The sequence below is a fragment of the Streptomyces sp. NPDC001348 genome (genome assembly GCF_053597535.1).
Map to the genome: position 1 here is coordinate 300,162 of NZ_JBSFIK010000002.1, position 54,237 is coordinate 354,398.

Below are 54,237 nucleotides of genomic sequence, written 5' to 3' on the forward strand. Positions count from 1 at the left end.
CGCACAGAGCATGTTCTACTTCAAGCCCCCGGGCGGCCGGGGGCAGGCACTGCACCAGGACAACTTCTACCTCCGGGTGGAGCCGGGCACCTGTGTGGCCGCGTGGGTGGCCTGCGACGTGATCGACCGGGACAACGGCGGGCTGGAGGTCGTCCCCGGCACGCACCGGATGGACCTGTTCTGCCCCGAGGAGGCGGACGCCCGGCTGTCGTTCGCGCGGGAGTACGTGCCACCGCCGCCCGGTCTGAGCCCGGTGGCCGTCGACATGGCCCCCGGTGACGTGCTGTTCTTCAACGGCAGCCTGGTGCACGGCTCCTCGCCCAACCGCAGCGCGGACCGGTTCCGCCGCTCCTTCATCGGGCACTACGTCGGCCGCTCGGCCGAGCGGATCGGCGGCTACTACCGGACGCTGTCCATGGCGGGCGACCGGGTGCCGCTGCCTCCCAGCGAGGGAGCCGGTCCGTGCGGTACCGAGTTCGCACCGCACGGACCCCACTGAGCGTCAGTGCCCGCTGATGGCGTGCGGGGTGTAGGGCTCCTCGAGCTCCTCGAGCTCCTTGTCGCTCAGGGAGAGTTCCACGGCGGCCACCGCGTCCTCGATGTGCCCCGGCCTTGCGGCGCCGACGACCGGCGCGGCCACCGTGTCCTGGTGCAGCAGCCAGGCCAGGGCGACCTGGGCGCGCGGCACGCCCCTCTCCCCCGCGATACGGGTGACGGCCTCGACGATCGTACGGTCGCTCTCCGGATACAGCCGGCTGCCGAAGTCGTCATTGGCGCTGCGCTCGGTGACGGCGCCCCAGTCGCGGGTGAGACGGCCGCGCGCGAGGGGACTCCAGGGCAGTACGCCCACGCCCTGGTCGGCGCAGAGCGGCAGCATCTCCCGCTCCTCCTCGCGGTAGAGGAGGTTGTAGTGGTTCTGCATGGACACGAACTTCGTCCAGCCGTGCCGCTCGGCCGTGTACTGCGCCTTGGAGAACTCCCACGCGTACATCGAACTGGCCCCGATATAGCGGACCTTGCCCGCCTTGACCAGGTCGTGCAGCGCCTCCATCGTCTCCTCGACCGGGGTGTGACGGTCGTAGCGGTGGATCTGGTAGAGGTCGACGTAGTCGGTGCCGAGGCGGCGCAGGCTGTGGTCGATCTCCGTCATGATCGCCTTGCGGGACAGCCCGGCGCCGTTGGGCCCGGGCCGCGTCCGGCCGTGCACCTTGGTGGCGAGGACGATCTCGTCCCGGTCGGCGAACTCGCGCAGCACCCGGCCGACGATCTCCTCGCTGGTGCCGTCGGAGTAGACGTTGGCCGTGTCGAAGAAGTTGATGCCCGCCTCCAGCGCCTGGCGGATCAGCGGGCGCGACGCATCCTCGTCGAGGGTCCACTCGTGGACGCCGCGGTCGGGCAGGCCGTAGGTCATGCAGCCCAGACAGATCCGCGAGACGTCCAGGCCCGTCGAACCGAGCTTCACGTACTCCATCGTTGACGCTCCTGCCTTCGGATGGGTTGCCGGAAGTCGAGCCTACGTCGTCCCGGGTCGTCCGCCGGGCCGGACTTGACGGCCCCCGTACCCGGGGGATTTGATCACGCACGTGCCGTCACCAGCCGCCCAGGACTTCTCACGCGCCGGACGTCTCGCGACGGCCGCCGGCGCCGTCGCGCTCGCCGTCACCGCCGCCCTCGGGCTCACGGGATGCGGTTCGTCCGGCGGTACGCCGGGACCGCCCGCGGCCGGTCCGGCGAAAGGGGCGGTCCGCCTCCCGCCGCGCGCCGCCGGCTTCGACTACCAGATCGGCGGCCCCTACCGCCCGCCCGCGGGTGTCCGGATCGTCGTCCGTGACCGTTCGGCGTCCCCGGCGCCGGGGCTGTACAACGTCTGCTACGTCAACGCCTTCCAGGCCCAGCCCGAGGAGCGTGCCTCCTGGCCGGCCGACCTGCTGCTGCGCGACGGGCACGGGGAGGTGGTCATCGACAGTGACTGGCACGAACCGCTGCTGGACATCCGGACGCCCGCCAAACGCCGGCGCGTGGCCGAACGGGTCGACCGCTGGATCGACGGTTGCGCGGCCAAGGGCTTCGACGCCGTCGAGGCGGACAACTACGACAGCTACACCCGCTCGCGGCACCTGCTGACGGCGGACGACGCGACCGCCTTCATCACCCTGCTGGCCCGGCACGCGCACGCCCGGCATCTGGCCATCGCCCAGAAGAACACCGCGGAACTGGCCGGGGACCGGAAACGGACCGGGCTGGACTTCGCGGTGGCGGAGGAGTGCGCCGAGTACGACGAGTGCGGGACGTACGCGAAGGCCTTCGACGACCGGGTCCTCGTGGTCGAGTACTCCGACGCCGGGCTGCGCAAGGCGGTGGCGGGCTTCGGCGGACGGCTGAGCATCGTGCGCAGGGACGTGCCGGTCTCGACGCCGGGCAGTGACGGGTACGTGCGCAGGACACGGTGAGCCGCGGCCGGAAGCGGCGGACGGGCCCGCGGTTGCTGCCCGCAGGTGACCGGTCGGCGTGGGAACGGCCGGGCGGTCGCCGGGGTGCCGCATCCTCGGCGCAGGCGACCGGCGCCCGGCCGGTCACGGCCGTACGGAGGAACCGCCGTGCCGACACGTACGAGCACGCCCAGGATTCTGGCCGGGGCGGCGCTGCTGCCCCTCGTCCTCGTCTCACCCGCCTGGGGGCGGCAACCGGCTCCCCCACGGGCGGTCGCGGCCGAGCCGCCGGTCACTTTGTGCGCGACCGCCGGGGTCCTGCGCGGCGAGCACGGCCAGCGGGCCACCGTCAGCCTGTGCGCGGGCGACGGCACCCCCACGATGTCCGTCTCCGCCCCGGCCGCGTGCGGGCGGGCGGGAACACGGGTGCGCTACACCTGCCAGACCTCGGGCCGGTGGACGGCCCGGCACGGCGAGCGGACGGCCCTGTCCGGGACGCTGCCCGGGGCGGCCCAGTACCCCGGCCCGGGAACCTACGACATCTCGGCCACCGTACGCGTGCGGTCGGCGCCCGCCGGGGTCGACCTCAGGGGCACCGTGCAGGCCAGGCTCACCCTCACCGCGCCGCCGCCCGAGGAGACGCACCGCATCCGGGTGGACCGGGACACGGTGCGGGCCGGTGGTGTGACGACGCTGACCTACACGGTCGACCGGGACAGTGCCCGCGGTGACGGCAGCGCACGGCTCGGTCTGATCGGCGAGGAGGGCAGCGGGGTGCGGTTGTCCACCGCCGACGCGCGCTGCGTCAACCCGCTGGTCGGCCGCTATCCGTCGAGGACCCGGCTGGCCCACTCCCTGGACTGCGCGCTCACCGACCTCCAGCCGGGCCATCCCGCAGAGGTGGTCGTCCGGGTGACGGTCGGCGGCACCTGCTCCACGGTGGTGTCCAAACTGGGCTACTGGATGCCGCAGGGCCAGGCCCTGTACACCGGCGGCACACTGGCCGGGCCGACGGTCGGCTGCCGCTGACCGGACCGGACCCAAGGTCCCGCCGGCAGGTCCAGCGCACGCTCCCGGGCGAAGTCCGGACGTCCGCCGCCCTCCTGCGGTTCGCCCGCGTACGGGCCGCCGAACCGGACGCCCGTCCCGCGCAGGCGTGTCAGGCTCTCCTGGTGGGCGGGATGGGCGGCCAGGGCGTCGGCCACGCGGGTGAAGGCGACTCGCGGGTCAGCCGGCCGGTTCGGTCACCTTGATCGCGCCGACCGGGCAGGCCCGGGCCGCGTCCCGCACCATCGGGTCGCCGCCCCCGTCCTCCCGGCCGGGGATCAGGGCGCTGTAGCCGTCGTCGTCCTGGGTGAAGACGCCCGGGGCGGCCAGGGCGCACTGGCCCGCGCCGATGCAGGCGCCCTTGTCGATGTCGATGTGCATGGCAGGAGCCTCCTACCAGGTCACGGGGAGTTCCAGCATCCCCTGGATCGTGTCGCCCGGTTTGAACGGGATGTCCTCCGGTCGGGCGGCGAGCCGCAGCCCGGGCAGCCGGGCGAAGAGGCTCCCCAGGGCGATCTCCAGTTCCGCACGGGCCAGGTTCTGGCCGAGGCACTGGTGGATGCCGAAGCCGAAGCCGACGTGGTGACGGGCCGGACGGTGCCAGTCCAGGGTGTCGGGCTCGGCGTAGACGGACTCGTCCCGGTTGATGACCGAGGTCGCGAAGACCACGCCGTCACCGGCCCGGATGGTGGTCCCCGCCACCTCGATGTCCTCCAGGGCGGTCCGCAGCAGCCCGTCGGCGATCGACAGCAGCCGCAGCAGCTCCTCGACGGCGGCGGGCAGAAGCGTGGGATCGGCACGCAGTTCGGCCAGCCGCCGGGGGTGCCTGAGGAGCGTGTAGGTGCCGAGCGAGATCATGTTCGCGGTGGTCTCGTGTCCGGCGACCAGCAGGATGACGGCCAGGGACACGACGTCCGCGCGGTCCAGCGTGCCGTCGCGCAGCTGCTGGTGGACGAGGTCGTCGATGATGCCGTCACCGGGCCCCGGCCGTTTCGCCTTGCCGTCGATCAACTCGCCCAGATAGGCCTCCAGCCGGTCCCGGGCGTCCAGGGTGTCGGAGGGCGCCGGGCCGCGCAGCAGACGGCGGGACTGCTCCTCGAAGAACTCGTGGTCGGCGTACGGGACGCCCAGCAGGGAGCAGATCACCATGGACGGCACCGGCAGCGCGAACGCGCCGACGAGTTCGGCGGGCGGCCCCTGGCCGATCATGGCGTCCAGCCGCTCGTCGACGACCCGCTGGATGGCGGGCCGCAGTTCGGCGGCGCGCCGGAGGGTGAAGTCCGGGACCATCATCCGCCGCTGGGTGCGGTGTTCGGGGTCGTCGAGGCCCAGCAGCGCGACCCGGCGGTTGCGGACGGCAGCGATACGGGGGGTGGTCACCGGGAAGCCGGGACGGGTGCGGTCGGAGGACAGCCGCGGGTCGGACAGCAGCGCGCGGGCGGTGGCGTGGCCGGTGACCAGCCAGGCCGGGCGGCCGTCGAAGAGGGTGACGCGGGCCAGCGGGCGGTGCGCGCGCAGCGGGTCGTAGGCGGTCGGTGGCTGGTAGGGGCAGGTGCGGTCCTGGGGGAAGGCGACGGGCTCGTGCTGAGCCATCGGTGCGGTCGTTTCCGTCATGGCGGACCTCGCAGACGAAGGGTGCGTGCCGATCTTCATTAGATGCCCGGGGCATCTATGTGGCGACGGCAAGTTCAGCCAGATCGGTGATCCGCGCCTTCTGGCCGAACACCGTGCCCCCGGCCGTCGTGATCGGGCCCATATTCGGTTGCGGGTGCTGATCCGCGGGCTGCAGGATCGCCCGCATGTTCACCACTGACTCCATCCTGCCGCCGATCGCCGCCGCCGTCCGTCCGGGGCGCCTCCAGCAGCAGCCCGGCCGCCCCTGGAGGCCCGATCCCGCGCGCCCATGAGGGCCGCACTGGTCGCGGGCCTGATCGCGGGGTACGGCGTCGCCGTACCCGTCGGCGCGGTCGCGACCTACCTGGTCTCCCTCACCGCTCGTACGTCCCTGCGGACCGGCGCCTCGGCCGCTCTCGGCGTGGCGAGCGCGGACGGTCTCTACGCGCTCCTCGCCACGGTGGGCGGTTCCGCCGTCGCGGCGACGCTGCGGCCGCTGCTCGGGCCGCTGCGCTGGGCCTCGGCAGCGGTGCTGGCGGCACTGGCGGTGCTGGGCGCGGTGACCGCCGTACGGCAGTACCGCGCGCACCGGCTCACCATCCGGCCCGGGCCGCCGCCGCCCGGTCCCGGCCGCGCCTATCTGGGCCTGCTCGGGATCACCCTCCTCAATCCCACCACGGTGCTCTACTTCGCCGCCCTGGTGCTCGGCACCCGCGCCGGGGACGCCGCACGCCCGCTGGAACAGGGCGTCTTCGTCCTGGCCGCCTTCGCCGCCTCCGCCAGCTGGCAGCTGCTGGTCGCCGGCGGCGGCGCCCTCCTCGGCCGCGCCCTGACCGGGCACCGGGGGCGGCTGGTCACGGCGCTGCTGTCGAGCGCCGTGACCATGGCGCTGGCGGTGCGGGCCGCGGTGGCACCCGGGTGAGACGCGAGTGGCTCGATAGGGGCGCCGGACGGGGACGGCCACGTTCCGGATTCAGCCGGGCGGGCCGTGGTACGGATGATGCGAGCACCGGCCGATGTTGCACAGTGCGAAGTGGGCCGCAGGACGTCGAAGGGACGAACACCATGCCTCTCGAAGGCGAGTACGAGCCCAGCCCGACCCAGTGGGTGCGCGAGCAGGTCGAGTTGTACGAGAGCTCCGGCGGCACCGAGGGTACGACGCTGATGGACACGGGGATGCCCGTGATCCTGCTGACCACCCGGGGCGCCAGGAGCGGCAAGATCCGCAAGACCCCGCTGATGCGGGTGGAGCACGAGGGGCGGTACGCGGTGGTCGCCTCGCTGGGCGGCGCGCCGAAGCACCCGGTGTGGTACTTCAACATCAAGGCCGACCCGCACGTGGAGCTGCAGGACGGCCCGGTCAAGCAGGACATGACGGCCCGTGAGGTCACCGGCGAGGAGAAGGCCCAGTGGTGGGAACGGGCGGTGGCCGCGTACCCGCCGTACGCCGACTACCAGGAGAAGACCTCCCGGGAGATCCCGGTCTTCGTGCTGGAACCGTCCGGCGGCGAGTGACCCGCGCGAGCGGGGCGTCCGCCGCCGGGGCCGGTTCCGGACCGGGAGCGCCGTGATGCAGAAAAATCTGTTCCGGGGAGGCATGGACCGTCTCCGCCCGGGCACCAGAGGGTCAGGCCCCGCCGCGTTCCCCCGTCGCGGCGGGGCTTTCCCGTGCCTCGCCCGACGGCCGGTCCGTCACGTCGAGGAAGATCTGGTCGGCTTCGGGGACGGCCTCGTTGAGGGACCGTTTGATGCGCATGGCGACCTCCTCCACCCGCTCGCTGTCGAGGCCGGGCACCAGGTCGATCCTGGCGGCCACGAGCGTGGAGTCGAGGCCCATCTTCATCGTGAACAGCGCCTCGACGCTGTCGATCTCGGGCTGGTCCTCCAGCAGCGTCCGGATGCGGTCGCTCAGCTCCGGGTCGGCGGCCTCCCCGATGAGCTGGTCGCGGGCGTCGCGGCCCAGCCGGTAGGCGACGTACACGAGCAGTACGCCGATGGCCAGCGAGGCGGACGCCTCCCAGACGACCTGGCCGGTGGCCATGTGCAGCGCCATGCCGATGATGGCGAGGGTCACGCCGAGCACCGCCGTGCCGTCCTCGGCGACCACGGTGCGCAGGGCGGGGTCCCGCAGGCTGCCGCCCTGCCGGCGCACCTGGTGCAGCGCCCGGAACAGGGAGGCACCCTCGGCGAGCAGTGCGACGCCCAGCACGATCAGGCCGGCCACATAGCCGCTGAAGGTTTCCTCGGCGCCGCTGTGCAGTGCCTCGGCGCCCTGGAAGAAGGAGAAGCAGCCGCCCATGACGAAGATGCCGACGGCGGCCAGCAGGGACCAGAAGAACCGCTCCTTGCCGTAGCCGAAGGGGTGCCGTGCGTCGGCGGGGCGGCGGCTGCGGCGCAGCGCCGCCAGCAGGAAGACCTCGTTCAGACTGTCGGCGACCGAGTGCGCCGCCTCGGACATCAGGGCGGGCGAGCCCGCCAGCAGACCTCCGACGGCCTTCGCCGCGGCGATGATCAGGTTGGCGGCGAGCGCCACCCAGACGGTGATCCGTGTCTTGCGGTCCGCCTGGTGGTCGCCGGTGCCGGCCCGGGACGCCTCCTGCCCGCCGTTCCGTTCGGGGAACCGGCCGCTGTCGTGTTGCGACGTCCCCTGATTCCGCTGTCGTGCCTTCTCTTTCGAAGATGTCCCACTCACCACCGCCGGTTGCCCCGGCCGGGGCGGCTCACACCGTGCCGACGGCGGAAATCGGGGAACGCGTTCACCAGGACGCCCCCTGCGGCAAGGAGGAAACATGGGTGGCGACGGCAACCGCGCGTACGGCCACAAGACGTTCACCCGGTCCAAGAGCCACTTCGCGGACCGGATCACGGCGGACGGCCGGGACGGCTGGCCGGTGGCGGCGGGCCGCTACCGGCTGGTGGTCAGCCGCGCCTGTCCGTGGGCGAGCCGGGCGGTGATCTCGCGCCGGCTGCTGGGGCTGGAGGACGCCCTGTCGATGGCGATCGCGGATCCGGTGCAGGACGATCGCAGCTGGCGCTTCACCCTGGACCCGGACGGCCGCGACCCGGTGCTCGGCATCCGATTCCTGGCCGAGGCGTACGACCGGCGGGAGACCGGGTACCCGGGCGGGGTGAGCGTGCCGGCGGTGGTGGACGTGCCGAGCGGGCGCCTGGTCACGAACGACTACCAGCAGCTCACCCTCGATCTCGCCACCGAGTGGACGGCACTGCACCGCCCGGGAGCACCGGACCTGTATCCGGCCGCCCGGCGCGACGAGATCGACGAGGTGATGGCGGACGTCTACGAGGACGTCAACAACGGCGTCTACCGTGCGGGATTCGCCCACCGTCAGGAGGAGTACGAGGCCGCCTGCGCCGCGGTCTTCCGGCGGCTGGAGCTGCTGACGGAGCGCCTGTCCCGGCAGCGCTACCTGGTCGGCGACACCCTCACGGAGGCGGACATCCGGCTGTTCACCACACTGGTCCGTTTCGATGCCGTCTATCACGGTCACTTCAAGTGCAACCGGTGGAAGCTGGCGGAGAACCCGGTGCTGTGGGCGTACGCCCGTGACCTGTTCCAGACGCCCGGCTTCGGTGACACGGTCGACTTCGACCACATCAAGCGGCACTACTACCAGGTGCACAGCGGCATCAACCCCACGGGGATCGTGCCGCTCGGGCCGGATCTCGCCGGCTGGCTCGCGCCGCACCACCGGGAGGAGCTCGGCGGCCGGCCGTTCGGCGACGGGACACCGCCCGGGCCGGTCCGTCCGGGCGAGGAGGTACCGGCCGCCGGGCGGCCCTGAACACGTACAGATCGCGACGAAGGAGTTTCACACGTGGCCAAGAAGAAGAAGCTGCCCCTGGCCTACCAGCCCGTCGGCTTCGTGCTGAGCTGGGCGGGCGGGGCGCTGGCCGGGATGGCCTTCCGCAAGGCGTGGAAGGCGATCCGGCACGAGGACGACGCGCCCGACGCGCTGGACCCGGACCGCGGCTGGGGCGAGATCCTGCTGGCCGCGGCGGTCCAGGGCGCCATCTTCGCGGTGGTGCGCAGCGCCGTGGACCGCACCGGGGCCAAGGCCATCGAACGTTCCACGGGGGTGTGGCCGGCGTCCGGGAAGGGAGGACGGGACTGACCGGCCGCCGGCTGGGCCGGTGCCTCCCGCTCAGCCCTGCTTGGGTGCGGTGGGAGGCATCAGGCGCACCGTGAAGGAGTGCCCGGCCGGGTCGGCGTAGCCGCGTTCCTCGTACGGTCCGGCCGGGGCCTTGGTGTCGATGGGCCGGCCGCCGAGCCCGACCACCCTGCGTTCGGCCTCGTCCAGGTCCTCGACCAGGAAGTCCAGATGCACCTGCAGCGAGTTCTCGGGGCGCGGCCAGCTCGGCGGGGTCGCGTTCATGTCCCGGCGGAACGCCAGCCGGACCCCGTCGGCCCCCCGGATCTCGACGATGTTGGCGGACGCGGCCGTCTCCTCGCCCTGCAGCAACTCCTTGTAGAACTCGGCGAGTTTCTCCGGCTCGGCGCAGTCGAGCACCACAACGCCCGTTTTCACAAGTGCCATTGCTTCCTCCGTTGGGGATGAGAGAGACCCTTCCCTGCGGATATCCCGGCGCTGCGGATTCAGTCGGCCACCAGCGGGAGCAAGGCTGCTCGTAGTGGCGTCACAGCTCTGACGGTCAGGCGGGGCCCGGTGTGACGAGCCTGCCCGACTTCCTGGACACCCGTCCCGCTATGCTGGACACCTGTCCAGGAAACAAGGGAGCGGTGTCGTGGAAATCGTGGCGAACATACTGGTCGGCCTGGTGGCGGCCCTGCACGCGTACATCCTGGTGCTGGAGATGTTCCTGTGGCAGAAGAAGCCGGGACGGGGACTGCACGGCTTCGACCGGGAGATGGCACGCGCGACCGCGCCGATGGCCGCGAACCAGGGGCTCTACAACGGTTTCCTCGCGGCCGGCCTGGTGTGGGGGCTGGTCGCCGCCGATCCGACAGGGCACCGGGCGCAGGTGTTCTTCCTGTGCTGCGTCGTCGTCGCGGGAGTGTTCGGGGCGGTCACGGCCAACCGCCGCATCCTGTTCGCGCAGGCACTGCCCGGTGCGCTCGCCCTGGCGGCCGTGCTGGCCGCCTGGTGACCCGGCCCGCGCCCGAGGACCCACGGGCCGCCCGTACCCGGGCGCGGCTGCGCGCCGCCCTGCTCCAGGAGTGCGCGGAGCGCCCGTTGACGGAGGTGGGCGTGGCGGCGCTGGTACGGCGGGCCGGGGTGGGCCGGGCCACGTTCTACGTGCACTACGACGGGCTGGAGGCGCTGGCCGTCGACGCCTGCGCGGACGTGGTACGGGAGGCGGTGGAGGCGCTGCACGCCTGGCGCGGCCGACCCGACCCGGTGCACGCCCCGCCCGCACTGCTCGAGTTCTTCTCGGGGCTCACCCCGCACGCCTCCCTCTACCGCGCCCTGCTCACCCCGGGCGGTGGCGGGCCGCTCGGGCAGGTGCTGCACCGCGACCTCAGGGCCCGCAGCCTGGCCGAGCGCGAACGGGCGGGCGCCGCCGACGCCCCGCTGGTCGCCTCGGCCGTGGCCGCGACCTTCGCCGGTGTCCTGGCCGACTGGCTGCACGGCCTCCTGGCGTCGAGTTCCGAGGAAGTCGCCCACCAGGTCTGGCAGTTGCTGGTCGCTCTGCACCGCAGCCGGTGACGGCCCACCGGCGGGCCGGGCCCTGCCCCCGCCGGCAGAACGGACAGCGACGTTCAGCGGGCCGCCTGGAAGGTCCGCCGGTAGGCCTGCGGGGACACCCCGATCGCCGCGTGCAGGTGCTGGCGCAGGGACGCGCCCGTGGCGAAGCCGACCTCGCCGGCGATCTGGTCCACGGACAGGTCGCTGGACTCCAGCAGGTGCCTGGCCCGGGCGACCCGCTGCTGGATCAGCCAGCGGCCGGGGCTGAGGCCCATTTCGTCGCCGAAGCGGCGGGCGAAGGTGCGCAGGCTCATCCGGGCGTGGCCGGCGAGGTCGGCCAGGGTGAGCGGTTCACCGAGGCGCTCCAGGGCCCAGGCTCGGGTGGCGGCGGTGCTCGCGGCGGCGTACTCGGGCACCGGCTGCATGATGTACTGCGCCTGGCCGCCGTCCCGGAACGGCGGGACCACGCAGCAGCGGGCCACGAAGTTCGCCAGTGCGCTGCCGTGGTCCTCGCGCACGAGGTGCAGGCAGATGTCGACGCCGGAGGCCGCGCCGGCCGAGGTGAGGAACCGGCCGTCCTCGACGAAGAGCACGTCCGGGTCGAGGGTGACGCGCGGAAAGGCACGCCGGAAGCGTTCGGCGACCGCCCAGTGCGTGGTGGCCCGGCGCCCGTCGAGCAGTCCGGCCGCGGCGAGGACGAACGCACCCGTGCAGATGGAGACCACCCGGGCGCGTTCCGGGATCCGCGCGAGCGCGGCGGTGACCTCGTCCGGCAGCTCGTCGGGGATGCGGTCGCTCGGGAAGGACGCGATCACCACGGTGTCCGCGGACTCGAGCACGTCGGGGCCGTGCTCGACGGTGATCGAGAAGTCGGCGCTGGTGCGCACCGGTTCGCCGTCGACCGTACAGGTCAGCACCTCGTACCGGCCGTCGGCCGCGCCGAGGATCCGGCTGGGGATGCCCAGTTCGAAGGGGTAGACGCCGTCGAGGGCCACGACCACGACCCGTTCCACACGCTGCATGGCACGATCCTATCGAAGGTTGGCGATCATGCCATTTCCCGGAAGGGCGGGCCGCGGCAGGCTGGTTCACCATGAGCGATGCGAAGACCATGCGTGCGATCAGTCAGGACGTCCTCGGCGGGCCCGAGGTTCTCAGGGAAGTGGAGCTGGAGCGGCCCGCGCCCAGGCCCAACGAGGTGCTGGTGCGGGTGCGCGCCGCCGGGGTGAATCCCACCGACTGGAAGCACCGCGCCACCGGCGGCTTCCTGGGCGAGCCGCCCTTCGTGCTGGGCTGGGACGTCTCCGGGGTGGTGGAGGCGGTCGGCATCGGCGTCGCCGCCTTCGCGCCCGGCGACGAGGTCTTCGGCATGCTGCCCTACCCCTACGGCCACGGATCGCACGCGGAGTACGTCACCGGCCCGGCCCGCGCCTTCGCGCACAAGCCCGCATCCGTGGACCACGTCCAGGCGGGCGCGCTGCCGCTGGTCTCCCTCACCGCCTGGCAGGCGCTGGTCGAGACGGCGGACGTGCGGCCCGGTCAGCGGGTGCTGATCCACGCGGCGGCCGGCGGTGTCGGCCATGTGGCCGTGCAGATCGCCAAGGCGCGCGGCGCTTACGTGATCGGCACCGCCAGCGCGGGCAAGCACGACTTCCTGCGCGGGATCGGCGTGGACGAGGCGGTCGACTACCGGGAGACGGACTTCACCGAGGCCGTGAAGGACGTCGACGTGGTGCTGGACACGATCGGCGGGGACTACTCCCTGCGTTCGCTGCGTGTGCTGCGCCCGGGCGGGGTCGTGGTGTCGATCCTGCCGGTCGGCTCCGGCGAGTTCCACGAGGAGGCCGAGCGGCTGGGCGTGCGATCGGTACGGATGCTGGTCGACGCCTCGCGCAGCGGCATGGAGGAGATCGCCCGGCTGGTGGAGGAGGGCAGCCTGCGCGCCACGATCGCCGGGACCTTCCCGCTGGCCGGCGCCGCCGAGGCGCATGCGCTCGGCGGCACGGGCCGGACCACCGGGAAGCTCGTCCTGCTGGCGGACTGAGTCAGAAGGTGAGCACGGGCTTGATCGCCTTGCCCGCCTTCATGTCCCGCACCGCCTGCTCGATGTCCGCGAACGGATAGGTGCTGATCAGGCGGTGCAGCGGGAGCCGTCCGTCCCGCACCAGCTGGACCAGGGCGGGGATGAAGGTCTGGGTCTCGCTGTCACCGAGCGTCAGGCCGACGACCTGCTTGCCGCCGAGCATTCCGTTGACGTCCAGCGCGACCTCGGTGCCGAACGGCGGGGCGCCGACGATGACCAGGGTGCCGCGGGCGCCGAGCGCGTCCACGCCCTGGCGCAGCACGCCGGCGTTGCCGGTGGTCTCCACGATCCCGTCGGCACCCTGGCCGCCGGTGATGTCGGCGAGCGCGGCGGCCAGGTCCTCCTCCCCCGCGTCCACGGTGTGCGTGGCGCCCAGTTCGAGGGCGAGCTGGAGCCGTTCGCCGACCCGGTCGACGGCGATGATCGTGGTGGCCGGGGTGAGCGCGGCGGCCATCACGGCGGACAGCCCGACGGCGCCGGCACCGAGCACCACGACGGTGCCGCCCGTCCGCGGCTTCAGTACGTTCCACACGGCGCCCACCCCGGTCTGCACTCCGCAGCCCAGCGGGGCGAGGGACGCCAGCGGCAGGTCCTGGTCGACCTTCACCAGGCTGCGCCGGTCCACCAGGGCCCGTTCGGCGAACGAGGACTGGCCGAAGAAGTGACCGCCGAGCGACTCGCCGGCCCGGCTGATGGTGCTGCTGCCGTCGGCCCGGCGGCCGCCGATGAGGTTCAGCGGCAGCCACGTCGCGCAGTAGGCGGGGTGCCCCGCATGGCAGTTGCGGCACTCACCGCAGGAGGTGAAGGACAGCAGGACGTGGTCGCCGGGCGCGACACCGGTGACCGCGGAGCCGACGGCCTCGACGACGCCCGCCCCCTCGTGGCCCAGCACTCCGGGCAGGGGGAAGGGCAGTCCGCCGCTCGCCACGCCCAGGTCCGTGTGGCACAGGCCGGCCGCCACCATGCGGACCACAGCCTCGTGCGGTCCCGGCTCGTCGAGTACGACGTCGGTGAGGGTGAAGGGCGCTCCCCCGGACTCGACCACGGCGGCGCGGGTGGTGATGGACATCGCGTGCACTCCTTTCGGTGGGGTGGTGGGGGGCGCTCAGTCGAGCGAGACGACGACGGACTTGACCTTGGTGTAGGCGGCGAGGGCCTCGGGGCCGTACTCGCGGCCGAAGCCGGAGTCCTTGACACCGCCGAAGGGCACCGCCGGGTCGAGCATCGCCCAGTCGTTGACCCAGACGATGCCCGCCTGGAGGCGGTCGGCGATGCGGTGGGCGCGGGCCAGGTGGGAGGTCTGCACACCTGCCGCCAGGCCGTACGGGGTGGAGTTGGCGAGGGCGACCGCCTCGTCCTCGGAGTCGAAGGGCTGCACGGTCAGGACCGGGCCGAAGATCTCGTCCTGGACGACCCTGGAGTCGTTGGGCAGGTCGGCGATGACCGTGGGCCTGTAGTAGAAGCCGCCGCCCAGGTCGAGACGCTCGCCGCCGCACACGATGCGGCCGCCCTCCTTGCGGGCCAGGGCGACGTACTCCTCGACCTTCCTCAGGTGCTTCTCCCCCGCCATCGGGCCGACGACGGTGGCCGGGTCGCGCGGGTCGCCGACCGGTACGCCGGGCACGGCCTCGGCGAGGATGCCGAGCAGGGTGCCGTACACCTCGCGCGCGACGAGCAGCCGGGGGCCGCCCATGCAGAACTGTCCCGTGTTGAAGACGAAGCCCTTGATGACCGCGCCGACCGCCTTCTCCAGGTCGGCGTCCTCGAACACCAGGTGGGCGGCGTTGCCTCCGAGTTCCATGGTGACCGGCTTGAGGGCCTCACCGGCGGCGCCGGCCACATGCCGGCCGACCGCGCTGGAGCCGGTGAAGGCGATCTTGTCGACGCCGCGGTGACGCAGCAGGGCCTCGCCGGCCACCGGCCCGGTGCCGGTGACGACGTTGACCACGCCGTCGGGGACGCCGGCCTTCTGCAGCAGGCGGGCCATGTACAGGGCGCTGAGCGGGGTCTCGTCGGCGGGCTTGTGGACGACCGTGTTGCCGGCCGCGAGGGCGGGGCCGATCTTCGATCCGGCGAGGATGAGCGGGAAGTTGTAGGGGGTGATGGCGGCGACCACGCCCAGGGGTTCGCGCCGGGTGTAGGCGAGGGCGTTGAGGGGGGTGTCGCGGGTGGCGCCGTCCAGGGAGTAGGCGAGGGCGGCGAAGTACTCGTAGTCGTTGGCGGCGTTGGTGATGTCGACCGCGCCGCACAGCGTGATCGGCTTGCCGACGTCGAGGCTCTCCAGGGCGGCGAGCTCGTCGGCGCTCTCCCGGATCAGTTCGGCGACACGGTGCAGGATCCGTCCTCGCTCCCGGCCGCTCAGCCCGGACCACTCGCCGCCGTCGAAGGCGGCGCGGGCGGCACGCACGGCGTCGTCGACGTCGGCGGCCCCCGCCTCCGCGACGGTGGTGACCACCTGCCCGGTGGACGGGTCGATCACATCCGTACGGGCACCGTCAGCGGCCTCCCGCCACTGACCGCCGATGAACAGCTGCCCGGGACCGGTGTCGATGGTGGTCGTCATTGCCTACTCCCCAGCGTAGATCGCCAAGACTTCAACAAACAGGATTCCTGTTGGTGCGCAGTCTCATTACAGACAGGTTTCCTGTCAATGGTCTAGGGTTCGCGCATGGTCGGTACACGCATACGCCCATCATTGCTCTACATGGTCAAGCAGGTGGAGCTGGTGGTGCGCGCACGTCTGGACGAGCTGGTCAAGCCCGCGGGGATCACCGCCCTGCAGTACACGGCACTCACCGTCCTCGAACGGCACGACGGATTGTCGGCGGCGCAGCTGGCGCGCGACTCGTTCGTCACCGCCCAGTCCATGGCCGACCTCGTCCGGTCACTGGAGGGCCGTGGACTCGTGCGGCGGGAGCGCAATCCGCGCAACCGGCGCGAGCTGCTGATCCTGCTCACCGACGCCGGGCGCGAACTGCTGGCCGGCTTCGCGGACCCGGTACGGGAGCTGGAGGAGCGGATGGTCTCCGGCCTCACCGCGGGCCAGGAGGAGGAGTTCCGCCGGACGCTCGCCAAGGCCTGGCAGGCACTGTCGTAGGCCTGACACGACGTCACCTGTCGCGCACACCACAGGAAGACACGCGCCAAAGTCGAAGACATATGTCAATCGAACATGCTCAAATTCCCTCTATCGAGGGTAACTTGCAGGGCGGAGAGCGGATGGCCCGGCACGGGTGGGAGGTGACGTCGGCATGCACCAGGAACCCGCACCACTCACCCGGCACCTGCGCATCCACCAGGACCGCGGGCACACGGTCCTGGAGTTCCGCGGTGAGATCGACATCATGGCGGCCACGGAGATCACTCCGTACCTGGACCGGGTGACGGACCGGGCCGGCGCGCGGATCGTGATCGACCTCCGGCGGATCGACTTCTTCGACTGCTCGGGGCTGCGCCTGCTGTACCGGGCCCGCAGCCGGGTGCTGGAGCGCGACGGGCGGCTGCACCTCGTGTGCACCCACCCGCTGACCCTGCGCGTGCTGAGGGTGACGGGGACGGCGCGACTGCTGCCGCCGCGCCCCACCCTGGAGGAGGCGCTGCGGCAGTCCGAGGCCGCCTCCGGCACACTGTGACGGTCCGCGTCGGCGCGGCTCACTCGCCGCGCGGCTCGTCGAACAGAGCGCTGACGGACTCACCGTTGTGGATGCGCCGCACGGCCTCGGCCAGCGCCGGTGCGATGGACAGGACGCGCAGCTTCTCCGTGCGCTCGTCCACGGGGACCGGCACGGTGTTGGTGCACACGATCTCCAGCACGTCCGGCTGCTCGCTCAGCCGTTTCAGCGCGCCCGCCGCGAAGAGTCCGTGCGTGCACGCCACCCGGATCGAACGTGGCCCCAACTCCCGCAGCCGGTCCAGGAGTTCCAGCACGGTGCTGCCCTTGGCGATCTCGTCGTCCAGCACGATGACGTCCCGCCCCGTCACATCACCGATGACCGAGTTGATGCTCACCCGGTCGTCGGCGAACCGCTGCTTGGCGCCGGCGGCCACAGCCGCGCCGATCAGCCGGGCGAACGCGGCGGCCTCCTTGGCGTTGCCCAGGTCGGGTGAGACGACGGTGGTACGCGTGAGGTCGTACTGCCGGAAGTGGGCGGCAAGCTCACGCAGGGCGTGCAGATGGTCCACCGGCACCGAGAAGAAGCCGTGGACCTGGGGCGAGTGCAGCGTCATGGCGAGGACCCGGCTCGCGCCGGCCGCCACCATCAGGTCCGCGACCAGCCGGCCGCCGAGCGAGATGCGCGGGGCGTCCTTCTTGTCGGAGCGGGCGTAGGAGTAGTGCGGCATGACGACGGTTATCCGTCCCGCGGACGCCCCCCGGGCCGCATCGCTCATCAGGAGCAGTTCGACCAGGTGCTCCTGCACCGGCCTGACCAGCGGCTGGATGAGGAAGACGTCCCGCTCCCGGCAGTTCGCCTGGAGCTGCACCTCCAGACAGTCGTTGGCGAACCGGCTGACGCGGGTCGGGCTGAGCGGCACGCCGAGGTGGGCGCACACCTCCTTCGCCAGTTCCGGGTGGGCACTGCCACTGAAGACGGCGATGTCTCGCACGATCCGCTCCTCGCATGATCAATACGGGTCGCGGCTCATGCTACTGCCCCATGCAACCGGTGCGGCTGCGGAGCCGGGTCGGCTGCGGGCCCGGATGAGGACGGCAGCGAGGCGAGGTGCCTGCTGAGGTCCCCCACCCCCGGACAGGCATCCCGGGCTCCCCTGTCGGCGCAGGTCGTCGGGGGTGGGACCGTTCCACCGTCGCGGGTGGGGTGGCGGCAGTTGCCTCAGGGCCACGAGGCACCGAGGCTATGGCTGTCGCACCGGCTGAAGGGGCCGGCCGTCCGGCAGCGCCCGCAGCCACCCGTCCACTGGGACACCGTTCTTGGAGGTTCGATGAAGTCCGCCGTCCGTAAGGTTTCAAGCTTCGCGGGGGTGAGCGTGGCGGTTGCCGCCATGTCCATGACCGGCGCAGCCGCAGCCCACGCGGAGCCCCCCACCCAAGGCTGCCCGTACCCGTACGTCTGCTTCTACGTGGACGGCAGCGCCTTGAACGCGGGCACTCCGATCTCGAAGTACCGGGACGTCACCAGCGGCTACCAGGCGGTGACGCCGCGACCTCACTACGGGGTGCTCAACACGCGGAACGACGACGTGGTGTACCTGCGGCTCCAGAGCGGCGGCTCGATCTGCCTCGAGCCCAACAGCCAGACGGTGTTCGCCGATTCCTACCGGGTCAACGGGATAAGGATCTCCAGTAGCTCCACCTGCTGAATCCGCTGGGACGCCCGGCAGGCGCGCCTGATCGCGCCCGCCGGGACACCGGACTGCGGCCCTCCCGCGACAACGCGGTCAGTGTGCGGTCTCGTCCAGAATCGCGGCCAGTTCGATCGGCCGGGAGAACATCGGCCAGTGCCCGGTCGGCAGGTGGCGCAGGTTCATGCCGGCCATCGGCTCGAAGACCGGATTGCCGCTGTCGATCATCATGCGCACCTGGGCCGGGGTGAAAGTCGAGGCGATCACTGAGCAACGCGTGTTCCGTGACACCGTGGAAGGCTTCAGAGGGCGGGTGACCGTCGCGAAGGGTTGCGGTGTCGCCATCGTGCGCATGCGTGCGAGGTGTTCGTCGGTGAGCCCCGCCAGGCTGTCCGGATCGGCTGCCGGGTCGAAGCGCGGCGCCGGGAGACGCCAGCCGTCCCCTTCCTCTGCGACCTGCTTGCGCCAGTCCTGCTGCGTCTGGGGCTTGCTGAAGTCGATCACCGCCATGCCGCTCGGCAAGGGACCGGTGTCCACGTAGACGAGGTGCGCGATCCGATCCGGAATGCGGTCCGCGGCGCCGGTGACCGGCAGGTTTGCTCCGCTGTGCCCAACCAGGACCACGTCCCGCAGACGCTTGCCGTCGATGAACCCGACGATGTCCTCCACATGCGTGTGGACATCCACGTCCGGGGTGGCCTCGGACACCCGGTCGGCGAGGCCCGTCAGGGTGAGCGGGTAGACGTCATGTCCCCTCGCCCTCAGTTCCGATGTCACGTCTTCCCAGGCCCATGCCCCGAGCCAGAAGCCCGGAACCAGAACGATCGCTGCCATGGCCGCTTTCTCTCCTCGCTGTTCTCGTGCTGTCGAACGGCAGGCTAGGAGCGGTTGCGGACAGCTGATGTCCTGGATCGACGGCTGGATCGCGGCTGGATCGACGGCACGTGCGGTCCATGGAGGCGACCAACGGCTCCCGCGTCCGGCCAGGGTCTCGGAACGCGCGTTGCCGGCGGCCGCCGCCTTGTCCGTCGAGGCGGCGCCACCGGCAGACGCGAGCAGGGGTCAGCGCGGGTTGAGCTTCCACAGGTGGTCGGCGGTGCCGTTGTCGTCCCATTGGAGGACTTGGGCGCCGCCGGCGGTGCTCATGTTCTGGATCCCCAGGAGCAGATTGCTGTTGTAGTTGACGATCTTGTAGTAGCCGGTGCCGTCGGGCACCACCCGCCACAGGTGGTCGGGGGTGCCGTTGTCACCCCAGATCAACGCGGTGCCGCCGTTCGAGGTGCTCCCGTTGGTGATTCCCAGCAGCAGGCCACTGGCCTGGTTGCGGATCTTGTACAGACCCGAGCCCGCGGACACCAGCGTCCAGGTCTGGGTGGCCGAGCCGCCCAAGGCGGCCTGGTCGACCAGCGTGCCCTGGCTGGTGGCCTCGTTCTGGGTGTCGAGCGCCAGAGCGCTGTTCTTGTTGGTGATCTGGTAACTGCCGTCAAGGGTGGAGCCGCTGCCGCTCCCAGGGGTGATCACGATGTGGTAGCCGTAGGTGCTGTTGGCGTTCACCGGAACCGTGATGGAGCCATTGCTCACGGCGTAGTCGGACTCGGAGAGGGTGGTCGGCCCGGCCACGGCTGCCGTGCGTCCCGGAGAAGGTGTGTATTCGACCTTGACATGGACGGTGGATCCGAAGGCCGACAGCGAGCCCAGTCCGTTGACGGTCACGGCCGAGCCGCCGGAACTGCCGCCGAAGACGACGTCGATCTCGTTGCCGGCGCTGTTGCGGGAGGCGGCTCCGTCGATGCCGGTCTGGGCGGGCGGGTTGGTGACGAGCATGCTGCCGCTCATGTCGGCGTACCACTTGTACAACCAGTAGGCGCCGTTGGGGCTGCCGCCCTGGCCGGTCAACAGGTCGCCCAGCGCCCCGGACTGGTTCCAGAAGGCGAGTTCGGCGTCGTGGACGCCCAGGCGCTCGAACTTGGCGATGTAGCCCACCAGTGCACCGGGAACACCCACCTCGGAGGGGGCGGCGTACTCCTCGATCGCGATCGGCCGCGGGCTGATGCCGTACTTCTGCTCCAGACCCGTCACCGTCGCCACATCGCCAGCGATCTTGGAGGACCTCGACAGCTCGTGCCAGGCGATGATGTCCGGCACCGTGTTGGTGGCGACCGCGTTCCTCAGGAAGTTGTCCATGTCGCTGATGTTGTCCGAGAAGCTCGGGCCCTGGATCGGCGTCGTGGTGTCCTTGGACCTGATCTCCCGGTAGGTCCTGGTCCAGAAGTCCTCGAACGTGCCGTTGGAGGACCGCCACGTGCCATCGGACTCGTTCCACGGCGCGTACGCGGCCAGGTTCGTGATGCCCGACGCCTTGGTCTTCGCGATCTGGTCGTCGACCACGCTCAGCCAGTTGCTCCAGCTGAACTGGTACGGCCAGCCCGCGTAGTAGTCCGACAACCGGTTGACCACCTTCGCTCCGGCCTTGGCCGCTTTCGGTGCCACCGTCAGGATGTCGCCGGTCGGCTGCTGATGACCGCCCTGCGGCTTCTGCACGAAGGTGTTCGGCTTGATCGCCTGTACCAGGCTGTCGGCCGGGGTCGTGGCGTTCGCCAGACCGTACAGGCTGCCCGTCGCCACGTGCGTGACCGGGCGCAGGACCTGGTTGGCGTTGACCACGAGGGTGGTCGACGGGGGCGCGGCCGCCTGAGCGGAGGGCGCCCCGGCGAACAAGGCCGAAGCCGTGGCCAGTAGCGCGGCTCCGAGTCCGGCAGCGCCGGTCAGCGGTCGGCCGGCTCGGTGATGCGCGAATCCACGCATGACGAAATGCCCTCCAAAGGAGTGGGGGGGGTGAGCATTGCGACAGCACAGAACACCGTCAGTGGAAAGCCGTCTGTCCCACGGCGCCACGGACCGGTGTGATGAACGAACCACCGCGCAAGAGCGCAATGGTTTTCCCGGCGCTCAACGTAGAAGCGTTGCAGTGCCGGGTCAAGGGATCGCGCAGAGTGTTCCTGCCTGCAAGTGCAAGGGCTGTCCCCTCCAGGCGGTGCATGGATGTCTGGGAAGTCGTTTTCTCAACGTGGTCGTCCGAGGCGAGCAGGTGGTGGGCGTCCCGGGCGTGGTGGTGGAGCCCTGCGGTGCTCCAGGGCGGGAGTCCTCCACCGGGCCCCGGCCCCTCCCCTGCTGACGTCGTGCTCACATCTGTTGCCTGGCGTCCCTCCGGTCACGTTCACACGACCGAGGGGCAGGTCATGTTCCAGTTGTTACGTATGAGGCTCGGCGTCACCGGGCTCGTGCTCGCGGCCCTCGTCACCGTCCTGCTGACGGTCGTTCCCGGCGCGCGGACACAGGCGGCCGACGCGGTCGGAGTGGTCGAGTACAACCTGGGCGACGAGGCGTTCAGCGACCCACCGGACTGGGACGGCCTCGCCGAGATCCGGGCGGTGGTCCACTGTCCGCTCAAGTCGACCGGCCGGCTGCCGGTGGTCGTCCTGCTGCACGGCCAGCAGCTCTCCTGCTACTCCGCCGACAAGACGGACTGGGGGAGCTGGCCGTGTCCGGCGGGGGTGGCTCCGTATCCCAGCCACCGGGGCTACGACTACCTGGCCGAAGCACTGGCCCGGGACGGCTACGTGGTGGTGTCACCGAGCGCCAACGGCGTCAACTTCTCCATGGGCGTGGCACCGCAGCGCGCCCGTCTGATCGACCGGCATCTCCGGTTGCTCCAGCGGCTCGACACGACCGGAGGCGGCCCGCTCGCCGGCCACTTCACCGATCCGCCTACCGGACGGCCCGTGCGGGTCGACTTCGAAGACCGGCTCGACCTGACCCGCGTGGGCACGATGGGCCACTCGGTCGGCGGTGACGGCGTCATGTACCAGGCCGCCGACACCCACCGCGGCGAGTTGCCGGCCGGCGTCCGCATCCGCGGCGTGGCCGCCGTCGCCTCGCCCGGACCGAGCGGCTTCGACGACACGCTGGTGACGCGGACACCCCTCGCCGTCATCTCGGCCGGGTGCTGGTCGCCGGGCGGCGAGGCCTACTTCGAGGACGCCCGCGGCAGGGCCGGCGCCCTCGGCTTCCGGCTGCGGGTGACGAAGGGGAACCACAACTTCTACAACACCGAGTGGACGACGGGTCCGGGGCCGACCGACGGCGACGACACCACATGCCCGGCCACCCCCGGCCGGCCGACCGCCGCGCAGCAGCGGAGCCTCGCGGTCACCTACCTGCGCGCGTTCTACGCGTACACCCTGAAGAGCGACAGGTCGGCGCTCCCGGTCCTGACCGGCGCGAGGACGTTCCCGGGCATCGACACCCAGGCCGACAGCTATGGCGGCACCGGCTGAAGTCGGCCTCGCCGGAGCCGACGAAACTCCCGAAGGTCCGTCTTTCGTGACTGAGCTCGGCCGGCTGGGTGTGCCTATCCCCCGAACCAGGTCATGAAGCGTGTGCGCTCCTCGCCGCACCCGCCGCTGCCGGAGGCTTGGACGCTGTCCGGGCTGAAGGTGGAGCCATACGGTTCGGAGGTGAGCGTGCAGGCTTCCCGCACGGGCTGCAGAGCGTAGTGGCCGCATGCGGCCAATGCCGCGACCAGCAACGTCGTCAGCAAGTAGCGGCGGGCTCCCGGGGCAGGCATGTGGTGATGCTATCGGCGTTTCACGTGGGTGTGCCGGACCAGTACGACCTGTCCATCCCACCGGGCCGGCGCGTCGGCGGGTTCGCCTCCTGGCACGCCACCGACCCGTCCCCGTGAACTGCCGCCCCAGCGGCCGACGACGACCTCGGTCGGCGTGGCGGGCCGGTGGGCAGGCAGGTCCGGTCATGACCAGTGCGCGTGCACCGCCCCGGAGGCCGCACTCGTGGCGCACTGGCGACCGGTGCCCTCCCAACGCGCCGGTCTGTTACGGCCCTTGGCGGGCATGTGGAGTGTAGGAAGGAGGACCGTCGCCATGACGACTTCCCGCACGCGCCTGCCCAGGCACATGCCCGGCTGGGCCAAGGTGGTGACCGCGTTCGTTCTGGTGCTCGTGGTGCTGTTCGCCGGGATCCGGCTGGCCGTGCTGCCGGGTATCAAGGACCTGTTCGGCACCGAGAGCCACGACCGTTCCGGTCCCGCGCTGTTGAAGTCCATCCAGGACATGAGCCGTTACGACGCCGCTTCCGGCAACTTCCAGGTCGTCGTGGACCTGGAGAAGGACGCCAAGTACCTGCCCGACGCGATCCGCGGCACCCGCACCCTGTACGTCGGCGCGGGCACCGTGGACGCCTACGTCGACCTCGGCCAGGTCGGCAAGGACGACGTGACGGTCAACGGCGACCGCACGTCGGCCACGCTCAGGCTGCCGCACGCGCGGCTCGGCAAACCGGCGCTCGACGCCGACCACTCCTACGCCGTGGCCAAGCAGCGGGGTCTGCTGGACCGGCTCGGCGACCTCTTCTCGGACAACCCCAACAGCGAACACGCCGTGCAGGAACTCGCGGTGAAGCACATCGGCGCCGCGGCCAAGGACAGCGGGCTGACCACGCACGCCGAGACCAACACCACCGACATGCTGCAGGGCCTGCTCGGCTCCCTCGGCTTCAAGGAGGTCCACGTGACCTACGGGGCCTGACCCGGCCCGCCGGAGCCGCCCGGCCTCAGCCGCCCAGCACGCCCGGCAGGGCGAGCACTCCGAGCAGGCTGGTGCCCAGCAGCAGCCAGGCCACGTAGTCGCCGACGTGGCCCGACTGCAGCCGGCGCAGCGGCCGGACCCAGTCCGGGGCGGTGGCCCGGCCCGGGCGGGCGACCGCCCGGGCGGCGAGCCCCACGGCCAGCAGCGTGGAGAGGAAGCCCAGCAGGACGCCGGCCGGGGTCCACTCCACGGCGGCCGCGGCACCGCCCGACCCCGCCTCGTTGACGGACCGGGCGACAGCCCGGGCGAAACCGGGGACCAGGCCGACGGCCACGGCCGCGGCGAGCAGCACCGCCGGGACGGCGGTCATCGTGTCCGGGATCCGGCGCAGCCTGCCCCGGGTCTCGGGCTCCTCGTCGGAACCGGTGGTCTCGTCCTCGGCGACGTCCCCGGGGCGGGGGCCGAGGCCCAGGAAGACCCGGGCGGCGACCCGCAGCACGGCACCGGCGGTCACCGCGGAGGCGGCGACGTACAGCACGGTGAGCGGGCCGCCCACGGCCTCCTCGGTGACCGACTTGCCGAGCGCCGTGCCGAACGGCGGCAGCCCGGCGAGGCCCAGCGCGCCGACGGCGAACATCACACCGACCGCGCGCAGCCGCCGGGCCCGGCCGTGCAGGGCGTGCTCGTCGACACTGCCGTAGCGGTCCAGGAGGATGCCCGCGCAGGCGAACAGCGCGGCCTTGACCCCCGCGTGCCCGAGCACGTACAGCGCCACCCCGTCGTCGCCCTCGGGGGTGAGCGTGCCGACGCCGACGAGGAACAGCCCCGTGTGGGCGATGGTGGAGTAGGCCAGCATCCGCTTGATGTGCCGCTGGTACCAGCACATCGCGGCGCCCACGGCCGCCGTCACCGCGCCGAGCACCATCAGCGCCCGTTCCACGTCGCCGGGCGGGATCCCGCCCGGCCCGGAGAAGACCGTGCCGTAGACCCGCCACGCGCCGAAGACACCGAGCTCGACCATGACGCCGGACAGCAGCATGCACACGGGGGTGGGGGCCACGGCGTGCGCGTCCGGGAGCCAGAAGTGGAAGGGCGCGGTGGCGGCCTTGACCAGCAGGCCGGTCATGACCAGCACGAAGGCGGCCAGGACGAGCGCGTCGGGCCGTCCGTGCGCGGCGGCGGCGTCGAGGCCGCGGCCGATCTTCGTCATGCCCAGCTCGCCGGTGCGGGCGTACAGCAGGCCGATGCCCATCAGCATGGCGTACGCGCCGAGGGAGTTGATGACCCCGAAGGTGACCGCGCCCTGCACGGCCTTCGGGTCTTCGATCCGGTAGCCGGTCAGCGCGTAGGCGACGACGCCCATCAGCTCGAAGAACACGAACGCGTTGAACAGGTCGCCCGCGATCGCGAAACCGCACATGCCGCCCTGGAAGAGCAGCATCAGGGCGGGGAAGGAACCGGCGTGCCGGCGCGGGGGCTCGTCGAAGTAGTGCCAGGAGTACACCAGCGCCGCCAGCATCAGCAGGGAGACGAGCGCGGCCATGCCCAGCCCCGGACCGTCCCCGGTGAGCACGATGCCGACGCTCTCACCGCCCACGGGCACCCAGCCGCCCGCCCATTCGACCAGTGGCGGGGAGGAGTTCAGCAGCAGGACGATCGCGAGCGCGGCGGTGCCGCCGGAGACCGCGCAGCCGACGGCCTCGGCGACGACGCGGGGCAGGCGGCGACCGGTCGCGATGAGCAGGGCGGCACCGAGCAGCGGTACGGCGACCAGCAGCGGCAGCAGATGGTGCATCAGCCGCGCAGCTCCCTGAGTTCGTCGGGGTCGACGGTGCCGTGCCGCTTGGCGATCTGGATGACGAGCGCGAGCAGCAGCGCGGTGACGGTGGCGCCGACGACGACGTCGGTGAGGGCGAGGGCCTGTACCACCGGGTCGACGAGGGGCCGCGAGCCGGGCCGGATGTCGGAGAACACCGGGGCCGTGCCGCCGCCGCGGTAGCCGACGGCCAGCAGCAGGACGTAGGTGGCGGCCTGGCACACCGACAGACAGCCGACGGCGTGGATGAGGTTGCGGCTGGTGGCCAGCCCGTAGCAGCCGGTCAGGAAGACCCATGCGGCGACCAGGTACGGAAGGACCTGCATGGCGGTGGTCACAGTGGTCTCAACTCCCGCTCTCCCCTTCGATCTCGACGGCCTGGTCCAGGAAACTGGCGAGCAGCACGACCACCGCGCAGGTGACCTCCATGCCGATGGCCGCGTTCAGCAGGGGGACGATGCCGCCGGACGAGAGCGTGTTGAACGTGCCGTACGGAAGCGGCGTGTTGGCCAGGAACGCGGTCCCGGCGAGCAGGCCGGCGAGGCCGAGCACCAGGTAGGCGGAGGCCGCGAGGGAATCGCCGACCTCGAACAGGGCGACCGGCCGGACGCGTTCCAGGGCGCTGTAGTCGGCGCCGAGGTACAGCAGGTGCAGGGCGGTCGCGGCGACCACGCCGCCCTGGAAGCCGCCGCCGGGGCTGAGCTGGCCGTGGGCGATCGCGTAGAGGCCGGTGAGCAGGGCGACGGGCAGCACGATCAGGGCGTAGCGGCGTACCGGCAGCGCCACCTCGGCGGGTTCCGGCCGGGCCCGGTGCTCGTCGCGGGTCTGGCGCAGCAGGACCACGCAGCCGAGCACCGCGGCGAACAGGATGGTCATCTCGCCGAGGGTGTCGTAGGCGCGCTGGTCGAAGTTGACGGAGGCGACCGTGTTGGCGGTGTGCCGGGCGAGGGCGGCGTGCACGGCCCGTACCCCGTAGGGGTGCCGGCGGCCGCCGAAGGACGGCAGGTCGAAACAGGCGGCGACGAGGAGGGCGGCGAGGCCCGCGCCGCCCACGGCGAGCAGCCACAGCCGGGCGCGCGGGGTCACCGGTCGCCGTCCTTGGCCCGTGGCCGGCGCCTGACCTTGCGCACCGACAGCATCACCAGCAGCGGGGTCAGCGCGGAGCCGACGGCCAGCTGGGACAGGCCGACGTCGGGAGCCTGCAGCACGGTGAACAGCACGGCGAGCAGCACGCCGAGGACGGAGAGCACCAGGGCCTGGCGGGCCGGGTCACGGTTGACGACGGCCGCGGGGGCGGCCGCGGCCACCAGCAGCAGGGCGACGACGATCACCACATCAGCCACGGGGTACTCCCCGCACTCCGCCGGACAGCGCCCGGGAGGCGACCAGGTTGCCGCCGATCAGCAGGGCGCCGATGACGAGGAGCTTGACCATCGCGCGACCCGGTCCGGTGGCCGCGCACAGGACGAGCACGACGACCGCGCCGAGGCCCGCGGCGGCCCAGGTCGGTCCCCAGGCCCGCGGCCGGTCGCCCTCCAGTTCGTCACTGAGCAGCCGGGCGAAGACGAGGGTGCCGACCGGGCCGAGCAGCGCCAGCAGCAGGGCCAGGTCGACGTACGAGGGTCGGGCGTAGCCCTGGGAGAGGAGCAGCAGGCCGGGGCAGACCGCCGAGGTGATCAGGTTCTGGGCCATGACACGGCGCCGCAGCGGGCCGGTGGACACGCCCCACAGGGCCGCGCCCGCGCCCCCGGCGAACAGGACGGCCGCCGCCAGGATCCAGCCGTTCACCGCCAGTCCACCGCCCGTCGTGCGGCCCGGGCGGCGAGCGCCGTGACGGCCGCCGCGGCCGCGCCGACCGCCCGCTCCAGGGTGTCCACGGTGCTGATCAGCACCAGCCACAGCAGGGCGAGCCCGGCCCACCACAGAAGCCACTCGCCGACGGCGAGGAGGGCCGTACGCCGGTTCACACACACCTCCTCGGCAGCCGGTTCCACGGCGTCGCATCCGTTTGGCCGGTTTCGCCACTGCGGGCATCCAAGCACCGTACGGGCCGGAGCGAGCGACGGCGCGCGGGCCTGTGCCCCCAGTGCCCCGGGAGGGCGTCCGGAAACCGAGGGTGGGACCTGCCCGGGCCTCGACCGGCGGCATCCTGCGCCGCTTAGCGGGTAATCGCGCTACCACGCAGGGAGGTTGAAGACTGGAGGACCGAATGGGCATCACAGCCGCACGCCTGCGCAGCCTCAGGGGCGGCGACACCGCAAGAACCGGCAACACCGCAAGAACCGGCCGCACCACCAGGGCCGGCCGCGTCGGCAGAAAGGGGCCGCCGGACAGGGCCGGGCACCACGTACTCCCGCTCCCCGTGCGACTGCTGGCGATGCTGCTGGCCTTCGCCTTCATGGTGGCGTTCGCGGTCGTCCTGGCCCGGCTCACCCTCGAGCCGTCCCCGGCGTCGGTGTCCCTCGCGCACACCAACCTGCACCCGGGCCGCTCCCTGAGGGCCTACCTGGACCAGCCCGAACTGCATGACGCCATCAAGCAGATCGGCGGGAACCTGGTGCTGGGCGTCCCGTTCGGGGTCCTGCTGCCGATCCTCGTACCCCGGGTGCGGGGCATCCTCAGGGTCCTGCTGGTCACCGCGACCGTGATGCTGCTGGTGGAGACCGCTCAGGGCCTGCTGGTGACCGGCCGTGCCTTCGACGTGGACGACGTCATCCTCAACACGTCCGGGGCCCTGGTGGGTTACCTGCTGCTGGGGCGCCGCCTCGGCCGCGTGCACGCGCGGGTGCGCAAGCAGTGACGCCGGGGTGGGCGGCGCCGACCGGCTGTACGCGGGCCGGGTTCCTAGTGAATCGCCCAGGTGAACTTGTCGCCGCCCACCCAGCGCACCTGGTCCGGGTCGTCCAGGTCGTGGACCGTGATGCCGTACGCGGCGGCGGCTTCCAGGACGTCGGTGACGGCCCTCGCCTCACCGACCACTTGACCGTCGATCTCCACGATGCGGAAGGGCGGGCTGCCGGGCTTCCCCGGCATCACCCCGTGCACCAGGATCCGCGGGTGGGACATGTAGGGAGCTGCTTGTTCGGTCATGTGATCCAGCCTAGGACGGGAGCCGCCCCGGCGATCGTCCGTGACCGCGGTCGAGGAGTTCGGCGGCCGTCTCGACCGCTCCCTGGGTGGCGAGGCGCCCGGACGCCCCGTGTTCCCCCGGCCGGGTGAGCACGGGGGTGATCGCCGGTCCGGTTCGAAGACCCGGGGCAGAGGCGGGAGGCCCGGCCGGCACCTGGCCGGGCACGGGAGCTCGTGGCAGCCGCACGGGCTCAGGGACGCCGCCAGTCGTCGCTCTTGAGGTGGGATCCGGCCATCGGGCCCATCCGGAGCATGCCGCCGTCGACGGCCCAGGAGGCGCCGGTGACGTACGAGGCGTCCCCACCCGCCAGGAAGGCGATGACGTTCGCGACCTCCCGTGCGTCACCCGGCCGCCCGAGCGGCACTCCGGGGCGGCTCTCGGTGTGCGGGTCCGTGTCCTCCTGCCCGGTCATGGGCGTGGCGATCTCGCCGGGGGCGACGGCGTTGACGGTGATGCCGTACTCGGCGAGTTCCAGCGCCATGACCTGGGTGAGCAGGCCGAGTCCGCCCTTGGCCGCGCAGTACGGGGCCGCGCCGACCCGGGGCTGGTGTTCGTGGACGGAGGTCACGTTGACGATCCGGCCGCCGTCGCCCTGCCGGATCATGTGCCGGGCCGCGTGCTGCCCGCACAGGAAGGGGCCGAGCAGGTCGACGTCGATGACCTCGCGCACCTTGTCCGGTTCCAGGTCGACGAAGGGCGTCGAGGTGCCCGTACCGGCGTTGTTGACCAGGATGTCGAGCCGGCCGAGCCGGTCGCACAGCTCGTCCACCGCGCCCGCGGCGGAGGGCAGCCGGGTGAGGTCCATCTGGGTCACGACAGCCCGCCGCCCCACGGCGCGCACCTCGTCGGCGGTCTCCTCGGCGCCCTTGAGGTCACTGTGCCAGGTGATCCCGATGTCCACGCCCTGCCGGGCCAGGCGGACGGCGGTGGCGCGGCCGATGCCGGAGTCGGCTCCGGTGATCACGGCCACCGGGGAACGCGGTGCGGCGGGAGCGGACATGACAGGCCTCCTCCTCCGTGGGCGGGCGGACGGAGCACCGCAGTACCCGGGAGCGCACCGGGCAAACCGGCACGACATGGTGCGGCCACCGCGCGGCCGGGGAACCCTGGAGGGGCACCCTGGTGCTGTGACCGGGGCGAACGGAGGTGGCATGGACCCCCTCGAGGCACTGGACCGGATCGCCTTCCTGCTGGAGCGGTCGATGGCGCCGACCTACCGGGTACGTGCCTTCCGCACGGCCGCCCGGGTGCTCTCCGGGCTGCCCGCCGAGGAGGTGGCGGAGCGGGCGTCCGCGGGCACCCTGGAGTCCCTCAAGGGCGTCGGCCCGAAGACCGCGCAGGTCGTGCGCGAGGCGCTGACCGGGCAGGTGCCGGGCTATCTGCGGCGGCTCCAGGGCGAGGCGGGCGACCCGCTCGCGCACGGCGGCGAGCGGCTCCGGGCGCGCTTGCGCGGCGACTGCCATCTGCACTCCGACTGGTCCGACGGCGGCAGCCCGATCGACGAGATGGGCCGCACGGCGGCCGGGCTCGGCCATGAGTGGGCGGTCCTCACCGACCACTCGCCCCGGCTGACGGTCGCGCGCGGTCTGTCGCCCGAGCGGCTGCGCAGCCAGCTGGGGGTGGTGGCGGAGCTGAACGAGACGTGGGCCCCGTTCCGGCTGCTGACCGGAATCGAGTGCGACATCCTCGAGGACGGCTCGCTCGACCAGGAGCCGGAGCTGCTCGACGAGCTCGACGTGGTGGTGGTGTCGGTGCACTCCAAGCTGCGCATGGACGCCCGGTCGATGACCCGTCGCATGGTGGCCGCCGTCCGCGACCCACGCTCCGACGTCCTCGGTCACTGCACCGGCCGGCTGGTGAGCGGGCGGGGGCGCCCGGAGTCCGAGTTCGACGCGGAGGAGGTGTTCGCCGCCTGCGCCGAGACCGGCACGGCCCTGGAGATCAACTCCCGTCCGGAGCGGCTGGACCCGCCGCGGCGGCTGCTGCGACAGGCCGTCGAGGCGGGTGTGCTGTTCTCCGTCGACACCGACGCGCACGCGCCCGGCCAGCTGGACTGGCAGATCCACGGTTGCGCGCGGGCGGAGGAGTGCGGGGTGCCGCCCGAGCGGGTGGTGACCACCTGGTCCATGGACGAGCTGCTGGCCTGGACGAGGGAACGGCGCACGCCGCCCGGCGTGACGGGCGTCTGACGTGGTACCCGTGCCACGCCAGAGTGAGCAGAGAGAAAGGCCTCCCGGATGGACCGCGCCCGTGCCGCCGTGTTCGACGTCGACGGAACGCTCGTCGACACCAACCACCTGCACGTCGTCACCTGGTGGGAGGCCTTCCGGCAGGCGGGCCACCGGGTACCCATGCACGCCGTCCACCGGGCCGTCGGCCTCGGCTCCGCCGACCTGATCGCCCAGCTGCTCGGCGAGGACCGCGACAAGGACCGGGACGACGAGCTCAGCGCCGCCCACAAGGCGCTGTACGGCCAGTACTTCGACCGCCTGCCCGCGCTGCGGGACGCCGGGGAACTGCTCAGGCGTCTGCACCGGGACGGCTGGGCGGTGGTCCTGGCCACCTCGGCGAGCGGCGCCGAGCTGGGCGCGCTGCGCCGGGCGATCGACGCGGACGAGGCCATCACCGCCACCGCGAGCGCCGACGACGTGGAGCAGGGAAAGCCCGCCCCGGAGCCGGTCGAACACGCCCTGGAGCTGGCCGGGGTGCCCGCCGAGCGGGCGGTGTTCGTCGGTGACACCGTGTGGGACATGCGGGCCGGCAGCCGGGCCGGAGTGCGCTGCGTGGGCGTCCTGTGCGGCGGCATTCCGCGCGGCGATCTGGTGGAGGCGGGCGCGGAGGCGGTCTACGACGATCCCGCGCACCTGCTGGCGTCCCTCGGCACAACCCCGCTGGCCCCATGACCTGGGATTCGTGAACTTCAGCCACTTGAGGAAACGCGATCTTGGGATACCCGCACAACATGACGAGCGTGACATGGATACCACGACAGGCACTGTCCCGGGGCGCGTCGGGCGTCGGCCGGTCCGTCCGGGCCGCCTGGCGGGGGCCGGGCCGGGAGCGCGACCTGGTGGTGCAGTCGCTCAAGGCCGCCGGGGCCGCGCTGCTGGCCTGGTACGTGGCGAACGACTGGCTGAGCGACCCGATGGCCATGATGGCGCCCTGGGTCGCGCTGCTCATGGTGCAGGCCACGGTGTACAGCTCGCTGCGGCAGGCGGCGCAGCAGCTCGCGGCGATCTGCATCGGCACGCTGCTCGGCACGGCGGCACAGGCGGTCGCCGGGAACACGCTGGGTGCGCTCGCCGTCTCCCTGCCCGTGCTGATGCTGCTGGCGAACTGGTCGCGCTTCGGCAACCAGGGCATCTACGGGGCGACCACGGCGGTGTTCACCCTGGCCTCCGGCAGCGTCACGGCGGCCTCGGCCGGGCACCGGGTGGGCGAGTCCGCGCTGGGCGCGGTGATCGGGGTGGCGGTCAACGCGTTCGTGCTGCCGCCCATCCACCTGCGGGACGTGCGGGAGAACCTCGCGACGCTGGCCAGGGAGGTGGGTGATGTGCTGTGCACCGTCGCCGAAGGTCTCCGGCGCGGGGACTGGGACGCCGACACGGCTGCCGACTGGTCGCACGCCGCCTCCCGGATCGAACGCTGTCTGGAGTCGCTGCGCTCGGCCCGTGGCTGGAGCCGGGAGAGCCTGCGGCTGACCAGCCGTGTGCTGCGCGCCTTTCGCCGGGCCCCCTCGGACGTGCCGCCGGAGGACGAGGACGAGCGCTGGAGCCGGGTCACCGGTCACGTCCGCGCCCTGACCCGGACGCTCGCGGTCTCCGCCGACGACGGCCGTACGGCCACGCCTCCGGACCCGGCGCTGCTGAAGCCGTACGCGGAACTGCTGGAGCTGATCGCCCGGTCGTGCCACAAGGAGAGCGACCGCCTGCTGGGCGGGCGGCCCGGCGGGGACGGCGACGCCCGCTGCGGCGGGGACGCCGACGACGAACAGGACGAGGAGCGCGCCGAGGAGACGCGGCTGGAGCTGCGCCGGCAACTGCAGGACGGTCTGCGTGAGCACGAGGGATGGGAGGCGCCGCGGGCCGCGGTCCTGGGCGCGATGCTGCTGCAGGCCGAGAACCTGTGGGCGGAGACCGCTCCCCGCTCCACCGACGACTCCGGACAGTGACGCACATCACCGCCCAGGACGACACACATCGGAACAACCACCGGTGGTTGTCCGTTGAACCCACCGTGGGTGCGGATGGGACAGTGTCCCCGGGCCTCACCTTTTGCCCACAGGGACGATCGTTCGGCTGAAGCCCTGTGGAGCCTTTCGCCGAGAGGCGACCGCCATCCGCGCCCACACCCCTGCTGCCCCGACCGGTCTTCCCCCGTCCGGTCGGGGCTTTCCCATGTCCGCTTCGCGCGTGCGCACCGGGCGGGCCGGGTACTCGGGCGGTCCGGCCGCCAGCCGCCGAGAGGAGCCCAGGGTGAGCAGCGCAACGGGTAGCAGGGTCGTGGTGACGGGCGCCACCGGCAACGTGGGTACGAGCGTGGTGCGCCTGCTCGCGGAGGATCCGGAGGTCGAGTGGGTGCGGGGTCTGGCCCGCCGGACGCCCGAGTGGATGCCCCCGAAGACCGAGTGGTCCCGCGTCGACGTGGGATCGGAACAGGCCGATCTCGCCGAGCGGTTCGCGGGGGCCGACGCCGTGGTCCACCTGGCGTGGGCGTTCCAGCCGACGCACGACCCGGCGAAGACCTGGCGGACCAACGTGCTCGGCAGCATCAGGGTGTTCGAGGCGGTGGCCGCGGCGGGGGTGCCGGTGCTGGTGCACGCCTCGTCGGTCGGCGCCTACTCACCGGGCCCCAAGGATCAGACGGTGGACGAGTCGTGGCCGACCCACGGCTGGCCGGACGCCGCGTACTGCCGCGAGAAGGCGTACCTGGAGCGGACCCTGGACGTCTTCGAGCGCGACCATCCCGACGTGCGGGTGGTGCGCATGCGGCCGGCCTTCCTCTTCAAGCGTCAGTCGGCGAGCGAGCAGCGCCGGATCTTCGGCGGCCGCTTCCTGCCGGGCCCGCTGGCCCGTCCCGAACTGCTGCCGTTCCTCCCGGACGTGCCCGGGCTGCGGGTGCAGGCGCTGCACACCGACGACGCGGCGAGGGCGTACCGGCTTGCGCTGCGCTCGCCGGACGCGCGCGGTGCCTTCAACCTGGCGGCCGATCCGCCGGTCGACGCGGATCTGCTGGGCGGGATGCTCGGCACCCGTCCGGTGCGGCTGCCCCGTACGGCGGCCCGGTCCGCGGTGGCCGCCGCCTGGGGGCTGCACCTGCTGCCCGCCTCCCCGCACCTGTTCGACGCGGTGCTGCGGCTGCCCTTGATGGACTGCACGCGTGCGCACTCCGAACTCGGCTGGCGGCCGGAGCACAGCGCGACGGACGTGCTGCAGGAGTTCCTGGGCGGGCTGCAGCAGGGCGCGGGGGCGGACACCGAACCGCTGCGGGGCCACAAGGTCGGCTGAGGTTTCGCAGGTCACAGGGGCTGGTACTCAGCTACCTCCGACAACGACCCGAGGGGAGAACGCCGTGACCGACAACAGCGGCCACCGGCCCGGGGAGGGCACCGCGCCCGTCCCGCGGGACCTTCCGGACCAGCAGGCATACCCCGATGAGGACCCGTGGGCAGCGGCCGCGGGACGGGGGGACGACGAAGGCGCCGCGAACGACGTTCCCGACACCGACGAGGCCGGGACGGGACGGCAGGACGCGCCGCGCCCGGGACCGGAGCAGACCGAGCACCCCGTGCCGGACGAGCCCACGGGCTGAGGCGGCGGGGTCAGCGGGCCCGGGCGGGTGGTGCCGTCTCCTCGATCTCGTCGAGGGCGGCGACGAGCTGCGGGGCCACCGCCTCCTGGACCCGGCGCTCCCGGTCCTCCCCCACCGCCCGCGGGATCGTCTCGATGAGCATGATCAGGTAGAGGTAGACGCGGTAGAGGGCGAGCCGGAGCCGGGACGGGCCGTCCAGCCCGGCCACTCCTCCGGCGTCGCGGTAGCCCGCGAGGAACGCCTCGTCCCGGCTGATGTCGCCGAGCAGGGCGAGGGAGACGAAGTCGGCCACGGGATCGCCCCAGAACATCCGCTCGCCGTCGATGAGACCGCCGATGCGGACGCCGCCGGCCGAACGGTCCAGCAGGATGTTGCCCGGCCACAGGTCGAAGTGGACGGGGCGCGGGACGACGACCTCCTCCAGCGCGGGGTACGCGGCGCGCGCGGTGCGGGCCACCGCGTCGACCGGGCGCGGCAGCCGGGCCGCGTAGTCGCGGGCGTCGTCGAGGACCGCCTCGAACATCGCGGTGAACGCGGTCCGCCAGTCCCGGGCGAGCGGTCCGAGGGCGCCGGACGGATAGCCGAAACCCGGACCGCGCAGCCGGTGCAGCCGGGCGACCTGGCGGCCCAGCTCCGCGCGCAGCTCGACGCGTTCGGTCCCGGTCACCGACGCGTCCCAGGGTTCGCCCGGGCAGAGGGTCACCAGCAGGTGGCGTGCGTCCGGGTCGTCGGCCACGGCCACCACGCGCGGCGCCGGGACCCCGGCCTCTTCGGCGACCCGGCAGAACTCCGCCTCGGCGACCAGCAGCCGCGCCTCGTGGCGCAGCCCCGGGGCGGAGGGCGCGACCTTCAGCACGTACCGGCTGCCGTCGGTGAGCCGGAGTTCCTCGACGCAGTTGTAGGTGCCGCCGCTGAGCGGGCGCACGTCGGCCAGCAGGCCGGGCGGGATCCCGGAGTCCTCCAGAACGCTCCGGGCCCTTTCCCAGGAGTCCGCCATCGTGCGCCCACCCCTCCCCTTCGGGTCAGCCGGCCGCGTACACGTCCTCGATGTAACGGCCGTGCTCCACCAGTTCGTCGAGCCACTGCTCGGCCGCCCGTGCGTCGGCGCCGGGCGTGCGGTCCCGGTACAGGGTACGGAACGCCTCACGCACCCCTGGTGCCATGCGCGCACCGTCGCCGCAGACGTACACCCGGGCCCCGGCGTCCAGCAGCCGCCACATCTCGTCGGCCTCGGCGGCGATGCGGTGCTGGACGAACATGACCCCGTCCTCGGGCGCCGCGCTGAAGGCCGGGCGCAGCGAGACGGCCCCGGCGCTCTCGGCGGCGCGCAGCTCGTCCGCGTGGAGGAAGTCGGCGTCGGGGGCGTCGCACCCGAAGTAGCAGACCGCGGGCGGGAGTTCGACGCCGGCGCCGAGTGCGGCGGTGCGGTCGGCGATGGCGCCGCGGAAGGGGGCGAGGCCGGTCCCCGCCGCGATCATGACGACCGGTGCGCTGTCGTCGATCCGGAACGCCTCCCGGCAGGGCTGGACACGGGCGAGCACCGTGTCGCCGGGCCGCAGCGCGGCGAGGTGGCCGGAGCCGGTGCCCCGGTAGACACCCTTGCCGGAGCGTGCGGGCGCCTGGAGGAGGGAGACCATCAGCTCCGCGTGGCCCGGGTCGACGGCGGGCGAGGAGGAGATGGAGTAGTGCCGGGGGCGCAACGGCGTGAGTACGTCGAGGAGCCGGGCCCAGTCCAGGGCGCCGCGCAGGGCCGGGTGGTCCTCGATCACCTCGACGAGGGTGCGCGGGTCGTCGGTCAGGGCCGCGAGGGCGGCCCGCTCGGGCGGGCAGGGGTTGGCCGCGGCGAGCGCGGACAACTGCGCCGGGGCCGGACGCTCCTGCAGCTCCACGTGGTGGGTGAGCAGTTGGCGTACGGTCAGCGGACGGTCCACCGGGAGACCGTCGCGGCGCGGCCGGGTGGCCCGGACGTCCAGGACGGTGTCGAGGTCGGCGCCCAGTGCGGCGGCGGCGCGCTCCACCAGGCCGGGGGCGTTGACGGGCAGGACGGTGAGGTGGTCGGCCGTGCGGTAGGTGACACCCTCGGGCAGGGCGACGCGCAGGAAGCGCTTGGTGCGGGGGTACCCGGGAGCGGTGAGGTCGCGGGCCTCGGTGACCGTCATGGGGACCAGCCCGTGCCGCTCGGCGAGCGCGTCCAGCGGGCCACCGGTCAGGGTGCGGACCTCGTACGCCGTGGCGGGCTCGGGGGCGGTGGAGGCGGTGGCGTGGGGGTCGCCGTACCGTTCCAGGAGGGTGGTGCGCAGCCGGGCGGTGAATTCGCGGACCGCGCCGGTCAGGTCGCCGGAGGCGTCGGCGGCGGCGCGGTCGGTGAGCCGGGTGGCGCCGAGTTCGGCGAGGCGGGCGTCGACGCGGGTCGGGACCTGCTGGTAGGTGGCGGCCCAGTTGCGGTCGCCGACGCCGAGGACGGCGTACGTCACTCCGGTCAGGTCGGGGGTCTCGTCCAGCCAGGCGGCGAAGGCGGTGGCGTCGTCGGTGGGGCGGCCGTTGTACGAGGCGGCGGTGATGACGACCGGGCGGTCGGTGGGCAGACCGCCGGCGTAGGCGTCCAGCGGCGCGGTGTCGGTCTCGCAGCCGAGCGCGGCGGCCTCGTCGGCGAGCCGGCCGGCGAAGTCGCGGCAGGTGCCGTAGTTGCTGCCGTGCAGGAAGAGGGCGCCGGTGCCGGGGCGGACCCGTTCCGGGAGGGCGGCCGTGTCGGTGGCCTCGGAGGCCGGGGCGGGGGCGGCGCCCGGCAGCGGGGTGTGGGCGCGGTCGGCGGGGGTGCGCGGGGTCAGGGTGAGGGTGAAGCCCTCGGGCTTGAGGGTGAGGGTCTCCTTCACCGTGAGCGCGTAGTCGGCGTGGTCGTGCACCCGGTAGCGGTGGACGAGCATCGCCAGCAGCATCGTCGCCTCGTGCAGCGCGAACTGCCTCCCGATACAGGCTCGTTCACCGGTGCCGAAGGGCTTGAAGGCGTGCACGGGCCGCGCCGCCTCCGCCTCGGCGGTGAACCGGTCCGGGTCGAACAGCTCGGGGTTGTCCCCCCAGACGGGCTGCCGGTGCAGCATCGGGGCGAGCACGGTGACGGCCTGTCCGGCGCGCAGCGGGACCCGGCCACCGAGCAGGGTGTCCTGGAGGGCGTGCCGGCTGAAGGCGGCGGCCGTCGGCCACAGTCGCAGCGCCTCGTTGAGTACCTGGCGGGTGTAGGTGAGCCTGCCGACCTCGTCGTACGTCGGCTCGGGGTCGGCGTCGTCGCCCCACAGGGCGTCGGCCTCGCGCTGCACGAGGCGGAGCGCGGTGGGGTGCTTGGCCAGGTAGTAGAGGGCGAAGGACATCGCGCCGGAGGTCGTCTCGTGCCCGGCGATCAGGAAGGTGATGACCTGGTTGCGGATGTTGGCGGTGTCCAGCCGGCCGCCGTCGGCGGGGTGTTCGGCGGTGAGCATCAGGCCGAGGAGGTCGTCGGCGGCGCTCTGGTCGGTGCCGGCCCGGGAGGCGATGACGTCGTCGACGACCTGGGCGAGGTAGTCGGCGTCGGTCCGGAACGCGGCGTCGGCCGCCGAGTGGTCCCCGCCCGGGGTGCGGGCGAGGCGGGTCATGCTCCACTCCAGGCAGCGGACCATCGACTCCACGAAGGGGTGCGGTTCGGGGCGTTCGAAGGAGCCGAAGTCGTAGCCGAATCCGGCGAGGCCGATGGTGTCGAGGGTCATGCGGGTCATGTCCTCGGGGACGTCGACCACCCGCCCGTCCCGGGCCGCCCGGTCCCAGGCGGCGATGAGCCGCCGGGCCACCTGCAGCATCACCGGGTGGTAGGTGCGCATCGAGCCGAGCGCGAAGGCGGGCATCAGGATGTCGTGCGCGCGGGTCCAGTTGGGCTCGTCGTTGTACGCGGTGAACAGTCCGTCGGCGGTGAACTCACGCACGTTCTCCAGGGCCGGTCCGACGTGCTTGGCGAACCGCTCCTCGTCGGCCAGGTCGGCCACCAGGTCGGCGTCGGCGACGAACAGCGTGTCCCGGCCGTGCAGCCGCCGCACCAGTGCCGGGCCGTGCTCCCGCATGAGCCGCATGACCTGCTGGATCGGTGTGCGGCCGGGACCGGTGGCGGTGATGTCTACGACGGGGAGGACGTCTGCGGGGTGGGGGTGCGGCGCGGTGGGGGGCATGGCGCGACAAGTGCCTTTCGCGGTACGGGTGGTACGGAGTTCCAGCCTGCTCGACCCGCCGCTCCGGCCCGCGCCACCGCACTACATGATCCTGCAGTGGAAAACGGCCCGGAGGACTTGCGCGGTCCCGGTGCTCGGCTCTGCCGCCGCCCCACACCCCGAAGTTGCTCCTGACCTCGGTGCTCGTCTTTGATGGGCGGGTCGGCGCGGCACGGCGGGAGGTGCGGGTGGAGGCGGGCCGGATCGATGCGGTGATGTGGCGGAACCGCGCGCTGACCCTCTTCGACCGGGTCTGCGTACCGGTCGCCGTGTGCGACGTGTACGGGGTGGTCGTCCTCGCCAACCCGGCGATGGCCGCCGAGTGCGGTACGCCCCCGGGGCGGCTGCGCGGACGGGAGGTGCTGGAGTTGTTCCGGCCCCAGGAGGCGACGCAGGTGCAGCGGATCGCCGAGGCGCTGCGGCTACGGCACCGGTCGCGGTACCAGGTGTCGGTGCGCTGGCGGGCGCCCGGCGGTGCCGAGCGGTACGGGGAGCTGACGGCGGATCCGGTGAGCGACTCCGTCGAGGAGACGCCCGCGCTGCTGGTGATGCTGCGGGTGCTCGGTGAACGTGAGCGGCAGGCGGAGGAGCCCGTGAGGGTCACACCGGTGGAGGGGCGGGTGCTCGCGCTGCTCGCCGGGGGCGCCACCACGGCGCGGGCCGCGCGCGAGCTGGGGCTCACCACGGACGGGGTGACCTACCACCTGCGCCGGCTGTCGGCCCGCTGGGGCGCCGCCACCCGTACGGAACTGGTCGCCCGCGCCTACGCCTCGGGGGTGCTCGCGGCGGGTGTCTGGCCGCCCGCGCCGACGGCCGCGGTGACGGAGTAGGCGGTGCCCGCTCCCTCCGGGGCGCCGAATCCGGCCAGGGTGTGCCAGACCATCTTCGGCTCCTGCGGGACGTACCGGCCGGTGCGGGCCGCGTCGCCGATGAGCCCCGAGGTGAGCAGGCCGTCCTCGGCGATGGCGGCGCCCAGTGCGGCGTACTCCGGACCCCGTCAGCCGGCCTGGCGGCGCAGTTCCGGCACGGTCAGCCGGTACCACAGCGCCGCCCGGGCCCACGCCGGCCCGGTGGGTTCGGAAATGCATTGGCTCCCCCTGATGACGCCGTCTAAGCTAGGCAAAAACCTAGTCCCCCTAGGTTTCACGTCTCGCAGAAGGACCTGTCCCATGAGATCCCTCACCGAGCAGGACATCCGCACCTCGTTCGTCAACTGCTCGAAGGGCGATGCGAAGCGGCTGGCCCTCCCCCGCGACCTCGACCAACGACCCTGGGACGACCTGGACTTCCTCGGTTGGCGGGATCCCGGCGCGCCCGATCGCAGTTACCTCGTCACGGAGCGGGACGGCCGGCCGGTCGGCGTGGCACTGCGCTTCCCGTCCTCGCAGCGCGGGTTCCTGCACCGCAGCATGTGCTCGCTGTGCCTGACCACCCACCGCGGGGGCGGCGTGTCCCTGATGGCGGCACGGAAGGCGGGCCCGGCGGGCCGCGAGGGCAACTCGGTCGGCCTGTACATGTGCACCGACCTGGCCTGCTCCCTGTACGTGCGCGGGAAGAAGGTCCCCGACTCCGGGGCGCGCTTCGAGGAGAGCCTCACACTGGAGGAGCAGATAGCCCGCACGACGGGCCATCTGTCCGCCTTCCTGGACAAGCTGTACGCCTGAGGTCAGGCCTCCCCCGGCCCGGTTCCCCCGACCCCGACCGGTGAGGTCCGCGGTGGCTGCTTGCCACCCGGCCCATCGAATGTGTTCGATGAGTCACCTGAACGGGAACGGGTGCAAGCGATGCAAGTAGTACGTGAGTGGACGGCGCCCCTGTCGCGTTTCCTGGGACTCAGGCGCGACCCGGTGGTCGTCCAGGCCCTGCGGTCGGCCGTAGCGGCCTCGATCGCCTATGTCATCGCGCTGCGGCTGAGTCCGGAACCGGCACCGCTGACCGCGCCCCTGACCGCCCTGCTGGTGGTCCAGGTGACCTTCTACGCCACGCTGCAGAACGGCATCCGCCGGGTGAACGCCGTGGTCGCGGGTGTCCTGGTCGCCATCGCCTTCAGCCTGCTGGTGGGCCTGACCTGGTGGAGCCTGGCGCTGCTGATCGTGGCCGCGCTGGGCGTGGGGCACGTGGTGCGGGTCAACGAGTACGTGGCCGAGGTGGCGATCAGCGCCATGCTGGTGCTCGGCGTCACCACCATCGGGTACACCGCCTGGGCCCGCATCGTGGAGACGCTGATCGGCGCCGGTGTCGGCATGGCCTGCAACCTCCTGCTGGCGCCCCCGGTGTGGGTGGACAAGGCCGGGGAGTCCATCGAGGGGCTGGCACGGCGGGTGCGGCGGCTGATGCTGCGGATGGGTGAGGAGGCCGCGCAGGAGACGGCGGTGGAGGAGGCCACCGCGCGGTTGTACGAGGCACGGCGGCTCGACCACGACATCATCGAGGTGGACGCGGAGCTGCGGCAGGCCGAGGACAGCCTGCGGCTCAATCCCCGGGTGCGCGAGGGCCTGCTGCACCGGGTGGTGCTGCGCACCGGGCTGGACACGCTCGAGATCTGCACGGTGGTGCTGCGGGTGCTGGCCCGCTCCTTCACCGACCTGGCCAAGGCCCGCGATCCCGAGCCGCTGTTCTCGCCGGAGACGGGCGCCGCGGTGCAGCAGCTGCTGTCCGAGATCGCCGACGCCGTCGTCAGCTTCGCCGTGCTGGTGACCACCGACCTCAGCCGCAACGCCGAGTCGGCGGAGGCCCGGCTCACCGCCGAGCTGCACACGGCCGCCGCGACCCGGGACAAGGTGGCCGTGGCGCTCAGGGCGGAGGCCGAGCGCGACACGCAGACCTGGCAGCTGCTCGGCGCCGTGCTGACCGAGGTCGACCGGATCATCGACGAGCTCGACACCGAGCACCGCTCGCGGCGCCTGCTGGAGGAGCTGGACCGTGTCTCCCGCGAGCAGCGCGCCCGGATGCCGTGGCTGACCCGGCTGCGGGAGCGCATCGGGGTGTACGAGCAGATGCACCGGAACCGCCTGGGGGCCGGCAGACGTTATCCGTGAGGAGAGAATTCGGCCGACGCGGAAGGGGGCGTGCGGATGACCGGCACGGCCGTACGGATCGACGGGAACACGCTTCGCCTGCCGGGCTCGGTGGCCGTGCGGTTCGTGCGTACCCTCCGGCTCCCGGAGTCGGGCACGCATCCGCTGCCGCCGGGGCTGGGCGAGTTCCCCGTCCGGCGGATCGCCGACTACGCGGACACCGTGCCCGAGGAGTGGCGGGCGCGCGGCGGCGTGATGCTGCCGGTGTACCTGCGTGAGGCGATGTGGCTGAGCTTCGCGGGCACCACGGAACCGGCCGCCCTGCAGGTCGGGGTCGGCAAGGTGTGCGCCGTGTCGGGCAAGCCGTTCACCGACCGGCTCTCCGGGGACCCGCAGAACTATCTCGTGCTGCCCCGCCAGCCCTGGCTGGACGGCATCAACTCGGGCAAGGGCACGGTCCGCCAGTTCGTCGCGGTGCCGCTGGGGCTGGGCGCGACGGTGGAGGGCCAGGTCACGGGCGAGGAGGTGTGGGGCGGGGTGCAGCTGCGATCGTTTCCGCTGCGGGAAGGACTCCTCACCGAGTGGCGCGAGGAGCAGCGGGCCCGGGAGCGGATGCGGGAGCGGACGCGAGGATACGGCGCGCCCCCGGGCGCCCCCGCCATGGCCGCCATGGCGGCCCCGGGCGCCGCTCCCGCGCCGGGGCCGCGAAGGAGCGCGGCCATGGGGCTCGGCGTCGGCGGCTCGATGCGCCAGGAGGTCTACCGGGACGACCGGCCGCTCGCCCACTGGTCCGAGGAGCCGTCGGGGCGGGTGTTCGTGCACCTGGTCACGCCGCCCCAGTGGCGGCGTATCACGGGCGAGGCGCCGCCGCCTTCGCCGGTGGACCGGGCGGCGTACACCAGGGCGGGGCTGCCCTGGTACGACTACTACGACCAGGACGCCGAGGACCTGGCCCCCGCGGACGGCCTGGAGTCGGTCAAGCCGGTCGGCGACTGGCTCGGCGACGACCTCGATCCCTGGCAGGCGCCGTCGCCCGGTCAGGTGAAGCAGCTGAAGGACGCACCGGGCGTACCGGTCGAGGACGGGGAGTGGTAGCCGCCGCACCCCGTTGCAGCACGTGCACCATGGATTGCCGCACTTGCACTTGAGGCGCGGACCGCGCGAAGGTGGCCGTCACGACCGGGCGGACGACCACCTGAGGTGCGGGCATGGACAGTGGGGCGCGGGAGGCGCGCGGCGGCTGGAGCAGGCGCCGGTTCGTCGGGGCCGCGGCGGGGACCGCCGCCATGGTGGCGGTCCCCGCCCCCGCCACGCCCGGGCCTGACGCGTCCGCGTCCTGGGAGCGTACGGCCACCGCACGGCCGGAGCGCCGCGCTCCCGACGACTCCCCCCGCCCGCTGTACCTGGGCACGTACACCTCCGTGGACGGCGGCGGCACCGGCATCGGCCTGGCCTCGTACGACCCCGTGACGGGCAGCATCACCGGCGCGGGGACCCTCACCGGGGTGGCCGACCCGTCGTACCTCGCGGTGCATCCGGACGGCCGCACCCTGTACGCCGTCGACGAGCGGACGGAGGGCGGGGTGAGCGCCGTCCGGCTGGCCGACCGGCGCCTCCTGGGCACCAGGAGCACCGGCGGAGCGGCTCCGTGCCACCTCTCCGTGCACCCCACCGGGCGCTGGCTGCTCAGCGCCAACTACGGATCCGGCAGCGTGGCCGTGCACCCGATCGAGGAGACGGGCGCTCTCGGGGAGCGCACCGACCTGGTCACCCACTCGAGCCCCGCCCCCGGCCCGGGCCGGCAGGGCCCGCACGCCCACCAGATCGTCACCAGCCCCGACGGCGGGCATGTACTCGCCGTCGACCTGGGCACCGACACCGTCCACAGCTACCGCCTGGACCCGACGAAGGGCACGCTCACCGAGGTCGCCCGGGCCTCCACGCGAGCCGGCGCGGGCCCGCGCCACCTCACCTTCCATCCGGACGGTCGGCATGCCTACCTGGCCGACGAGGTCGACAACACGGTCACGGTGTGCGCCTACGAGGCCGCCACCGGCCGTCTGACGATCGGCGCCCCGCAGTCCACCGGCACCGGAGCGGGCACCAGCTACCCGGCCCAGCTGCTGGTGACCGCGAACGGCGCCTACGCCTACCTGGCCAACCGCGGCGACAACAGCCTCACCCGGTACGCCGTCGAGGCCGACGGAGCCCGGCTGCGCCTCATCGACACCGTGCCGGTCGGCGGCGACTTCCCTCGGCAGATCGCCTTCTCGCCGGACGGCGCGCTGCTGTTCGCCGCCAACCAGCGCTCCGGCACGGTGAGCGTCTTCCACGTGGACACGGGCAGCGGCGACCTGCGGCTCGCGGGCGAGCCGTTCGCCTCACCGGTCGCCGTCTGCGCGCTGCCGCTGTAGCGCGGTCGGTAGCGCAGGACATGCGGTGCGATGGGCGGCCCGAGTGGCGGCGCGGGGGCGCAGTGCTGGTGCGCGGCCCGGCGGCGCGGGGAGCGGCCGGGAGTCTGGTCCGCACCCGTGCGCGGCACGGCCGGGGAAGCGGACGGCCCGGCGTCAGCGGTCCGCCGCCCAGTGCCCGGGGTGGGTGACCGACTCCGGCAGCCGGGTGCCTGCACTGCCCCGCGCCGCCTCGAGCTGTGGCTGGGTGAGGAAGAAGGCGCCGGTCAGATCGGCGTCCGCGAGATCCGCGTCGCGCAGGTCGGCACCGATCAGGTCCGCTCCGCGCAGGTCCGCGCCGGTCAGGTCGGCGGCGATCAGGCAGGCGCCACGCAGGCTCGCCCCGCGCAGATCGGCGCCCTTCAGCCGGGCGCCCATGAGATCCGCGCCCCGGCGGTCCTTCTTCCTGCCGCCCCGTCCGCCGAAGCCGGCGCGCACCAGGTCGCTGGTGCGCAGCAGGAGGACGTTGGCCTCCCGCCGGTGGGCGGCCACGTCCAGCCCGGCCAGTTCCTCCGGTGTCCGCCGGGTGAGCTCCTCGGTCTCCTCCAGCTTCCGGCGCAGGTCGGCGTGCACGGGACCGGCGGCGGACAGGCTCAGCGCCTCGGTGAGGTACCGGAGCAGTTCGTGGAGCTGCCGGACGACCGGGAACACCTCGAACATCAGGCGGGCGTGCGCAGGGGAACCGGTCCGCCAGTCCTGGCCGCCGAAGACGACCTGGGAGACCTTCTGGCCGGCACCGAAGCAGTCGTAGACGGTGCAGCCGGTGAAGCCCTTCTCCCGCAGCCGGGAGTGGATGCCGCACCGGTGGTCGCTGCCGAGGTTGGGGCAGGGCTTGCCCGCGGGCTTGTCCAGCGCGAAGTCCGCGGAGACGGCGAAGGGCAGGGCGACGCAGCACAGTCCGAAGCACGAGGCGCAGTCGCCATGCAGTTCGGACCGGCCGGATATCTGATCTGGCATGCGCTACACCCTACTGACCTGCGGATCAGTCCTGGCCGTCACTCCGTGAGCGCGGGCAGGTCCAGCCGAACCAGGCGGTCGGGATCCGCCAGGATGTACAGGCCGGTGATCCGGCCGTCGGCCACGGTGAGGGCGGTGACGGACACGGCACGGCCCTCCGGCGCGGTGACGAGGCCCAGCGAGCCGTTGACCAGCACCGGCCGCGCGAAGGCCGCGAACCGCCGGAACAGGAAGGCCTGTTCGGCAACCGCCCGCGCCCCGTGCACCACCTTGGACGCGCCCGTCCCGCGCACCAGGGCACCCGCGTCGGCACGCAGCACCACGTCCGGGTGGAGCAGGGCGACGAGGGCCTCGAAGTCGCCGCCGCGGGAGGCCGCCAGGAAGGCGTCGACCGCCTGGCGCTGTGTCGCGAGGTCGGGGTCGGACGACGGGGTGGCGCCCTGCACCCGGCGGCGGGCCCGGCCGGCCAGCTGCCGGGTCGCGGCCGGGGTTCGTTCCACGACGGGCGCGATGTCGTCGAAGGGCACGGCGAACATGTCGTGCAGGACGAACGCCAGCCGCTCGGCGGGCTCCAGCGTCTGCAGCACCACGACCAGGGCCAGGCCCACCGAGTCGGCCTGGTCCACCTCCTGCTCGGGGTCGACCGCGGACAGCGGCCGGACCACGGGATCCGGCACGAAGGCCTCGTCCATCGGCTGCTCGCGGCGCGCGGTACGCGAGCGCAGCATGTCGAGGCAGACCCGTCCGACCACCGTGGTCAGCCAGCCGCCGAGGTTCCTGATCTGGTCCGGGTCGGTCCGGCCGAGCCGTAACCAGGCCTCCTGGACCGCGTCCTCGGCCTCGGCGAGCGAACCCAGCATCCGGTAGGCCACCGCATTCAGCCGGCCGCGGTGTTCCTGGAACCGGTCGGCCAGTAGCTCGGTGTCGTTCATGTCGTCCCCGTTCGGTCCGTGGATGGGTGCCACCGGGCGTGCGTCAGGGCACGCCGCCGGCCGGCCGGTACGGGCTGCGGCCAGGTCTCCGGCTCGGTATGGGCGCAGACCATGCCGCCCGACCGGCCACGCAACCGTTTTTCCACCGGCCCGCGGGGGAGCCGGGGTGTCACACCTCGTCGCGGGCCATGGCCAGCAGCCGGTCCAGTACGCGGGGCGCGCCGGTGCGCAGGCCGTCGTGCTCGAACTCGTCGGTGACCCAGGTGCGCAGGCCCCGGATCGCGCGGGCGGTGCGCAGCGCGTGGTCGGTGTCGACGTACATGTCGTCGTGGTAGACGGCGGCCACGGCCGGGACCTCGTTCGCGGCCAGGCGGGCGGAGTCGTACAGGGGCTGCCAGTCGGTACGGGCGGCGAGCAGGCCGGCGGTCTCGCGCAGCGGGCGCAGGGCGGGGTCGCAGTCGAAGGTCCAGGGGTGGACGCTCTCGCCGGTGAAGAGCAGCGGTGCGTCGCCCGCGAGGGCCTTGGCCGCGTCGAACTGCGGGAACTCGGCGCGCACCCGTTCCGCCGCCCAGGCGGTGGGGCGGTCGTCCTGACCGTAGATCGCCTCGTGGACCAGGGCGTACAGCGGGTGGCCCGCGTAGGACAGCAGGCCCTGGACCTCTTCCTGGAAGGCGTCCGACAGCTCCCAGCCGTGCGGGGTGCGGACGAAGGGGTCCTCCAGCAGGTAGTGCAGGCGGTGGCTGCCGTCGCTCGTGCCGAGCAGGATGCCGAGGGACTGGAAGGCCTCGACGGTGAGGCGGTAGCCGCCGGGCAGGACCACGTCGTGGGTCAGCAGGTGGTCGGCGACGCGGCGGGCGCGTTCGACGTCCTGCGGGTATCGGGCGTAGTGCGCGGCGACCTTGCGTTCGATACGGGGGTAGGCGGCCCGGTAGACGTCGTCGGCGTGCGCGTCGAGGGAGGGCAGGCCGCCGGTGATGACGGCGGTGCTCAGGCCCTCCGGTGCCAGGGAGAGGTACGTCACCGCGCAGAAGCCGCCGAAGCTCTGGCCGAGGACCGTCCAGGGGGCACCGCCGGTGAGCCGGGGGCGGATCAGCTCGCAGTCGCGGACGATGGAGTCGGCCCGGAAGCGGGCGAGGTACCCGGCCTGTTCGGCGGGGCCGCCGAGCAGCGGGAGCGTCTGCCGGTTGGCGGGCGTGGAGCGGCCGGTGCCGCGCTGGTCGAGGAGGAGGACACGGTGGTCCTCCAGGGCGCGGCCGAGCCAGGCCTGCTTTCCGATGAAACGGTTCGCCCCGAAGCCTGGGCCGCCCTGGAGATAGACCAGCCACGGCAGGTCCCGGTCCGCCTTGTCGCTCGCGACGGCCTCCCGGGCGTACAGCTCGATGGTCCCGCCCGCCGGGTCGGCGTGGTCCAGGGGGACGGTGAAGTGGTGGTCGGTGAGGACGACGCCGGGCTGGCGGTAGCTGACTGTCAACTGGTCTCCCGGGACGGACGGATGGTCGCGTCCCAGTTCAGCACATGTCCGTGCGCCGTCCGACCCCCGGGATCATGCAAAGTTACTGAATCGTGGGTCAACGGGCGGCGAGACTGGAGCGGCGCACCACCAGCTCCGGCTGCAGCACCACCCGACGGTGCTCGTGCGCCTTGGCGGTGTCCTGCGACGCCTCCGTCTCCTCCAGCAGCAGTTCGGCGGCGAGGGCGCCCATGGTGACGGCGGGCTGGCGTACGGAGGTCAGCGGGACGGCGGCGGCCGCCGCGAACTCGATGTCGTCGTAGCCGACGATGGCGAGGTCGTCGGGGACGACGACGCCGGCCGCGTACATGGCCTGCAGCACGCCGAGGGCGAGGAGGTCGTTGGCGCAGAACACCGCGGTCGGCCGGTCGGCGAGGCCCAGCAGGCGGGCGCCCGCGTCCCGTCCGGCGGCCACGTCGAGGCTTTCCGTGGGCAGTTCGCGCAGGGCGTCGGGGCCGAGCCCGGCCTCGGCGAGGGCGTTCAGGGCGCCGGTGCGGCGGTCCCTGACCTGGTTGAAACCGGGCGGACCGCTGACGTAGGCGATGGAGCGGTGGCCGGCGTCCACCAGGTGCCGGACCGCCAGGGCGCCACCCGCGACGTCGTCGACGGAGACCGAGCACTCGGTGGTGCCCTCGGCGACCCGGTCGACCAGCACGAAGGGGATGCCGTGCCGCCGGAACGCGTCGATGTTGCGCCCGGTGGCGTCGGCCGGGGTGAGCAGCACGCCGCGCACCCGCTGCTCGGCGAAGAGCGACAGGTACTCGGCCTCCTCGCCGGCGCTCTGGGCGCTGTTGCAGACCATCACGCCGAGCCCGGCCTCGCGCGCCGCCCGTTCGGCGCCGCGCGCCACGTCCACGAAGAAGGGGTTGCCCATGTCGAGGACGAGCAGGCCCATGATCCGGCTGCGGCCGGCGCGCAACTGACGCGCGGACTCGCTGCGGACGTAGCCCAGCCGGTCTATGGCGGACTGCACGCGGGCGCGCGTCTCTGAGGCCACCGTGTCCGGACGGTTGATGACGTTGGACACGGTGCCCACCGACACTCCGGCGGCGCGGGCGACATCCTTGATACCCACCGACTGGGCCATCGGGCGGGGACCTCCAGAGGGACGAGGGGGCGGCGGGAGGGCCTTCACATTACCGTTCATCCCGCCGCACACCCGACGGGGTCAGGCGGGCAGGGCGAAATCGACGACGTGCAGCGCCGAGGGGGTCGTACCGCTCGACTTCTCCTGGTACATGAAGGACAGCACGTTGTCGGCCTTCACCCGCATCTCGTCGATCACGACCTCCCCGAAGGCGTTCAGACCGCTGCCGTCGAACAGCACCGCCCAGTCGGTGTGGCCGGAGGCCTTCGACGCGGCGGCGATCCGGCCGAAGGGGAAGACCGCGTAGGCGTTGTCGTACCTGTCCAGGACCAGCTTGGTGCGCTGGCTGGAGTTCAGCGGGACGGGAATCTCGGTCTTCTGCCAGGTGCCCGAGGAGTTCTTGCGGAGGTGGAAGGCTCGGCCGTTGGCGGTGCGGTCGGCGACGTAGTTCGTGGTGCACTGGCCGAAGCGGCCGGGAACGTAGGAGATGATCGCGTGCGGGAGGCCGGTGGAGTCGGTCCACTGGCTCTCCTGGTTCATCAGGGAGTGGTCCGGGCCCAGCGGATCGACGACCAGGCCGCTGTCGGTGACCGTCACCGTGTCGGAGGTGCCCGTCGTGGCGACGACGGTGCCGGCGTCGTTGCGCCAGGTGCGGCCCCGGTCGGTGGAGTACACGTAACCGGTGTCGTGGTTGGTGATGCCGCCGCTGTTGCACATCACGGCCGCGTTCTGCTCCCGCCAGGTGAAGAAGGAGTGCAGTCGGCCGTTCCTGTCGTAGTCGATGCCGTGCAGGTACATGTTGCGGGCCGTCGAGGAGCCGTGCGAGCTGGTGTAGGTGCCGGTGGAGCCGCTCCACTCCCCCAGTGCCGTCCAGGACGAACCGTCGTACTCGGCGAGGGCGTTGCGGCCGTTGCCCGAGATGCCGACGCGGTAGCTGAGCTGGAGCTTGCCCTCGGGCGTCGACACGAACTGCGGGTAGGTGAACTGCGAGGTGAGGGCGAGCCCGTCCAGCGAGGTCTGCACGGCGCCGAAGACGGACGACGTCCAGGAGGTGGCCGCGGGGTTGTCGAGCAGGCCGGCCACCGACTTCACGTAGAAGTAGCCGTCGCTGTGCGAGTCCATGTTCAGGTGGAGGCGGCCGTCGATCTTGGAGACGCCCATGGAGATGACGTTGTGGGAGTCGCTCGCCTTGAGGACGTGGGAGAGGGTGACGGTCGACCAGGTGCTGCCGCCGAGGACGCGGCGGGCGACGACCGCGTTTCCGGTGGAGGCGTACCAGGTGGCGTACTGGTAGCCCTTGTACGTCAGCAGGCCGTTCTTCTGGAAGGAGTTGTTGTCGACCAGGCCGTCGTAGGAGACGAAGTAGATGGCCTGCGGGTCGAGGGTGGTGGTGCCGGTGCGGGTGACCGACGGCCCGGGATCGGCTGCCCGGGCCACGCCGGCGCCGAAGCCGGGGGCCGCGACGGCGCCGAGGAGGGCGGCGCCGATGACGGTACGTCTCTTCATCTCGGGGGACTTCCTTGTCGGGCGAGTCGGGGACGGGGTTCTCAGGCGAGGTGGAAGACCTCGGTGAGCGGCTTCATCGCCTCGTCGGGGCGGGCGCCGTCCAGGGACTCGAAGAAGGGGGCCATCTCGGCCTGCCAGCGGGCGTTCACCTCGGTCGCTTCCATGCCGGCGATCGCGGCCCCGAAGTCCTCGGTCTCCAGGTAGCCCACGAGCAGGCCGTCGTCACGCAGGAAGAGGGAGTAGTTGTGCCAGCCGGTGGCCGAGAGCGCGGCGAGCATCTCCGGCCACACGGCTGCGTGGCGTTCGCGGTACTCGGCGATCCGGTCCTGTCGGACCTTGAGCAGGAAACAGACGCGCTGCATGAAGTACCGCCCGGGAACTAGAAGTTGAACTGGTCGATGTTCTTGGCGTCGAAGACGGTCGGCTTGCCGAGGTTGATCACACCGTCCTTGCCGATGGTGTACGTGGTGGAACCGGCCTTGAAGGTCTCGCCCTCCTTGCCGGTGATCTGCCCGGAGGCCAGCGCGACGGCGGTACGGGCGGCCAGGTCGCCGAGCTTGGCCGGGTCCCACAGCTCGAAGGCGTCGACGGTGCCGTTCTTGACGTACTTGCGCATGTCGTTGGGCGTGCCGAGGCCGGTCAGCTTCACCTTGCCCTTGTACTTGGAGCCGGACAGGTACTGGGCGGCCGCCTTGATGCCGACGGTGGTCGGGGAGATGATCCCCTTGAGGTTCGGGTACTGCTGGAGCAGGCCCTGGGTCTGCTGGAAGGACTGCTGGGCGTCGTCGTTGCCGTACGCGATCTTGACCAGCTTGACGTTCTTGTACTTCGGGTCCTTCAGCTCCTCCTTCATGTAGCCGATCCAGGTGTTCTGGTTCGTCGCCGTCTGCGCGGCGGACAGGATCGCGATCTGGCCCTTGTAGCCGATCTGCCGGGCGAGCAGCTGCACCTCGGTGCGGCCGAGGTCCTCGGCACTGGCCTGCGAGACGAAGGCGTTGCGGCAGCCGGCGGTGGTGTCGGAGTCGTAGGTGACGACCTTGATGCCGTTCTTCATGGCCGTCTTGAGCGCGGTGCACAGGGCGCCGGGGTCCTGCGCGGACACGGCCATCGCGTCGACCTGCTGCTGGGTGAGGGTGTTGACGTAGGACACCTGGCCGGAGGTGTCGGTGGCGCTGGAGGGGCCGACCTCCTTGTACTTGGAGCCCAGCTCGGTGAGCGCCTTCTCGCCGCCCTTGTCGGCGGAGGTGAAGTAGGGGTTGTTGACCTGCTTGGGCAGGAAGCCGACGGTCAGGCCCTTCTTGGTCGCCGCGTTCGGGTCGGCCTTGCCGGCCGTCGCGTTCGAGTTGTCCTCGCTCTTGACGTCGTTCTTGGTGGTGCCGCCACAGGCGGTGACGGCGAGGGCGAGGGAGGCGGCCGTGGCGAGGGCCGCGCAGGCACGGCGGATCGACGACTTGCGCATGGCGAGTTTTCCTTTACGAAGGGTGAGCGAGGGAGGGAGTCATGCGGCAGGCGTGGGGGGAGCCTTGGTCACCGGCGCCGAGGCGGCCCGGCGGCCGGCCCGCGCGACGGAGATCTGACGTGCGACCCGGGGGCCGAGCACGGAGACGACGAGCAGGACGCCGGTGACGACGATCTGCGACTGGGCGGAGACGTTGAGCAGGCTCATCGCGTTCTGCAGGGCGCCCAGCAGGAACACACCGGCGATCGCGCCGCCGAGCGTGCCCTTGCCGCCGTCGAAGTCGATGCCGCCGAGCAACACGGCGGCCACCACGGAGAGTTCGAGGCCGGTGGCGTTGTCGTAGCGGGCGCTGGCGTAGTGCAGGGCCCAGAAGACACCGGTGAGGGAGGCCATGAGGCCGGTGGCGACGAACAGCAGGAGCTTGGCCCGCTTGACGCGGATCCCGGCGAACCGGGCGGCCTCCTCGCTGGCGCCGATCGCGAACAGCGACCGCCCGAACGGGGTGGCGTGCAGCACGACGACGGCGATCGCGAGGAGCACCAGGAAGGGCAGGAACGCCTGCGGCAGGAAGGAGTTGCCGAGCCGTCCGGCGGCGAAGTCCAGGTACCGGGTGGGGAAGTCGGTCACCGCGTCGGAGCCGAGGACGATCTGCGCGATGCCCCGGTAGGCGGCGAGGGTACCGATCGTGACGGCGAGGGACGGCAGCCCGAGCCGGGTCACCAGCAGCCCGTTCACGAGACCGCACACCACGCCGAGCAGCAGGCACAGCGGGATGATCTGCTCGATCGCCATGCCCTCGTTCCACAGCTTGCCCATCACCGCGCCGGACAGGCCGGCCGTGGAGGCCACCGAAAGATCGATCTCACCGGACACCACGAGCAGTGTCATCGGCAGGGCGATCAGCGCGATGGGGAGGGTGTTGCCGATCAGGAACGACAGGTTGAGGGCGTTGCCGAAGCCGTCGACGAAGGAGAAGGACAGCAGGAGCAGCACGATCAGCAGGGCGCCGACCACCGTGTCCCAGCGGACGGCTCGGGACAGGGACTCAGGCATGGCTGGTGTCCCCCTTCTTCGGGGCCGCCTTGACGGAGGCCGACTTCTTCTTCAGGGCGGCCGCCACCCGCAGGGCGACGACCCGGTCCACCGCGATGGCGAGCAGCAGCAGGACGCCGTTGATGGCGAGCACCCACACGGAGCTGACGCCGAGGGCGGGCAGCACGCTGTTGATGGAGGTCAGCAGCAGCGCGCCGAGCGCGGCGCCGTAGACGCTGCCGGAGCCGCCGGTGAAGACGACGCCGCCGACCACCACCGCGCTGACGACGGTGAGTTCGTATCCGTTTCCGGTGCTGGAGTCCACGTTGCCGAACCGGGCCAGGTACATGGCGCCCGCGAGTCCGGCGAGGCCGCCGCAGAAGGTGTACGCGACGAGGATCCGCTTGCGGACGGGGATGCCGGCGAGTCGGGCGGCCTCCGGGTTCGAGCCGAGCGCGTACAGCTCGCGGCCGCTGCCGTAGTGCTTGAGGTAGTAGGCGGTGGCGACCAGGACGGCGAGGGCGATCAGCGCCGGCCAGGGCACCGCGCCGAGGCCGCCGGAGCCGAAGTCCACGAAGCCGCCGGGCAGATCGGACGCCGTGATCTGCCGGGAGCCGACCCAGATGGAGTCGATGCCGCGGATGATGTACAGCGTGCCGAGGGTGACGACGAGGGCGGGCACCTGACCGAGGCTGACGAGCAGGCCGTTCAGCAGGCCGAAGCCCACTCCGAGCAGGACCGCGAGCGCGATCGCCACAGCCGGGTCGCCCCCGCCGTGCAGACAGGTGCCGGCGGCGAAGGCACAGATGCCGAGGGTGGAGCCGACCGAGAGGTCGACGTTGCGGGTGATGACCACGAGGGACTGGCCGGTGGCGACGAGCACCAGGATGGTGGCGTTCAGCAGCAGGTCCTTGACGCCCTGCTCGGACAGGAACGCGCTGTTGCCCAGCTGGGTGACGACGATCATCACCAGGAAGACGACCAGGATGGCGAGTTCGCGCATCCTGAAGACGCGGTCGACCAGCCGGGTGCCGCTGGACCGGGGCACGTCGGCGACGGGGGTCTCGTGCGGGGTGGTCACCGTCATGCGGCTGCCCTCCCGGTGGCTGCGGCCATCACCGTTTCCTCGGTGGCTTCGGAGCGCGGGAGCTCGGCGGTGAGCCGGCCCTCGTGCATCACGAGCACGCGGTCGGCCATACCGAGGATCTCGGGCAGGTCGGAGGAGATCATCAGGACGGCCACGCCGTCGGCGGCGAGCTCGGACAGCAGCCGGTGCACCTCGGCCTTGGTGCCGACGTCGATGCCGCGGGTGGGCTCGTCGACGATCAGCACCCTCGGGCCGGTGGCCAGCCACTTGGCGAGGACGACCTTCTGCTGGTTGCCGCCGGACAGCGTGGAGACGGCGTCGGCGATCCGCGCGTACTTGACGTGGAGCCTCACCGCCCAGTCGAGGCTGCGGCTGCGCTCGGCGCCGCGGTCGACGAGTCCGGCCCGCACGGTGGTGCGCAGGCCGGTCAGGCCGATGTTGCGCTCGATGGACATGTCCATCACGAGACCC

General features: G+C 72.4%; 59 protein-coding genes and 1 pseudogene (1 of these 60 cut by a window edge). 26 read left to right on the plus strand and 34 right to left on the minus strand.

Annotated features, from left to right (window positions below):
• A partial coding sequence (locus tag ACWC21_RS03125; protein WP_450877531.1) for a phytanoyl-CoA dioxygenase family protein occupies window positions 1–499 on the plus strand: 499 nt, incomplete at its 5' end.
• Between the two features lie 3 nt (window positions 500–502).
• Here the strand turns inward: ACWC21_RS03125 and ACWC21_RS03130 are convergent.
• On the minus strand, window positions 503–1,471 hold the full coding sequence (locus tag ACWC21_RS03130) for an aldo/keto reductase (protein ID WP_450877533.1): 969 nt from the start codon (window positions 1,469–1,471) through the stop codon (window positions 503–505).
• Between the two features lie 112 nt (window positions 1,472–1,583).
• Between ACWC21_RS03130 and ACWC21_RS03135 the strand changes: the two genes are divergently transcribed.
• Complete coding sequence (locus ACWC21_RS03135; protein ID WP_450877535.1) at window positions 1,584–2,450, plus strand: endo alpha-1,4 polygalactosaminidase; 867 nt, start codon at window positions 1,584–1,586, stop codon at window positions 2,448–2,450.
• Between the two features lie 147 nt (window positions 2,451–2,597).
• The gene (locus ACWC21_RS03140) at window positions 2,598–3,458 is read left to right on the plus strand and encodes a hypothetical protein (RefSeq protein WP_450877537.1); all 861 of its coding nucleotides are present in this window, start codon (window positions 2,598–2,600) and stop codon (window positions 3,456–3,458) included.
• Window positions 3,459–3,484: 26 nt separating this feature from the next.
• On the opposite strand, the pseudogene ACWC21_RS03145 reads toward ACWC21_RS03140, so the two are convergent.
• The 4 genes and pseudogenes from ACWC21_RS03145 to ACWC21_RS03160 all read right to left on the minus strand — a co-directional run.
• Window positions 3,485–3,634: pseudogene (locus tag ACWC21_RS03145) on the minus strand (flavoprotein); the annotation flags it as partial.
• A gap of 22 nt (window positions 3,635–3,656) precedes the next feature.
• Window positions 3,657–3,857 (minus strand): ferredoxin, encoded by a 201-nt coding sequence (locus ACWC21_RS03150; RefSeq protein ID WP_450877539.1) that lies wholly within the window; start codon window positions 3,855–3,857, stop codon window positions 3,657–3,659.
• Between the two features lie 12 nt (window positions 3,858–3,869).
• Window positions 3,870–5,090: a cytochrome P450 gene (locus tag ACWC21_RS03155; RefSeq protein ID WP_450877541.1), complete on the minus strand. Its 1,221-nt coding sequence runs from the start codon at window positions 5,088–5,090 to the stop codon at window positions 3,870–3,872.
• A 55-nt stretch (window positions 5,091–5,145) separates the two neighbouring features.
• Window positions 5,146–5,283 carry a hypothetical protein gene (locus ACWC21_RS03160; RefSeq protein WP_450877543.1) on the minus strand — a complete coding sequence of 46 codons (138 nt, stop codon included), beginning with the start codon at window positions 5,281–5,283 and terminating at the stop codon, window positions 5,146–5,148.
• A gap of 96 nt (window positions 5,284–5,379) precedes the next feature.
• Between ACWC21_RS03160 and ACWC21_RS03165 the strand changes: the two genes are divergently transcribed.
• Both ACWC21_RS03165 and ACWC21_RS03170 read left to right on the plus strand, forming a co-directional pair.
• A complete protein-coding gene (locus ACWC21_RS03165) occupies window positions 5,380–6,012 on the plus strand; it encodes a LysE family transporter (RefSeq protein WP_450877545.1) in 633 nt (210 codons plus the stop codon).
• 143 nt (window positions 6,013–6,155) lie between these two features.
• Complete coding sequence (locus ACWC21_RS03170) at window positions 6,156–6,605, plus strand: nitroreductase family deazaflavin-dependent oxidoreductase (RefSeq protein WP_450877547.1); 450 nt, start codon at window positions 6,156–6,158, stop codon at window positions 6,603–6,605.
• A gap of 112 nt (window positions 6,606–6,717) precedes the next feature.
• On the opposite strand, the gene ACWC21_RS03175 is transcribed toward ACWC21_RS03170, so the two are convergent.
• Window positions 6,718–7,782 carry a cation diffusion facilitator family transporter gene (locus ACWC21_RS03175; protein ID WP_450877549.1) on the minus strand — a complete coding sequence of 355 codons (1,065 nt, stop codon included), beginning with the start codon at window positions 7,780–7,782 and terminating at the stop codon, window positions 6,718–6,720.
• A 97-nt stretch (window positions 7,783–7,879) separates the two neighbouring features.
• Here ACWC21_RS03175 and ACWC21_RS03180 point away from each other — a divergent pair, with 97 nt between their 5' ends.
• Together ACWC21_RS03180 and ACWC21_RS03185 are read left to right on the plus strand one after the other, a co-directional pair.
• The gene (locus tag ACWC21_RS03180; RefSeq protein WP_450877551.1) at window positions 7,880–8,893 is read left to right on the plus strand and encodes a glutathione S-transferase family protein; all 1,014 of its coding nucleotides are present in this window, start codon (window positions 7,880–7,882) and stop codon (window positions 8,891–8,893) included.
• Window positions 8,894–8,926: 33 nt separating this feature from the next.
• Complete coding sequence (locus ACWC21_RS03185; RefSeq protein ID WP_450877553.1) at window positions 8,927–9,223, plus strand: DUF4235 domain-containing protein; 297 nt, start codon at window positions 8,927–8,929, stop codon at window positions 9,221–9,223.
• Window positions 9,224–9,253: 30 nt separating this feature from the next.
• Here ACWC21_RS03185 and ACWC21_RS03190 read toward each other — a convergent pair whose 3' ends face one another.
• Complete coding sequence (locus ACWC21_RS03190; protein WP_450877555.1) at window positions 9,254–9,646, minus strand: VOC family protein; 393 nt, start codon at window positions 9,644–9,646, stop codon at window positions 9,254–9,256.
• A 208-nt stretch (window positions 9,647–9,854) separates the two neighbouring features.
• On the opposite strand from ACWC21_RS03190, the gene ACWC21_RS03195 reads away from it, so the two are divergent.
• Together ACWC21_RS03195 and ACWC21_RS03200 are read left to right on the plus strand one after the other, a co-directional pair.
• Complete coding sequence (locus ACWC21_RS03195; protein WP_450877557.1) at window positions 9,855–10,217, plus strand: DUF1304 domain-containing protein; 363 nt, start codon at window positions 9,855–9,857, stop codon at window positions 10,215–10,217.
• Window positions 10,214–10,777 (plus strand): TetR/AcrR family transcriptional regulator, encoded by a 564-nt coding sequence (locus ACWC21_RS03200; RefSeq protein ID WP_450877559.1) that lies wholly within the window; start codon window positions 10,214–10,216, stop codon window positions 10,775–10,777. The genes ACWC21_RS03195 and ACWC21_RS03200 overlap by 4 nt, the downstream gene beginning before the upstream one ends.
• Before the next feature lie 53 nt (window positions 10,778–10,830).
• Here the strand turns inward: ACWC21_RS03200 and ACWC21_RS03205 are convergent, their stop codons facing one another.
• Entirely contained in the window at window positions 10,831–11,778 is a 948-nt protein-coding gene (locus ACWC21_RS03205; protein ID WP_450877561.1) for a GlxA family transcriptional regulator, read from the minus strand.
• Window positions 11,779–11,849: 71 nt separating this feature from the next.
• On the opposite strand from ACWC21_RS03205, the gene ACWC21_RS03210 reads away from it, so the two are divergent.
• Window positions 11,850–12,800 carry an NADP-dependent oxidoreductase gene (locus ACWC21_RS03210; protein ID WP_450877563.1) on the plus strand — a complete coding sequence of 317 codons (951 nt, stop codon included), beginning with the start codon at window positions 11,850–11,852 and terminating at the stop codon, window positions 12,798–12,800.
• 1 nt (window position 12,801) lies between these two features.
• On the opposite strand, the gene ACWC21_RS03215 is transcribed toward ACWC21_RS03210, so the two are convergent.
• Both ACWC21_RS03215 and ACWC21_RS03220 read right to left on the minus strand, forming a co-directional pair.
• A complete protein-coding gene (locus ACWC21_RS03215) occupies window positions 12,802–13,908 on the minus strand; it encodes an NAD(P)-dependent alcohol dehydrogenase (protein WP_450877565.1) in 1,107 nt (368 codons plus the stop codon).
• Between the two features lie 36 nt (window positions 13,909–13,944).
• The gene (locus tag ACWC21_RS03220) at window positions 13,945–15,402 is read right to left on the minus strand and encodes an aldehyde dehydrogenase family protein (protein ID WP_450877567.1); all 1,458 of its coding nucleotides are present in this window, start codon (window positions 15,400–15,402) and stop codon (window positions 13,945–13,947) included.
• Window positions 15,403–15,507: 105 nt separating this feature from the next.
• Between ACWC21_RS03220 and ACWC21_RS03225 the strand changes: the two genes are divergently transcribed.
• The gene (locus tag ACWC21_RS03225; RefSeq protein WP_450877569.1) at window positions 15,508–15,936 is read left to right on the plus strand and encodes a MarR family winged helix-turn-helix transcriptional regulator; all 429 of its coding nucleotides are present in this window, start codon (window positions 15,508–15,510) and stop codon (window positions 15,934–15,936) included.
• Window positions 15,937–16,090: 154 nt separating this feature from the next.
• Window positions 16,091–16,471, plus strand: a complete 381-nt coding sequence (locus ACWC21_RS03230; RefSeq protein WP_450877571.1) for an anti-sigma factor antagonist — start codon at window positions 16,091–16,093, stop codon at window positions 16,469–16,471.
• 19 nt (window positions 16,472–16,490) lie between these two features.
• Here ACWC21_RS03230 and ACWC21_RS03235 read toward each other — a convergent pair whose 3' ends face one another.
• Complete coding sequence (locus ACWC21_RS03235) at window positions 16,491–17,444, minus strand: ribose-phosphate diphosphokinase (protein ID WP_450877573.1); 954 nt, start codon at window positions 17,442–17,444, stop codon at window positions 16,491–16,493.
• A 375-nt stretch (window positions 17,445–17,819) separates the two neighbouring features.
• Between ACWC21_RS03235 and ACWC21_RS03240 the strand changes: the two genes are divergently transcribed.
• Window positions 17,820–18,158, plus strand: coding sequence for a hypothetical protein (locus ACWC21_RS03240; RefSeq protein WP_450877575.1), 339 nt, complete (start codon window positions 17,820–17,822; stop codon window positions 18,156–18,158).
• Between the two features lie 78 nt (window positions 18,159–18,236).
• On the opposite strand, the gene ACWC21_RS03245 is transcribed toward ACWC21_RS03240, so the two are convergent.
• Entirely contained in the window at window positions 18,237–18,974 is a 738-nt protein-coding gene (locus ACWC21_RS03245) for an alpha/beta fold hydrolase (protein WP_450877577.1), read from the minus strand.
• A gap of 228 nt (window positions 18,975–19,202) precedes the next feature.
• A complete protein-coding gene (locus ACWC21_RS03250; protein ID WP_450877579.1) occupies window positions 19,203–20,945 on the minus strand; it encodes an RICIN domain-containing protein in 1,743 nt (580 codons plus the stop codon).
• A gap of 434 nt (window positions 20,946–21,379) precedes the next feature.
• Here ACWC21_RS03250 and ACWC21_RS03255 point away from each other — a divergent pair, with 434 nt between their 5' ends.
• Window positions 21,380–22,477, plus strand: a complete 1,098-nt coding sequence (locus ACWC21_RS03255; RefSeq protein ID WP_450877581.1) for a hypothetical protein — start codon at window positions 21,380–21,382, stop codon at window positions 22,475–22,477.
• 74 nt (window positions 22,478–22,551) lie between these two features.
• On the opposite strand, the gene ACWC21_RS03260 is transcribed toward ACWC21_RS03255, so the two are convergent.
• A complete protein-coding gene (locus tag ACWC21_RS03260; RefSeq protein ID WP_450877583.1) occupies window positions 22,552–22,767 on the minus strand; it encodes a hypothetical protein in 216 nt (71 codons plus the stop codon).
• 313 nt (window positions 22,768–23,080) lie between these two features.
• On the opposite strand from ACWC21_RS03260, the gene ACWC21_RS03265 reads away from it, so the two are divergent.
• Window positions 23,081–23,743, plus strand: coding sequence for a DUF4230 domain-containing protein (locus tag ACWC21_RS03265; RefSeq protein WP_450877585.1), 663 nt, complete (start codon window positions 23,081–23,083; stop codon window positions 23,741–23,743).
• Window positions 23,744–23,768: 25 nt separating this feature from the next.
• On the opposite strand, the gene ACWC21_RS03270 is transcribed toward ACWC21_RS03265, so the two are convergent.
• The 6 genes from ACWC21_RS03270 to ACWC21_RS03295 are packed head-to-tail and all read right to left on the minus strand — an operon-like array spanning window position 23,769 to window position 27,526.
• Window positions 23,769–25,538: a complex I subunit 5 family protein gene (locus ACWC21_RS03270; RefSeq protein WP_450877587.1), complete on the minus strand. Its 1,770-nt coding sequence runs from the start codon at window positions 25,536–25,538 to the stop codon at window positions 23,769–23,771.
• Entirely contained in the window at window positions 25,538–25,885 is a 348-nt protein-coding gene (locus ACWC21_RS03275) for a sodium:proton antiporter (RefSeq protein WP_450877702.1), read from the minus strand. The genes ACWC21_RS03270 and ACWC21_RS03275 overlap by 1 nt, the downstream gene beginning before the upstream one ends.
• Before the next feature lie 19 nt (window positions 25,886–25,904).
• A complete protein-coding gene (locus ACWC21_RS03280) occupies window positions 25,905–26,645 on the minus strand; it encodes an MnhB domain-containing protein (protein ID WP_450877589.1) in 741 nt (246 codons plus the stop codon).
• Window positions 26,642–26,902 carry a Na(+)/H(+) antiporter subunit B gene (locus ACWC21_RS03285; RefSeq protein WP_450877591.1) on the minus strand — a complete coding sequence of 87 codons (261 nt, stop codon included), beginning with the start codon at window positions 26,900–26,902 and terminating at the stop codon, window positions 26,642–26,644. Before ACWC21_RS03285 ends, ACWC21_RS03280 begins: the two co-directional genes overlap by 4 nt.
• Window positions 26,895–27,347, minus strand: coding sequence for an MrpF/PhaF family protein (locus ACWC21_RS03290; protein ID WP_450877593.1), 453 nt, complete (start codon window positions 27,345–27,347; stop codon window positions 26,895–26,897). The genes ACWC21_RS03285 and ACWC21_RS03290 overlap by 8 nt, the downstream gene beginning before the upstream one ends.
• Window positions 27,344–27,526, minus strand: a complete 183-nt coding sequence (locus tag ACWC21_RS03295; protein ID WP_450877595.1) for a hypothetical protein — start codon at window positions 27,524–27,526, stop codon at window positions 27,344–27,346. Before ACWC21_RS03295 ends, ACWC21_RS03290 begins: the two co-directional genes overlap by 4 nt.
• A 242-nt stretch (window positions 27,527–27,768) precedes the next feature.
• Between ACWC21_RS03295 and ACWC21_RS03300 the strand changes: the two genes are divergently transcribed.
• Entirely contained in the window at window positions 27,769–28,359 is a 591-nt protein-coding gene (locus ACWC21_RS03300) for a VanZ family protein (RefSeq protein WP_450877597.1), read from the plus strand.
• Window positions 28,360–28,403: 44 nt separating this feature from the next.
• Here ACWC21_RS03300 and ACWC21_RS03305 read toward each other — a convergent pair whose 3' ends face one another.
• Both ACWC21_RS03305 and ACWC21_RS03310 read right to left on the minus strand, forming a co-directional pair.
• Window positions 28,404–28,649 (minus strand): hypothetical protein, encoded by a 246-nt coding sequence (locus ACWC21_RS03305; protein WP_450877599.1) that lies wholly within the window; start codon window positions 28,647–28,649, stop codon window positions 28,404–28,406.
• A 230-nt stretch (window positions 28,650–28,879) separates the two neighbouring features.
• Window positions 28,880–29,689 (minus strand): SDR family oxidoreductase, encoded by an 810-nt coding sequence (locus tag ACWC21_RS03310; protein WP_450877601.1) that lies wholly within the window; start codon window positions 29,687–29,689, stop codon window positions 28,880–28,882.
• Between the two features lie 151 nt (window positions 29,690–29,840).
• On the opposite strand from ACWC21_RS03310, the gene ACWC21_RS03315 reads away from it, so the two are divergent.
• The 5 genes from ACWC21_RS03315 (at window position 29,841) to ACWC21_RS03335 (ending at window position 34,500) form a co-directional block, all read left to right on the plus strand.
• Window positions 29,841–30,878 carry a PHP domain-containing protein gene (locus ACWC21_RS03315; RefSeq protein WP_450877603.1) on the plus strand — a complete coding sequence of 346 codons (1,038 nt, stop codon included), beginning with the start codon at window positions 29,841–29,843 and terminating at the stop codon, window positions 30,876–30,878.
• A 48-nt stretch (window positions 30,879–30,926) separates the two neighbouring features.
• Complete coding sequence (locus tag ACWC21_RS03320) at window positions 30,927–31,592, plus strand: HAD family hydrolase (RefSeq protein ID WP_450877605.1); 666 nt, start codon at window positions 30,927–30,929, stop codon at window positions 31,590–31,592.
• A gap of 59 nt (window positions 31,593–31,651) precedes the next feature.
• The gene (locus ACWC21_RS03325; RefSeq protein ID WP_450877607.1) at window positions 31,652–32,860 is read left to right on the plus strand and encodes an FUSC family protein; all 1,209 of its coding nucleotides are present in this window, start codon (window positions 31,652–31,654) and stop codon (window positions 32,858–32,860) included.
• Window positions 32,861–33,164: 304 nt separating this feature from the next.
• Complete coding sequence (locus ACWC21_RS03330) at window positions 33,165–34,196, plus strand: SDR family oxidoreductase (protein WP_450877609.1); 1,032 nt, start codon at window positions 33,165–33,167, stop codon at window positions 34,194–34,196.
• 64 nt (window positions 34,197–34,260) lie between these two features.
• Window positions 34,261–34,500 carry a hypothetical protein gene (locus ACWC21_RS03335; RefSeq protein WP_450877611.1) on the plus strand — a complete coding sequence of 80 codons (240 nt, stop codon included), beginning with the start codon at window positions 34,261–34,263 and terminating at the stop codon, window positions 34,498–34,500.
• A 10-nt stretch (window positions 34,501–34,510) separates the two neighbouring features.
• Here the strand turns inward: ACWC21_RS03335 and ACWC21_RS03340 are convergent, their stop codons facing one another.
• Both ACWC21_RS03340 and ACWC21_RS03345 read right to left on the minus strand, forming a co-directional pair.
• Window positions 34,511–35,497: a phosphotransferase family protein gene (locus ACWC21_RS03340; protein WP_450877613.1), complete on the minus strand. Its 987-nt coding sequence runs from the start codon at window positions 35,495–35,497 to the stop codon at window positions 34,511–34,513.
• Window positions 35,498–35,522: 25 nt separating this feature from the next.
• Window positions 35,523–38,690, minus strand: coding sequence for a bifunctional cytochrome P450/NADPH--P450 reductase (locus ACWC21_RS03345; RefSeq protein WP_450877615.1), 3,168 nt, complete (start codon window positions 38,688–38,690; stop codon window positions 35,523–35,525).
• Window positions 38,691–38,944: 254 nt separating this feature from the next.
• On the opposite strand from ACWC21_RS03345, the gene ACWC21_RS03350 reads away from it, so the two are divergent.
• The 5 genes from ACWC21_RS03350 (at window position 38,945) to ACWC21_RS03370 (ending at window position 44,160) form a co-directional block, all read left to right on the plus strand.
• A complete protein-coding gene (locus ACWC21_RS03350; protein WP_450877704.1) occupies window positions 38,945–39,559 on the plus strand; it encodes a PAS domain-containing protein in 615 nt (204 codons plus the stop codon).
• 339 nt (window positions 39,560–39,898) lie between these two features.
• Entirely contained in the window at window positions 39,899–40,393 is a 495-nt protein-coding gene (locus ACWC21_RS03355; RefSeq protein WP_450877617.1) for an FBP domain-containing protein, read from the plus strand.
• A 120-nt stretch (window positions 40,394–40,513) separates the two neighbouring features.
• The gene (locus ACWC21_RS03360) at window positions 40,514–41,767 is read left to right on the plus strand and encodes an FUSC family protein (protein ID WP_450877619.1); all 1,254 of its coding nucleotides are present in this window, start codon (window positions 40,514–40,516) and stop codon (window positions 41,765–41,767) included.
• 36 nt (window positions 41,768–41,803) lie between these two features.
• Window positions 41,804–42,841 (plus strand): hypothetical protein, encoded by a 1,038-nt coding sequence (locus ACWC21_RS03365; RefSeq protein ID WP_450877621.1) that lies wholly within the window; start codon window positions 41,804–41,806, stop codon window positions 42,839–42,841.
• A gap of 113 nt (window positions 42,842–42,954) precedes the next feature.
• Window positions 42,955–44,160, plus strand: a complete 1,206-nt coding sequence (locus tag ACWC21_RS03370; protein WP_450877623.1) for a lactonase family protein — start codon at window positions 42,955–42,957, stop codon at window positions 44,158–44,160.
• Between the two features lie 153 nt (window positions 44,161–44,313).
• On the opposite strand, the gene ACWC21_RS03375 is transcribed toward ACWC21_RS03370, so the two are convergent.
• The 10 genes from ACWC21_RS03375 to ACWC21_RS03420 all read right to left on the minus strand — a co-directional run.
• The gene (locus tag ACWC21_RS03375; RefSeq protein WP_450877625.1) at window positions 44,314–45,153 is read right to left on the minus strand and encodes a pentapeptide repeat-containing protein; all 840 of its coding nucleotides are present in this window, start codon (window positions 45,151–45,153) and stop codon (window positions 44,314–44,316) included.
• A 38-nt stretch (window positions 45,154–45,191) separates the two neighbouring features.
• A complete protein-coding gene (gene sigJ, locus ACWC21_RS03380; RefSeq protein ID WP_450877627.1) occupies window positions 45,192–46,085 on the minus strand; it encodes an RNA polymerase sigma factor SigJ in 894 nt (297 codons plus the stop codon).
• A gap of 169 nt (window positions 46,086–46,254) precedes the next feature.
• Window positions 46,255–47,556 (minus strand): alpha/beta fold hydrolase, encoded by a 1,302-nt coding sequence (locus ACWC21_RS03385; protein ID WP_450877629.1) that lies wholly within the window; start codon window positions 47,554–47,556, stop codon window positions 46,255–46,257.
• A 97-nt stretch (window positions 47,557–47,653) separates the two neighbouring features.
• Window positions 47,654–48,682 (minus strand): LacI family DNA-binding transcriptional regulator, encoded by a 1,029-nt coding sequence (locus tag ACWC21_RS03390; protein WP_450877631.1) that lies wholly within the window; start codon window positions 48,680–48,682, stop codon window positions 47,654–47,656.
• Between the two features lie 81 nt (window positions 48,683–48,763).
• The gene (locus tag ACWC21_RS03395) at window positions 48,764–50,188 is read right to left on the minus strand and encodes a BNR repeat-containing protein (protein WP_450877633.1); all 1,425 of its coding nucleotides are present in this window, start codon (window positions 50,186–50,188) and stop codon (window positions 48,764–48,766) included.
• Between the two features lie 41 nt (window positions 50,189–50,229).
• Window positions 50,230–50,550 carry an L-rhamnose mutarotase gene (locus tag ACWC21_RS03400; protein WP_450877635.1) on the minus strand — a complete coding sequence of 107 codons (321 nt, stop codon included), beginning with the start codon at window positions 50,548–50,550 and terminating at the stop codon, window positions 50,230–50,232.
• Between the two features lie 17 nt (window positions 50,551–50,567).
• Window positions 50,568–51,647, minus strand: coding sequence for a rhamnose ABC transporter substrate-binding protein (gene rhaS / locus ACWC21_RS03405; protein ID WP_450877637.1), 1,080 nt, complete (start codon window positions 51,645–51,647; stop codon window positions 50,568–50,570).
• Between the two features lie 39 nt (window positions 51,648–51,686).
• Window positions 51,687–52,700, minus strand: a complete 1,014-nt coding sequence (locus tag ACWC21_RS03410) for an ABC transporter permease (RefSeq protein WP_450877639.1) — start codon at window positions 52,698–52,700, stop codon at window positions 51,687–51,689.
• Window positions 52,693–53,766, minus strand: coding sequence for an ABC transporter permease (locus tag ACWC21_RS03415; RefSeq protein WP_450877641.1), 1,074 nt, complete (start codon window positions 53,764–53,766; stop codon window positions 52,693–52,695). Before ACWC21_RS03415 ends, ACWC21_RS03410 begins: the two co-directional genes overlap by 8 nt.
• Window positions 53,763–54,237 carry the final stretch of a sugar ABC transporter ATP-binding protein gene (locus ACWC21_RS03420; RefSeq protein WP_450877643.1) on the minus strand. The gene runs 1,043 nt beyond the window's last position, so 475 of the gene's 1,518 nt are visible here — the last part of the coding sequence; its start codon lies off the right edge, out of view; its stop codon occupies window positions 53,763–53,765. Before ACWC21_RS03420 ends, ACWC21_RS03415 begins: the two co-directional genes overlap by 4 nt.

Excerpts from the sequence above, each read along its gene's own strand:
- ACWC21_RS03130 (WP_450877533.1), bottom strand. The coding sequence starts at position 1,471 with ATGGAGTACGTGAAGCTCGGTTCGACGGGCCTGGACGTCTCGCGGATC.
- ACWC21_RS03150 (WP_450877539.1), bottom strand. The coding sequence starts at position 3,857 with ATGCACATCGACATCGACAAGGGCGCCTGCATCGGCGCGGGCCAGTGC.
- ACWC21_RS03155 (WP_450877541.1), bottom strand. The coding sequence starts at position 5,090 with ATGACGGAAACGACCGCACCGATGGCTCAGCACGAGCCCGTCGCCTTC.
- ACWC21_RS03165 (WP_450877545.1), top strand. The coding sequence starts at position 5,380 with ATGAGGGCCGCACTGGTCGCGGGCCTGATCGCGGGGTACGGCGTCGCC.
- ACWC21_RS03170 (WP_450877547.1), top strand. The coding sequence starts at position 6,156 with ATGCCTCTCGAAGGCGAGTACGAGCCCAGCCCGACCCAGTGGGTGCGC.
- ACWC21_RS03180 (WP_450877551.1), top strand. The coding sequence starts at position 7,880 with ATGGGTGGCGACGGCAACCGCGCGTACGGCCACAAGACGTTCACCCGG.
- ACWC21_RS03190 (WP_450877555.1), bottom strand. The coding sequence starts at position 9,646 with ATGGCACTTGTGAAAACGGGCGTTGTGGTGCTCGACTGCGCCGAGCCG.
- ACWC21_RS03205 (WP_450877561.1), bottom strand. The coding sequence starts at position 11,778 with ATGCAGCGTGTGGAACGGGTCGTGGTCGTGGCCCTCGACGGCGTCTAC.
- ACWC21_RS03210 (WP_450877563.1), top strand. The coding sequence starts at position 11,850 with ATGAGCGATGCGAAGACCATGCGTGCGATCAGTCAGGACGTCCTCGGC.
- ACWC21_RS03215 (WP_450877565.1), bottom strand. The coding sequence starts at position 13,908 with ATGTCCATCACCACCCGCGCCGCCGTGGTCGAGTCCGGGGGAGCGCCC.
- ACWC21_RS03220 (WP_450877567.1), bottom strand. The coding sequence starts at position 15,402 with ATGACGACCACCATCGACACCGGTCCCGGGCAGCTGTTCATCGGCGGT.
- ACWC21_RS03225 (WP_450877569.1), top strand. The coding sequence starts at position 15,508 with ATGGTCGGTACACGCATACGCCCATCATTGCTCTACATGGTCAAGCAG.
- ACWC21_RS03230 (WP_450877571.1), top strand. The coding sequence starts at position 16,091 with ATGCACCAGGAACCCGCACCACTCACCCGGCACCTGCGCATCCACCAG.
- ACWC21_RS03245 (WP_450877577.1), bottom strand. The coding sequence starts at position 18,974 with ATGGCAGCGATCGTTCTGGTTCCGGGCTTCTGGCTCGGGGCATGGGCC.
- ACWC21_RS03250 (WP_450877579.1), bottom strand. The coding sequence starts at position 20,945 with ATGCGTGGATTCGCGCATCACCGAGCCGGCCGACCGCTGACCGGCGCT.
- ACWC21_RS03255 (WP_450877581.1), top strand. The coding sequence starts at position 21,380 with ATGTTCCAGTTGTTACGTATGAGGCTCGGCGTCACCGGGCTCGTGCTC.
- ACWC21_RS03260 (WP_450877583.1), bottom strand. The coding sequence starts at position 22,767 with ATGCCTGCCCCGGGAGCCCGCCGCTACTTGCTGACGACGTTGCTGGTC.
- ACWC21_RS03265 (WP_450877585.1), top strand. The coding sequence starts at position 23,081 with ATGACGACTTCCCGCACGCGCCTGCCCAGGCACATGCCCGGCTGGGCC.
- ACWC21_RS03270 (WP_450877587.1), bottom strand. The coding sequence starts at position 25,538 with ATGCACCATCTGCTGCCGCTGCTGGTCGCCGTACCGCTGCTCGGTGCC.
- ACWC21_RS03275 (WP_450877702.1), bottom strand. The coding sequence starts at position 25,885 with ATGCAGGTCCTTCCGTACCTGGTCGCCGCATGGGTCTTCCTGACCGGC.
- ACWC21_RS03300 (WP_450877597.1), top strand. The coding sequence starts at position 27,769 with ATGGGCATCACAGCCGCACGCCTGCGCAGCCTCAGGGGCGGCGACACC.
- ACWC21_RS03305 (WP_450877599.1), bottom strand. The coding sequence starts at position 28,649 with ATGACCGAACAAGCAGCTCCCTACATGTCCCACCCGCGGATCCTGGTG.
- ACWC21_RS03310 (WP_450877601.1), bottom strand. The coding sequence starts at position 29,689 with ATGTCCGCTCCCGCCGCACCGCGTTCCCCGGTGGCCGTGATCACCGGA.
- ACWC21_RS03315 (WP_450877603.1), top strand. The coding sequence starts at position 29,841 with ATGGACCCCCTCGAGGCACTGGACCGGATCGCCTTCCTGCTGGAGCGG.
- ACWC21_RS03320 (WP_450877605.1), top strand. The coding sequence starts at position 30,927 with ATGGACCGCGCCCGTGCCGCCGTGTTCGACGTCGACGGAACGCTCGTC.
- ACWC21_RS03325 (WP_450877607.1), top strand. The coding sequence starts at position 31,652 with ATGACGAGCGTGACATGGATACCACGACAGGCACTGTCCCGGGGCGCG.
- ACWC21_RS03340 (WP_450877613.1), bottom strand. The coding sequence starts at position 35,497 with ATGGCGGACTCCTGGGAAAGGGCCCGGAGCGTTCTGGAGGACTCCGGG.
- ACWC21_RS03345 (WP_450877615.1), bottom strand. The coding sequence starts at position 38,690 with ATGCCCCCCACCGCGCCGCACCCCCACCCCGCAGACGTCCTCCCCGTC.
- ACWC21_RS03350 (WP_450877704.1), top strand. The coding sequence starts at position 38,945 with ATGTGGCGGAACCGCGCGCTGACCCTCTTCGACCGGGTCTGCGTACCG.
- ACWC21_RS03355 (WP_450877617.1), top strand. The coding sequence starts at position 39,899 with ATGAGATCCCTCACCGAGCAGGACATCCGCACCTCGTTCGTCAACTGC.
- ACWC21_RS03360 (WP_450877619.1), top strand. The coding sequence starts at position 40,514 with ATGCAAGTAGTACGTGAGTGGACGGCGCCCCTGTCGCGTTTCCTGGGA.
- ACWC21_RS03365 (WP_450877621.1), top strand. The coding sequence starts at position 41,804 with ATGACCGGCACGGCCGTACGGATCGACGGGAACACGCTTCGCCTGCCG.
- ACWC21_RS03370 (WP_450877623.1), top strand. The coding sequence starts at position 42,955 with ATGGACAGTGGGGCGCGGGAGGCGCGCGGCGGCTGGAGCAGGCGCCGG.
- ACWC21_RS03375 (WP_450877625.1), bottom strand. The coding sequence starts at position 45,153 with ATGCCAGATCAGATATCCGGCCGGTCCGAACTGCATGGCGACTGCGCC.
- sigJ (WP_450877627.1), bottom strand. The coding sequence starts at position 46,085 with ATGAACGACACCGAGCTACTGGCCGACCGGTTCCAGGAACACCGCGGC.
- ACWC21_RS03390 (WP_450877631.1), bottom strand. The coding sequence starts at position 48,682 with ATGGCCCAGTCGGTGGGTATCAAGGATGTCGCCCGCGCCGCCGGAGTG.
- ACWC21_RS03395 (WP_450877633.1), bottom strand. The coding sequence starts at position 50,188 with ATGAAGAGACGTACCGTCATCGGCGCCGCCCTCCTCGGCGCCGTCGCG.
- ACWC21_RS03400 (WP_450877635.1), bottom strand. The coding sequence starts at position 50,550 with ATGCAGCGCGTCTGTTTCCTGCTCAAGGTCCGACAGGACCGGATCGCC.
- rhaS (WP_450877637.1), bottom strand. The coding sequence starts at position 51,647 with ATGCGCAAGTCGTCGATCCGCCGTGCCTGCGCGGCCCTCGCCACGGCC.
- ACWC21_RS03410 (WP_450877639.1), bottom strand. The coding sequence starts at position 52,700 with ATGCCTGAGTCCCTGTCCCGAGCCGTCCGCTGGGACACGGTGGTCGGC.
- ACWC21_RS03415 (WP_450877641.1), bottom strand. The coding sequence starts at position 53,766 with ATGACGGTGACCACCCCGCACGAGACCCCCGTCGCCGACGTGCCCCGG.